Source organism: Lachnospira rogosae (ex Hitch et al. 2025), from assembly GCF_040096455.1.
Classification (GTDB): domain Bacteria; phylum Bacillota; class Clostridia; order Lachnospirales; family Lachnospiraceae; genus Lachnospira; species Lachnospira rogosae.
This window is the reverse complement of the sequence record NZ_JBBMER010000002.1, coordinates 346,029-403,699: the sequence shown is the minus strand read 5'-3', so window position 1 is coordinate 403,699 and position 57,671 is coordinate 346,029. Positions and strand designations below refer to the sequence as shown.

Here is a 57,671-nt window from a genome sequence, read left to right as displayed (position 1 = left end):
AGGACAGACAGTATTCACTGTTGAGGAAGCCCTTAAAGCTGCTAATGAACTTGGTTATCCTGTTCTTGTACGTCCTTCATATGTACTTGGTGGACAAGGTATGCAGATTGCTGTATCTGATGAAGATGTAGTGGAATTTATGGGAATTATCAACAGAATTAAGCAGGATCACCCAATCCTTGTAGATAAGTACCTTATGGGTAAGGAAATCGAAGTAGATGCCGTATGCGATGGCGAAGATATTCTTATTCCTGGTATTATGGAACACATTGAAAGAGCTGGTATTCATTCAGGAGATAGTATTTCAGTATATCCAGCTAAGTCAATCTCTCCAAAGATAACTGAAATGATTGCTGATTACACAGGAAGACTTGCGAGAGCACTTCATGTAAAGGGTATGATTAATATCCAGTTTATTGTATACAACGATCAGGTATATGTAATTGAAGTAAATCCACGTTCAAGCCGTACAGTACCATATATCAGCAAGGTTACTGGTATTCCTATTGTTAAGCTTGCAACTAAGGTTATTACAGGAGCTAAGATAAGAGATTTAGGTTATGAGCCAGGTCTTCAGAAGGCTGCTGATTACTATGCAATCAAGATGCCAGTATTCTCGTTCGAGAAGATCAGAGGTGCTGATATAAGCCTTGGACCAGAAATGAAGTCTACAGGTGAGTGCCTTGGTATATCTAAGAGCTTTGATGAAGCACTTTACAAGGCATTTGAGGGAGCTGGAATAAGACTTCCAAAGCATAAGCAGATTATTATGACTCTTGCAGATAAGGATAAGCAGGACGGTATTGATATAGCACAGAGATTTGAAGCACTTGGATACAAGATATATGCTTCAAGAGGTACAGCTAAGGTTCTTAAAGAAAATGGCGTACACGCTATTCAGGTTAATAAGATTGGACAGGAAGCTCCAACACTCCTTGACCTTATATTAGAGCATAAGATTGATCTTGTTATTGATACACCAGAAAATGGTATTGAGAGAGCAAAGGATGGTTTCCTTATAAGAAGATATGCTATCGAGACAGGCGTTCACTGCCTTACAAGTCTTGATACAGCTCACGCACTTATCTCAAGTCTTGAGCATGCATTTAATAATCAGGAACTTTCAATAGTAGATATTGCTACAATTGATAACAGAGGTTAATTGCATTAATATAGACGGCATAATTATGCAGAGTGATATAATGTTTATATAATACATTTTATAATTAATATTATAGTCCTCCAGAAGCTAAGTAAGGCGAATGTGCCTTAAAAGCTTTTGGGGGACTTTTATAATCAGAGGGATTATGTTAAAATGCTTAATATGTCCTGAATAATATATTTGATAATCAGGGCAAAAAGGAGAATATATGAGATTATTGAATATAGGTGATAAGCTTATTAATCTAAAGAATAAATTGAAGTTAAAAAATGCAGTGTCAATAGCGGCAGCTGTTATGCTTGGTGTAACTTCACTTGCAGGCTGTGGCTTTGTGTCTAACCCGGTTGAATATATGAGCCAGGCAGATAATGAGAATGGTACGGTTAGCGATAACACTGATAAGATAACAGATAATAGTGGAAATAATGCGGGCGGTATGAAAGATAACAGCTCTGATGCCGGAAGTATTGTTAATGGCAGCGACAAAAGTAATGGTAATAACCAGACCAGTGGTAAGCGAAAGGTTTGTATTGTTGGGACATATGGAAGTGTGAGCGAGCTTGTTAATACAGCAGATTATGAGAATAAAATAGATATTGAATTAATTCAGGAAAATAAAGATTTTGATGAAACAAAGGATTTAATATCATTAGCTTCTAAAGTCCAGGAAATATGTAGTGGTGATGCGGATATAGTTATCGTATCGGCAAGGAAAAGATTTGCAGACCAGATCAGATATTTTCTTACTTATACAATAGATACAGATAAGAGTATATATGTTGTTGAGGAAGATAATAACAATTATAAGACAGAAATAGCTGATATTGTTGATAATAAAGCGAATAAGGTTAATGATAGTGCAAAACATCATTTTGACGTGACAGGGATTAAGGATATGGGCTATGTCGGTATGGTTAATGATTATATAGGCAATGATGTGTATACAGCACAGAAAATAATGGCTTCATATGAGTCTGTAGTAGTAGTCAGCGATACTGCTGACGGAAGTCTGTCGCCAGCAATGACACAGCTTGTAAAAGATGTATCAGGTTATATTAAGGTAATTGTTGTTAATAATTCTGGCAGTGAATATGACTATGCGGCTGATGGTTTAAATGTCATCACAGCACAGACAATGACAAGCTGGCAGGCAAGAATAATGGCAATGTTATGTCTTACAGATAAGAATATAACTGACTGGCAGGAGTTCTTTAATTAATGGCAGTTGTGAAGCTGTAATGTGGCAGTGCAATTTGCAGATGCGGTATATTACATAATTCGTGCAGTTATATCAGGGCAGCTGAATTAAATAAAACAGAGTAAAGATTTTGTGAGTTGAATCATTAAATAAAGTTGAATTGATAATTGTACACAAATATGTTACTATTATACATATGATGCAATTCGGAAAGGGTATATATATTATGAATCAGACAAAAATACAGGACGTAATAAGACATATCAGCAAAGATGAAGACTACGGCGTAGATATGATGGAGAAGCTTTCTTTAGCTGATGCAGTAGAGGTTATGGCTGTTGTACTGCCATCTTTAAAGAAAAGAGCCAAGGAGATGGGCAATACTAACGATTTAGCATATTTTGGAAGAATTGAAGAGATATATGCAAAGGTTATAGCTGATAAATTAAGAAAAGAGGAACATTTATGGGTTGTATATTCAAGTACAACATCGTACCCATATATGGTAGACAGTGATTTATTTGTTCTTTTTAATCCTAAGAATTCTTCACTTATTGAGAAAAAGCTTAAGCTCAGCGGTTACGAGGTATCAGTTGGTGTTGAGAATAATGATGCGTTTGCTATGGAGTTATGCCATATGTATCGTAATGGATATAAGAATATAAGACTTACAGATGGTGACAAGCTTGAATATGTAATACCAAGAGAAGCATTTGGAACATACGATGAGTTCTTTAGGGATGATTATGTGACTAACCCAGGTTTACAGAATACAATGATTTCTTATTTTCAGGAGTTCAGAAAGAATACAGACAAAGATACAATAAAAGAGCTTCTTGATAAGAGAGAAAATGCTATGTTAAATGCTATGGTTAATTCTGAATATATGGTTCCATGTGTTAAGGAGGAGACAGAGGAAGAAGTATCTATAGCACATCATTTTATTGATGTTACAGACAGGCTTGAGCATAAGGAAGATGAGCAGGTTATAGCAATACCGGCATTTACAGATGGTTTTGAGATGGACAAATGCTATAAGGGACAGTATGAGAATATGCTCTATACATATAAGGAACTTGTTGAGGCTATAGACGAGCTTGGAGCTTCAGGAGCAATATTTAATCCACTTGGAATAAGTTATTATATTCCACTTGAAACACTTAAGAAAATAGAAAAAGATTTCAATAAATAGAATAATATGTAAGCCTGCTTGTATCGGGTTTTATGATTGTATCACAATTATGTGATATATTGTAAGATGTGATACTGGCAGGCTTTTTATGTAATAGGGAAATCTAATTAATTTAATTCATTATACATAAAAAGTCCTATATACAGGTTCGTACTGCAGTGCAAATATAGGCACCTATAATAAAAAATACTTATGTAAAAACACTTTTATAAAATTACTTTATGAAAGTGTTGGCAAATTACTTGTAATGATGTAAACTTAGATTAACTTAAGAAATATTATGTATGATTATGGAGGTAATGTTTATGTGGTTAGCTGATTTGGGCAATGGAAATTATAGGAATCCGATACTTTATGCAGATTATTCTGACCCTGATGCTATAAGAGTGGGAGAAGATTATTTTATGGTAGCATCAAGCTTTTCTAATTCGCCAGCACTTCCAATATTACATTCAAAAGATTTAGTGAATTGGAAGGTTGTTAATTATTGCTTGAAACACATTCCGGAATTCAGATATAACAATCCGCTGCACGGATGTGGTGTGTGGGCACCATCTATAAGATACCACGAGGGTACATATTATGTATGTTTTCCAATGCCAGATGAGGGAATATATATGACAACAACCAAAGATCCGTTTGGTGAATGGAGCGAGCCTGTTAATATAAGACCAGGTGCAGGCTGGATTGACCCTTGTCCATTCTGGGATGATGACGGTAATGCTTATCTTGTGGCAGGTGTTGCAAAGAGCAGAATTGGATATAAGAGTGTTCTTCATATAGTAAGAATGAGACCAGACGGTATGGGGATATTTGGAGATGAAGTAAAGATATTTGATGGTAATGAGAATGATCAGATAACAATAGAAGGACCTAAAATGTATAAACGTAACGGATATTATTATATATTTGCACCAGCAGGCGGTGTTAAGACCGGCTGGCAGACAATACTCCGTTCCAAAAATCCATTTGGACCATATGAATATAAGGTTGTATTAAGACAGGGTGACTCTCCAGTCAACGGACCTCATCAGGGTGCGTGGGTAGATACAATTACTGGTGAGGACTGGTTCTTACATTTTCAAGATGTGTATGCCGCAGGCAGAATAACACATTTACAGCCAATGCATTGGGAAAATGACTGGCCAATAATTGGTGTTAATAAAGAGGGCAATGATTACGGTGAACCAGTTATGCAATATGTAAAGCCCAATATTGGAAAGACAGCAGAGGAGTTTAAGGACACAGATAAATATCCAGTATGTGAGCCAGACACAACAGATGAATTTGATACCGACAAGATGATGTTACAGTGGCAGTGGAATTCTAATTATGATGACAGCTGGTATGTGACTAAGACAGATGCCTATGGAAAGAAAACACCAGACGGCTCATATATAAGACTTAATGCACTTGCATCAACACCTCTTAGACCAGTGAGCGATTACAGAAATCTTCTCTTACAGAAATGGCCTGCACCTGAATTTGAGTGTGTTACTAAAATGTGCGTGAATGGTCTTGAAAATGGAGACTATGCCGGAATTGTGTCATTAGGCGTGGAATATGGAGCAGTTGGAATTGTCAAGAATTTCGGGGAATATGCAATAAGGACAGTCAGAGGCACCCAGAGCTTTGATTGTGAGGCGGCATATTCTAAGGAAGATTTTAAGGACTATCCTATAGCTAAGGATACATTTGCTGATAAGGAAAAGACTGTATATTTAAGGTATACAGTTAAGAGAACAGGAACTAAGGATACCAAGGAAATGGCACTGGCTGTTAAAAATGTTCCTGTAGAAGAGGTGACTTTGGAGATAAGCTTTGATGGAAAGGCTTATGAGAAGCAGGTGAGCTTTACAGCAAAGGCAGGACGCTGGGTTGGCGTTAAGAATGGAATGTTTGTTAATCATAATAATGAGATTAAGAATGAGAATCAGGGGGATGGATTTGTGACGGTTGATTATATCAGATATAGATGTATAGACAACGGGAGATTGGATTAAATTAACATAAGTAACAAAGATATGCTTTCGCTGAGTGTCGCTATCAGCGGTACTAAAGTGCTAAAGTACAGCACTTAAGTGCCGGCGGCTCCACATATGGCTGGGACATAGGATGTATGGCAGGAGTTATTTTAGTTGTTGGAGATGTTTAATTAAATAGTTATGAAGAGTGTGTATTTTGCTGTAGTGGCGGAGTGCACACTTTTTTGTGGGAAGGTTTGGAAGCTGACATTAGAATATTTATGAGGATTTTGCTTGCATTGGAGAGCAGGGTGGTATATAGTATCTTAAATGATAAATTTTATGAGATTTGAGTATAAATATTGCGATTTAAGGAAGTACTATGATGGTTAATTTAATAAGAAAGCAGTCGCCTGCAAGAATAATAGCGTTTGGGTTTATATTTGTGATTATAGCAGGGTCAGTGCTTTTGTCTTTGCCGTTTAGTGTTAGGGATGGTGTTGATTTAAAATACACGGATGCTTTGTATACATCAACGAGTGCAGTATGTGTAACGGGGCTTGTGGTGGTTGACTCATATGACACATTTACACCTGTGGGGCAATTTATACTAGGGGCACTTATTCAGATAGGTGGTCTTGGTGTGACAACTATGGGTGCCGGAATAATACTTGTTATGGGTAAAAAGGTAGATATAAAAGGACGTACTCTTTTAAAGGAAGCACTGAATATGGATACGGCAAAGGGGCTTGTAAGGCTTATACATAAGATATTTATTGTTACGCTTATATTTGAGGGGGCTGGTGCAATAGCAGGTTTTCTGGTGTTTATAAGAGATTATCCATTTTTTAGGGCATTGGGAATAAGCGTGTTTCATTCGGTAGCGGCGTTTAATAATTCTGGTTTTGATATTCTTGGAAATAACCAGAACCTTATTAATTACAGTGGTAATATAGCACTTAATATTATAACCTGTACGCTTGTATTTTTTGGAGGTATTGGCTTTTTTGTAATATGTGAATTGTGGGAAAAGAGATTTAAGTGGAAGAAATTCTCAATGCACACAAGGATTGTAATATCAGTGAGTATTGTGCTTATTATCGCTGGTGCTCTGCTTCTTAAGATTACAGAAAATATCTCGTGGATGGGAGCATTCTTTATGAGTGTATCAGCCAGAACGGCTGGATTTGCAACATATTCACTTGGGACATTTTCAAAATCGGGACTACTTGTGATTATAATACTTATGATTATAGGAGCTTCGCCGGGATCTACAGGAGGTGGAATAAAGACAAGCACATTTTTTGTCCTCATACAGGGTGTTAAGTCGGCAGCAACTAATAAGTCGGAGAAAGCATTTCATTATGCAGTACCTAAGGAAGCGTTCAGAAAGGCTTCGGTTATTATGATACTTGCTATGTGTGTTGTGACTGTTGGATCTTATCTTATGGGAATATTTGAGCCGGATATTGATTTTATTGATATATTATTTGAGGTCGCAAGTGCATTTGGAACGGCAGGGCTTTCAACAGGAATTACACAACAGATAGGAATTGCAGGAAAGCTGTTATCTATTGTTATTATGTACATAGGAAGACTTGGACCGCTTACGATTGCTACATTGTGGCATTTCTCTAAGGGAGAGAGGATTAATTATCCGGAGGGTAATATAACTATAGGGTGATGATTGTGAAATATATGGGGCAACGGACGCTGGGCGGCTGGTAGAAGCAACGAAGACACGTTTGCACTGAGTGTCGCTCGCAGCGGTACTAAAGCGCTAAAGGACAGCGCTTAAGTGCCGGCGGCTCCCCATCGTCTTCTTATGCTTCTACCAGCCGCCCAGCTGGGTTGCGATTGCCATATGTTTAACAATTATCAGCGCCAGAACGGAGTGTGAAGAATTCGGGTGTGGTTTTGAGTGTGGATTTTTTGGTGATGGTGTCGTTTTTGTTATGGCATTAAGTTATGGTATATAAGATACGATATATATGTTATGGTTTTTAATTTAATTATATAGAAGATATAATATATATGTTAGGGCTTATAACTTATTATATAAAAGATATGATATATGTTATTGTTTGTGCATTATGATATATATATAAAATATGGTGTGTGAATGTATGTGGAGAGAGTATTGATGTGCTGGCTTGGTGTCCGCTGCGGTTTCAAGTAGCGAAAGCGTGCCCAGCGGTAATATAGTCCGCACTCACAACGTCCGTTAGCCAACACCCAATCATCAATACACACCCAACAATAATACGTGAATTCGGAGGTAATTATGTTTAAAACTAGAATATCAAATAAAAATACTACTTATGGAATTATAGGTTTAGGAAGATTTGGCGAGTCGCTTGCATTATCGCTTGCTAACAGCGGTGCTGAATTTATGGTTATAGACAAAGATGAGGAAAAGGTAAGAGAAATGCGCGATTATACGGAAAATGCCTATGTCGTGCAGACACTTGACAAGAAAAGCCTTAGCGCAACAGGAATACAGAATTGTGATGTTGCAGTTGTGTGTATAGGTGAACATATTGATACGTCAATTCTTACAACGCTTAATCTTGTCAGTATGGGAATAAAAAAGGTTATAGCGAAAGCAAGAGGTCTTGAACACGGAGAAATATTGGCTAAGCTTGGGGCAGAAGTTGTATATCCTGAGAAGGATATGGCAGAAAGACTTGCTAACCGTCTTATAGCTTCGCAGGTTATAGATGTCATTCAGCTTAGTGAGAAAATTAATATATCTAAGGTTATGCTTCCTGACAGGCTTGAGGGCAAAACAGTTGTGGATATTAATATGCGTAAGAAATTTAATGTTAATATAATTGCAATTGAGAATAATGGGGAAGTTATGCAGGTTGTAAATCCAGAGTATGTGTTTAGAAATGGGGATATATTGTATCTTTCAGGTAGTTCGGAAGGGCTTAATAAGTTTGGTGAGTGGATAGGCTAGACAGGACAGACAATTACATTAAATCAACATAAGCAACAAAGACAAGCTTATGTTGATTTAATGCAGCCTAACACCTTACAGGGGTGCCTTTTTGGCAGGAGATGGTTAGCTAATAGAAGACATGGTCGCCTATTATTGTGCCGCCTTTATCGACAGTGCTGTCGTAGACGTGAAAGTACAGAGCGGCGATTGTTATATGACCATTAAGAACCTCATTAGCGGCTCTGGTACATTCAGCGTTAGCACCTCTGGCAAGGACAATTGCGAAACGTCCACTTGCGACAGGGCTGAACTGGGAAGGGGCGTAGAGTACGGATTGGATTGTGTTGCCAAATTTAGGACTGTTTACACGATTTACGATAACGCTTCCAACGGCAAGCTTGCCCTCATAAGGCTGGTTGGCAGCTTCACATTCTATCATAGCGGATACCATTGCAAGGTCGCTTGTATCATATGCTATAGGTGTATTATTAATGACTTCATCAACTGATGGGGTCATTTTTTTGATTTCTTCAAGCTGTCTTTGGATTTCTTCCTGACGGATACGTTCCTCGTATTCTAATGCAAGGGCTTCAGCTTTGGCAATATTTTCAGAGTTAGTATCTATTTTTGACTGCTTTGAAGCTATGAGCCTTTTAATATTATTAGACTCAGCTATTGACTGCTCTTTTAAAGACACAAGTTCTGTCATATTAGTCTGTAGACTTAGCTGGTTCTGGTTAAGCACAGCAATAAGAGAACTTAATTCTTCAAGCATTTTGCGGTCATATTGGGAAATGCGAGAAACATATTCGTTTCTTTGCAATAAATCAGCCATACTTGAAGAAGAAAGCAATACATCAAGAAAACTATAGTCGCTGTTCTCGTACATATATTGTATACGAAGCTTCATAGTATCGAACTGGTGTTGTTTCTCAATCTCCATATTGCTTATGTATTCATTAAGGCTGTCAATCTGTTCCTGTGTATCAGCAATTCTGTCATTAATAGAGTTCAGCTTTTCACCAGCATTATCAAGCTCTGAATTAAGGTCGTTAAGTTCACTTGAGAGCTGCGACTGCTCATTTCTTAAGCGTTCAAGTTCTTTGTTATTATCATCATATTCTGTCTTGGTATCAGCAAGTGAATATACAGGTGATGTAACGGATATGAAAGTCAGGCAGACAATGAGTGCCAACGCTATGTATTTAGTTACTGCATTAAAATGTTTCAACTGCAAGTTATATCCTTTCTGATTCTATAAATTTGATGTCAGGAGTGGCTGAAAGTCAAAAGTCTTATCGTGCAGGCAAGAACAACTGTCAGACATTTTATACCTGATATCGTATTATTAATATTTTTTAGCTATAACACCAAAATCTTAATATAGTATAAAATGTGTCCACATAAATTGCAAGCAGCCACAACGGGTGTTATTATTAATTAGCATATCAAATTAATGGTAATGAGATGATGAGAGTTTTATCGTGGTATACTAAATTATAGAAAGAAAGAGGAATTATATGCTTGAATTAATTAATATTAAGAAAGATTATGAAACCGGTGATACAAAGGTTGCAGCTTTAAAGGGCATTAACTTAAGGTTCAGGGACTGCGAATTTGTATCAATACTCGGTCAGTCGGGCTGTGGTAAGACAACTATGCTTAATATTATCGGAGGACTTGATAAGTATACAAGTGGTGATTTAAGAATTAATGGTGTGTCTACTAAAGATTATAAGGACAGGGATTGGGATGCGTACAGGAATAATTCAATTGGTTTTGTATTCCAGAGCTATAATCTTATACCACACCAGACAGTTCTTTCTAATGTAGAGCTTGCGCTTACATTATCAGGTGTATCAAAGGCAGAGAGAAGGAAAAGAGCAGTTGAGGCACTTGAGAAGGTAGGACTTGGTGAACAGATTCATAAGAAGCCTAACCAGATGTCAGGTGGACAAATGCAGAGAGTAGCCATAGCGAGAGCACTTGTCAATAATCCTGATATTCTTCTTGCAGATGAACCGACAGGTGCACTTGATACAGAGACAAGTGTACAGATTATGGAGCTTCTTAAGGAGATTTCCAAAGACAGGCTTATAATTATGGTTACGCATAACCCGGAACTTGCTATGAAATATTCAACAAGAATTGTAAGGCTTCTTGACGGAACTATTGTTGATGACACAGATCCATATACAGAGGAACAGCTTAAAAAAGACATAGCAGAGGGAACAGATAAGTCAGGCACAGCAACAGCCAATGGTTCAGCATATAATTCAGGCGTGTCAGGTCAGGGAACAAGTATATCTGTCTCAAAGACTCAAAGAAAGAAAAAGCCAAAGACCTCAATGTCATTTTTTACAGCATTATCTTTAAGTTTTAACAATCTGATGACGAAAAAGACAAGAACAATTCTTACAGCCTTTGCAGGAAGCATAGGAATTATCGGTATAGCACTCATTTTATCAATATCAAATGGTATCCAGTTATATATTGACAGGGTGCAGAGGGATACATTATCAAGTTATCCAATCCAGTTACAGTCAGAAACTGTAGATATAAGTAGTATGGTTTCAAGTATGACAGATAATGGCGGCAGTGGTGAAACACACGAGGATATGGATAAAATATATAGCAACAATATAATGTCTGATATGATGAATACTATGGTTGCAGAGGTTCAGAGCAACAACCTTAAGGAATTCAAGCATTATATAGAGAATGGTGGAAGCGATATAAAGGATTATGCGAGTGCCATAGAATATACTTATGATATTCCAGTTAATATATATAAGTCAGATACATCTGATAAGGTAACGCAGCTTAACCCTAATACAATGTTTGATGCGATGTATGGCGGTTCTTCACAGAGCAGTATGAGTGGAATGAGCATGTACTCTAATTCAAGCGTATGGTCACAGTTATTTGATAATAAAGAGATACTTGAGTCGCAGTATACTGTACTTGCCGGACACTGGCCGGAAAGCTATAACGAGGTTGTGCTTGTTGTTAATGAGAACAATGAAATTGATGATTATACTTTGTATTCAATAGGACTTAAAGACCCTGACGAGATTACAGAGATGATTAAGGCTATGATGTCAGGAAAGAGCTATACTCTTGATAATGATGAAACAACTTACACATTTGACGAGATATTAAATACAACATTTAAGCTTATACTTCCAACTGATGTATATTCGTATAATGAAAGTAAGGAAATCTGGGAAGATAAGTCTGATAATGATATATTTATGAAAAATGTTGTCAACAACGGAACAGATATAAAGATTGCAGGAATTATTAAACCTTCAGAAGAAGCAGTAAGTACATCTTTAAGCCGTGGAATTGGTTATACAAAGGAACTTACAGAATATATTATCAATGGTGTTAATGACAGTGCTATAGCTAAGGCACAGCTTGCAGATGAGGATACAGATATATTCACAGGTGTTCCATTTGATAATAATAAAGATACACCTATAACAATGGATGATGTGCAGGCATATCTTGAGAGTCTTCCATCAGATGAGCAGGCACAGACAAGAATGTTCTTATCGACTATGACAGATGAGCAGATACTTGATATGTTCTCGCAGTCAGTTAAGGCACAGACAACTGATGCGACACTGGAAACTAATAAAAGCAAGCTTGGAATAACTGATTTGGACGATCCGTCAGGAATTAATATATATCCATCAGATTTTGACTCTAAGGAGCATATTCAGAACATAATATCAGATTATAATACAAGCCAGCAGAAAGATGGCAAGGATGAAAATGTTATCAACTACACAGACTATGTAGGAATAATAATGTCATCAGTAACAGTTATAATTAATGCTATTTCATATGTATTAATAGCATTTGTTGGAATATCACTTATCGTATCTTCAATAATGATAGGAATTATCACTTACATTTCAGTTCTTGAAAGAACTAAGGAGATTGGCATACTTAGAAGTATAGGAGCATCAAAGAAGGATATTTCAAGAATATTTAACGCAGAGACACTTATTGAAGGCTTTGTTGCAGGTGCACTTGGTATAATTGTCACACTTATTTTATGTGTGCCAGCTAATGCAATTATTAAAAATGTTACATCGATTGCCAATGTTGCACAGCTTCCTGTTGCAGGTGGAGTTATTCTTGTTATAATAAGTATGCTTCTTACGCTTATTGCAGGACTTATACCGGCACGACTTGCAGCAAAGAAAGACCCGGTAGTTGCATTGCGTTCGGAGTAGAAACGAGGATTAATATGAGATTTACATTAGATACACATACGCATACAATTGCAAGCGGACACGCATATAATACAATAGACGAGATGGCAGTATATGCTGCAGGACATGGGGTTACACATCTTGCAATAACAGACCACGCACCTAAGATGCCGGGAAGTGCAGGTGTATTATATTTTTCTAATATGGGAATAATTCCAAGAAAGAAATATGGCGTTAATATATATATGGGCTGTGAAGTTAATATTATGGATTATGACGGCAGAATAGACTTATCAGAGTATGGACTTAAGGGCTGTGATGTAGTTATAGCAAGCCTTCACATTCCGTGTATTAAGCCAGGAAGCATTGAACAGAATACTAAAGCTTTAATAAATGCTATGGATAATCCATATGTTAATATAATAGGACACCCTGATGATTCAAGATACCCGGTTGATTATGAACAGCTTGTAAGGGCAGCGGGGGAAAAGCACGTCTTATTAGAACTTAACAATACATCATTATCACCTACAGGACCAAGACAGGGAGCATATGATAATGATGTTACAATGCTTAAGCTTTGCAAAGAAGCCGGCGTATGTATATCTATTGGAAGTGATGCCCATATTAAAGAGTCAATATGTGATTTTGACAGGGCTTATAAGGTGATTGAGGAAGTAGGTTTCCCGAAGGAGCTGATTGTGAACAGTAATACAGAATTATATGAGTCATATATAGGAAAAAGACAGTAAAATTAATAAAATGTATTTACTGTAGGACTTTACTGTGTTAAACTGTACAATATATTATAAATGCAGATTAGCAAAAGTTGAGGGTTAATATGAACGATAAGTTAAAATCAAAAGAAGTTGAGCAATTATTTGAGGCTATATTAAGTCTTAATGATGTTAAAGAGTGCTATGATTTTTTTGAGGATGTATGCACAATTAATGAACTTTTATCTTTAGCTCAGAGATTTGAGGTAGCCAAAATGTTAAGAGAACAGAAGACATATCTTGAGATAGCGGAAAAGACAGGTGCTTCAACAGCTACAATAAGCAGGGTCAACCGTTCGCTTAATTATGGCAATGATGGATATGACAGGGTATTTGAAAGACTTGGTATATTATCAGATAAGCAGTAAAGATGCTGATAAGATTATTATTATAAATTATGATTCCAGGAATAAGTTATTACTATAAGATGGATAATCTCCCTCTTGATATATGGTTTTTAATACTATATAATATGATACAAGTATTAAAAATGTAAAGTGATGTTTTTGTATACAGAGACATCATTTTGTACTTGATATATTTTATATTTAGATAATTACAGACGGGTTGTGATATATCATAGGAAGTATGTGGCTGTCTAAGTTATTATTGGTTAGGAGTGGAGTATTATGAACAAAGATAATCAGGAATTCGTTAATTCTTTATTACAAAGACTTGCGAAGCTTAATTATATTAAACCGGGAGATGTGCCTAATATAGATTTATATATGGATCAGGTCACAACATTTATGGACGAACATTTATCAGATGTCAAAAGGTATGAGGATGATAAAATTCTTACTAAGACTATGATTAACAATTATACTAAGAATGACCTGCTTCCACCTCCGGTAAAGAAAAAATATTCTAAAGAGCATATATATGTTCTTACTTTTATATATTATCTTAAGAATATTCTATCTATAAGCGATATTCAGAAGCTTTTAAATCCATTGACAGACAAATTCTTTAATAAAGAAGAACTTCCGGATCTGGAATATATATATAGTGAAATATACAATATGGAAAAGGCACAGATAGCAAGCCTTTCTAAAGATGTTGTTGAAAGAACGCAGGTTGCAAAGGAAGCATTCTTAGATGTGGAAAATGAGGAGGATAAGGATTTTCTTCAGTTATTCAGCCTTGTGGGACTTTTAAGCTTTGATGTATATATGAAGAAAAATATAATAGAAAGCCTCATAGATGATTATACTAACAAGGCAAATGTATTATCGTCTGGTAAGGGAAATGTCAAAGAAGACAAGAAGGAAGTTAAGAAAAGAACGAAAAATTGATAATATTTTATAAAGATTTCTGACAAGTATTGATAAATTAACGTGACTTTTAATTATCTATATAGTATAATTACCTTATTGGTTCTAAATATAAGGAATCATATAATATTGATTTGATATATGGGAGGATTTTATGGGTATTTTAACAAGATTTAAGGACATTATGAGCGCTAATATTAATGCACTTCTTGATAAGTGTGAAGATCCAGAGAAGATGATTGACCAGTATATGAGAAATCTTGAAAGTGATCTTGGCAAGGTTAAGGCTGAGACAGCATCTGTTATGGCAGAGGAGACAAGAGCTAAGAGAGAACTTGATGAGTGCACAGAGCAGATTAACAAGATGCAGGCATATGCAGAGAAAGCATTAAAGGCTGGTAATGAATCAGATGCCAGATCATTCCTTGAAAAGAAGCAGCAGCTTGCAACAACACAGGCAGCTTTAACACAGGCTTACAATGTGGCAGCAGATAATGCAGCTAAGATGCGTCAGATGCACGATAAGCTTGTTAAGGATATATCTTCACTTGAAGCAAGAAGAACTGCTATTAAGGCTACAGTAAAGGCAGCTAAGGCACAGGAAAGAATTAACAAGGTTGGTTCAAGTGTTGTGGGTGCAAGCAATAGTATGGATGCTTTCAATAAGATGGAAGCTAAGGCTAACAAGATGCTTGATGAAGCTAATGCTATGGCTGAACTTAATGCATCAGCAGAGGATTCTAATATTGATAATCTTGCAGCTAAGTATGATGCTGAGCCAGCTAATACTGCAGTTGATGATGAACTTGCTGCACTTAAGGCACAGATGGGAATTGAATAGAATTAATTGATAATTGGAGGACACCATGGGTTTATTTAAGAGTCAGTTATCTAATGTTGTAGAATGGGAAGAATACAAGGACGATTGTATATTCTGGAAGTGGACTAATAAAGAGATTAAGAAAGGCAGCCGTCTTATAATCCGTCCCGGACAGGATGCAATATTTCTTTACAATGGCAAGATAGAAGGAATATTTAAGGATGAAGGTGAATTCGATATAGAATCACAGATTATTCCATTTCTTTCAACACTTAAAGGCTTTAAATTCGGTTTTAACAGTGGTATGAGAGCGGAAGTTCTCTTTGTTAATACTAAGGAATTTAATGTCAACTGGGGAACTAAGAATCCTATAGCTATTCCAGCAGCTAACCTTCCAGGAGGTATGCCAATAAGAGCATTTGGCAATTTTGCATTTAAGGTAACTGATTATGTATGCTTGATTGATAAAGTTGCAGGCGTTAAGCAGATGTATGTTGTTAATGATGTTAAGGAAAGAGTTGTAGCAGTGTTAGATCAGCTTCTTATGAAGTGGATAACTAAGGAAGGCAAGGATATGTTCAACCTTCAGGCTAATGCTTTTGATATTTCATCAGGAATTAAAGACGACCTTGATATGCAGATGAGCAAGCTTGGAATTGAGATTACAGATTTTAATATAGCAAGCTTCTCTTATCCAGAAGAGATACAGAAGATGCAGAATAAGGCAGCTTCACAGTCTATGGTAGCAGATATGGGAAAGTACAGCCAGGTGGCTATGGCAGATAATATCGGCAAGGGTGGCAATAACATTGCTGGTGATATGATGAGCGTACAGATGGGTATGGCAATTGGACAGCAGATGATGAAGAATGTTGATATGAATAGTAGTTTAGAATCAGCGGGTACATACAAGTTCTGTCCTAATTGTGGGACACCTGCGAATGGTGCTAAGTTCTGCTCTAATTGTGGAACGAAGTTATCATAAATAGCAAAATGCCAGATAACATAATTAAGAATTATATTGTTATGCAATAAGGTTATATATAATGGGTTATATGTGGACTTAAGTCTGCATATAACCCATTTATGTTTCTTTATATATATGCTGCAATAGTTGGAATGGCTGTTAATCTTGGACATATGTGGAGCATAGCAGAGACATTTAATGGACTTATGACTATACTTAATCTTATTGCCGTATTTTTGTTGTCAGTCGTTGTAATTAAGCTTGTAAAAGAGTATTTTAATGGGTGAGGTAACATTAAGGGAAGTAATAAAATGTGCTAAGAAAGGGAGAAGACTATGGATGATAAACATGTAATTAATTGTAATGATGTGCCTGAGATTGATATGACACGACAAGATGGCGGATTGGAACATAAGGCTGGTGTGTATACATATCAGATAAGGAGGAGCTGCCGCACGGATGGAGATTATACATATAACCACGCACCTATGCTTACTGCTTTTAATAACAGGCTTGTGCTTTCATATATAAGCGGTAAGCGTGATGAGCACGGTGCACCTGATGAAATCGTGTATACAACATCTAAAGACGGCTGTGTATGGGATAAGGAAAAGGTACTTTTTCCATATATGTTAGCGGACACAGATGGATATACAGGACCTGATAAAGAACTTCTTCCTAAGAAAGCACCGGCAATAGTGCATTTTAGAATGTGTTTTTATAAGGCTTCCAATGGAAAGCTTATTGCAACAACATTTTATGGCTTCTCACCAGACAGCCACAGAGCCCCTAATAATGGTTATGGTGCAGCACGTCTTGTAAGAGAAGTGTATAAAGATTACACATTGTCAGATATGTATATTATTAAATATAATGAGGCTGGTGGATTTAATGGGGACAACACAATATTTTATTCACCAGAGGGCAGTAATGAACAGCTTGATATTCCATATTATGTTCATTCTTCGGATAAAGAATTCGTTAAAGCCTGTGATGAGCTGCTTACTAAGAAGCTTATACTTGAGCAGTGGTATGAGGAGGAGATGTATGATAAATCATATAAGACACACGGCAGGGCTGTTTCCCTTTATGAAGATGCCTATGGCAATATAGTAGGGCTTTGCAAGAAAGGTGAGGGGTATCTGTTTGATAAAGAGGGAAATGTTCTTATAGATGAGAAAATACCCTCTCTTATAACTAATACTGCTAAAGTATGGGGACAAAAGACACCTGATGGAAATTATATTATATGTTATAATCCAACAACGGATGGTTCTCACAGATGGCCTTTAGCAGTTATGGAAAGTAACGACGGCAGGGAATATTATAATATGAAAGCACTTATTCCAGAGATACCTCCTTATAAATATCAGGGTAATATTAAGAATCTTGGTGCACAATATATGCGTGGAATATGTTCATATAATGGAAATTTTGATAAAAATGTGTGGATAACCTATAGCTGTAATAAGGAAGATATATGGATAAGCAAGCTGACAAAAGATAATAAATATTCAATAATGAAACCTTTATGGTGTGATATTAACTATGAACATAATCCAAAACCATATTCAGACAGGGATAAATTCACCGATTATGATGATAAATATGAGATTATTGACCGCGATGCGTGTGCAAGAGCAATAATAGAATATTTTCCGCAGAATAAGGATATTATCAGATTACAAGTTGAAGTTGACAGAATGTCGGATGACAATGGCGTGAAAGTTCAGTTTGTTGGAAAAAATAATAAAATTATTCAAGAAGTAGTATGTATCAAAGGGAATACGCCAATTGAGGTAGATAACCGTTCAGGAGATATAAATAGTGTGATAATATACTCTAAAAATATATTGAAATTAAACACTATAGATGATGATGGAAGAGATTCAACCCTTTTTGATATGCCTGAGGCTGAAAGAAAAGATTATTATATACAATTTAAAGTATTGATATTTTGATTGTGAAATATGCACCTAGAGATAAAGAAAGGTAGATGATCTTATGATGAAAAAGTTACACCAACAGAATCTTATTATCATATGGTGTTCGGTAGTGGCATTAAGTCTTGTATCTGTATTCGGATATGGGATGACAGCAATGGCACTTAAAGGAAGTATGATAGTTATTGTGTCAGGAATTATTTCAACCATTGGGTATTTCCTCCCAATATCAGATTCCAGAAAAGCATTAATATTAGCACTGCCACCAGCAATAGGAACTTTGTTCTATTCGTGGGTATCAGGAGGAAATTCTATACCTTACATAGCAAATTTCGTATTACTTGCAATGACTGCAACATATTTTATTGAGAAAGTAATAATTTCGTTTGCAGTTCCATTTACAATTATTTCGGTTATATTCGGTATTGTTAGTCCACAGACTATAGCAGGTATTGAATATACTGTTGCAGGAGTTGTATCAAGAATTCTATTGTTTGGAATAACTGCGTTGATACTTTATTTTGCAACTAAGAGAGGTGCTTCAGTTGTAAAAAGTACGGAAGAAGCACTTTATATTGTACAGCAGAATGCAAAGCTGGCTAATGACATAGCAGATGACCTTAGTGCTACGATTAACACAAGCAAGATCGCAGTTAATGAACTGGCAGACGGAAGCAGTAATGTTAATCAGGCGGCAAGACAGATGCAGCAGATAGTTGAAGAAGCTGCAAAGTCAACAGTAAATGTTATGGAAAAGGTTAATGCGGCAACAGAGGAAGTTGGAAATAATTATGAACTGGCTGGACAGCTTGATAATGGCTTTAACAATGTTAAAGAAGCTGTAGAAAAAGGTAATGAGGCTGTTGAAGAAGCTAAGAGTACGATTGCTTCTGTTAAGAGTACAGTAGGAGCAGCACATAAGACTACAAGTGAGCTTCTTACACAGATGAAGAAGATTACAGACATTCTTGGTGAGATTAATTCAATTGCGGCACAGACTAATCTGTTATCACTCAATGCGTCTATTGAAGCGGCAAGAGCAGGTGAACACGGAAAAGGTTTTGCTGTTGTTGCGGATGAAATCCGTGCATTATCAGAAGAGAGTGCAAAGTCCGCTGGAAATATACAGAATATACTAAAGTGGCTTACTGATACTACCAGACAGGTTGATGATGAGATTACACAAGGTACCAATGCGGCGGCGGAGAGTGTTGATACTATTGATGGACTTCTTGAATACTTTAAGAATATTAATAATGCCACAGAGCAGGCAAGTGATATTGTCAAAGAAGAGTATAGCATTATTGATAATATAAAGCAGAGCTTTGGAACTATACAGGAAGAAATGCAGACTTTGGTTGCAACATCAGAGGAGAATTCAGCAACAATCGAAGATATATCACAGACTATTGTTGCACAGAATAATTCGATTGGTAATATTCTTAGTGATATTGAGAATATTTCAGAAGTATCAGAAAAACTTCAGAAGCATTTTGAAATATAATATTGGGGTAACTTAATAAGGGAATTGTATTGAATTAATATAAATAGGGCTGCGACAACCCTGTTGAATAAAAGGCGTTTTATAGTACTGTGTAAGTGACAGCTATAAAACGCCTTGTCGATTATTATAATAAATGTATTACAAATTATTGCCGGATATATACAGTGTTGTATGAATATAATTATATTTATTTAACTACAGGAAGTCCTGCGTAATCAAGGAATTTCTGTAATTCGATATCCCAGAATTTCCATTCGTGTCCAAGTCCTTCAAGTTCATCATAGGTGTAATTGTAGAAATCATTATGTTCAAGGAAATAATCTCTTACAATATGGTTCATGTCAAGCCAGGGATCAAGACTTCCACAGGCGTGATATATATCAGGGGCAAGTGCCTTCTTATTATCAGTTATAAGCTTATCCGCAAGATATGTAAGGCAGTAATCTGTATTGTGGATATCTTTGTCACCGAATAATAATATGCGGTTTTTGGCTTTAGTACTGTTATCATTAACAAATACAGAATCGGCTTTATCACCAGCAGAAAAAGCACCAACCTTTGAGAAAGTTGAAGGATATTTGAGGGCTGAATGTAAACAGCCATAGCCTCCGTTGGAAAATCCAGACACATAATTATATTTTCTGTCATCAGAGATACACGCAAACATATTATGTATAGTAGATGGCAGTTCTTTGGCAACAAAGCTTTCGTACCTGTCGCCTATATTCATATTGACAAAGCAGGATTCAAATACTTCTGGCAGAACAGCCGCAAAATGGCGTTCGTTAACAGTATCCACCAAAGAAGTGTGATAGAGCCATTCCGTATGGTCACCACTTCCGCCGTGGTAAAGCCATACGCAGGGAAGCTTTTCATCATCGTTAATCTTATCAGGAAGAACGACAGTTACATCAATAGTTCTCCTTAACATCATAGAGAATAAGTTAATATTAATTACCGACATAATGACCTCCATTCTGCACCTTTTGCATTGTATATATAATCAATTGTATTTTTAATACATCTGTCCCAGTATTCCCAGTTGTGACCACCATCTGTTTCGTAATAAGACGTGTTAATTCCGGCGGCTGAAAGAGCATTATTAAATTCACAGCTCATATGTATTCTTGGGTCCTGCAATCCGCAGGTTATTACAAATTTGGTATCGTTATATTGAGTGTCAGAAGCCTTAAGCTTTTCGTTCTCCTTAGCATAGGCGTCAATAAGGCTGTATAAATCCAGCTTGTTATTGATAAGGTCATCACGGCTTCCGAATACAGGGAACATATCAATTCCCTGAGGATTATCGTAGCGTTCAAGTATATTAAGAAGACCTGAATATGAAAATGCGGTGTTATACATAGAAGGATTATTAAGTGCTGCATAAAATGCACCATATCCGCCCATTGACATACCGGCAATATAGCGGTCTTTAGGGTCGCGGCTTATGTTAAACCACTGTTCACACTGTGTTATAAGTTCCTTTACAGCATAAGTATAATAGTCCTTGCCGTGAATATTATTGATATAGAAACGGTTATTGCCAGATGGCATAACTACAGCAATATCAGTAGTATTTACATAATCTGCAATACGGGTGTTAAGTACCCAGCTTGAGTGGTCACCGCCTGCACCATGCAAAAGATACAGGACTTTATAATTCCCTCTTCCCTGAGGTATAAGGACATCAAGCATAATAGGCATATTGAGGGCAGAAGATTTGTAATTAATAGTTAAGTGAGCCATAATAATCTCCATTTCTGTGCATATTTTTGCACATATAAAGTTTGTGGCTGTGCACGTTTTTTGTGATAACAATTTTATGTCATATGTGCACAGGCACTAATCTTAAGGGTTAAAATATATTTTTACGCTGATAAGTAGCAGTCATTAATTATTCTTTAAAGTACTCAGCATAATTATCTTTTATAGAATTAATATTCTCAGTATATCTGTTTAAGTGACGTTTAGATATTTCACGGGCTTTATCAGTCTCCCTGTTCTCAATGGCAGCCACAAGTTCCTCATGGTCTGATAAAATATGGCCAACAGATATACATCTGAAACTAAGAATAGTAGTTCTGTCAAAATGTGGTGAGATATTATTCACTAATTCATACCAGTAATTCTTATTGCACATTTTATATAATGATTTGTGGAATTCTTTATCAAGCTGGAATATCTTTTCTTCGTCATTACGTTTCATATACATCTGCCATAAAGCGACATTTTCCCAGAGCATATTAATCTGCTCTTTGTTAAGAGTAGTACAGGCAAGAGCTGCAAGCTCAGCTTCCAGCACGCTTCTTAATTCCCTTACTTCCTCGACAATATTGGCATCAATCAATGATACATAAGCACCAATCTTAGGCTTGATTTCAATAAGACGTGTCTGTGAAAGTTCAAGCTCTGCCTCACGTATAGGGTTCTTGCTGACATTAAGAAGTTCGCTTATCTCGTCAGAGTCAAGCTGCTGTCCCGGTGTAAGATTGATGTGGACAATGTTATATACAAGTTGTCTTACAACATAATCTTTAGCAGATTCTTTAGGGAGTCTTTCATCAATTTTAAACATAGATGTAATTCCTTTCTTAAATCGTGATATATCTAAACGTGTTAAATATACGCGTTGATTTATGAATAGAGTATAGCATATATATTTCAAGATATTAAGCATTTTTAGGTATAAAACCTGTTACAAATATGTATTTCTTATCTGGTGCCTTGCCGATAATTCTAACAGCTTTTGTTGATACTTTGTCTTTAATTGTGTTATTTATATTGCTATAATACTACTATTGGATTTATAATTAAATTATATTAGCAGGATTTTAACAGACTTTCAAGGTTGAATATTCATAATAAATATAATATATAAAAGTGTAAATAGCAGGGAAGGATACAGATGATATATACAGTTAAGGATATTGAAGAACCGGATTTTGGCTGTGAGGGTCTTATGGATGGACAGCAGGTTATTGATAAGGTTACACTTATAGATGAGAAGGGAAATCTTCTATATATAGAAGCGGCAGATATGTATCTTTATGATAAGGGTATAGATGTCGGCGATAAAGTAATTATACAGGACAATCTGTTAGTTAAGGCTGGGCAGGAATAATAAAATAATACATAGAAAAGAGGAATATTATGGTTAAGGTTACATTAGGAAGTACAGGAATAACAGTTAATAAAAATGGATTTGGCGCACTGCCAATCCAGAGAATTAGCAGCGAGGCATCTGCCCATTTGTTAAGAAAGGCATATGAGGCGGGGATAGATTTTTATGATACAGCAAGATTTTATACAGACAGCGAAGAAAAGATTGGTGAAGCTTTGTCAGATGTAAGAGATAATATTTACATTGCAACAAAGACAGCGGCACAGAATTCAGAGGATTTCTGGAAGGACCTTGCAACAAGCCTTAATAATTTAAAGACAGATTATATTGATATTTACCAGTTCCACAATCCATCATTCTGTCCAAAGCCGGGTGATGGAACAGGACTTTATGAAGCTATGCTTGAGGCAAAAGCACAGGGAAAGATAAGACATATAGGAATTACTAACCACAGGCTTAATGTTGCTATGGAGGCACTTGAGTCAGGACTTTATGAAACATTGCAGTTTCCATTTAACTATCTTGCAACAGAAAAAGAGCATAAGCTTGTTGAAGTCTGTCGTGAGAAAAATATCGGATTTATAGCAATGAAAGCACTTTCTGGAGGACTGATAACTAATTCCAAGGTTGCATATGCTTATCAGGCACAATACGATAATGTTCTTCCAATATGGGGTGTCCAGAGGGAAACAGAATTAGATGAGTTCATAAGTTACATAGATAACCCTCCAGTTCTTGATGAAGAGATTAAAGCGGTAATTGAAAATGATAAGAAAGAGCTTGCTGGCAACTTTTGCAGGGGATGTGGATATTGTATGCCAACGTGTCCAGCACATATAGAGATTAACAATTGTGCAAGAATGTCACTGCTTCTTAGACGTTCACCATCAGAGCTTCAGCTTACTAAGGAGGTGCAGGCTAAGATGAAGAAGATAGAGGATTGCATACATTGTGGAGCGTGCAGTGCTCATTGTCCATATGGGCTTGATACACCTAAGCTGCTGGAGGATAATTATAAGGATTATAAGGAAGTGCTGGCAGGAAAGCCATTATAATAAGAGTAAAAGAAGACGAAAGAGAAGAACTTAAGAAAATGCTGTGTTACTAAATAGTAAATGAATTTAATCAATAAAAATAAAGTAAAGCAAATAGAAAAAGGAAAGAGGCTGTCATATCAGATATTGTTCATATAATATATAAACTGTAAGTAATGACTAACAGATGTATTGTATGGATTATGCCTGATGTGACAGCCTCTTTTCTTGTATGTCCGCTATCAGTAAGTATACTCGTGGTGAGGACAATAATAAAATGACTGTAACTGGCTCTTATTATTGTAAGTAACAGTATAGCAGTCAGCAGGTGCATTGTTGTAAGCTTCAAAAGCAATCTTCATATTCATTGTCTGGCTATGAGGCTTTTCACCGCTTTTATGTTCAGCACTTGTATTATCGCGTCCTATACCTTTAAGATTACTGATGGTCTGGACAGGGTACACTTTTGAATTGCTAATAACTCCATTTACTGCAATAATCCCTCCTTGGACCTTATTTCAAAATGTTACTTTTATATTATATATCGACAAAATATGACAGATTATAACATACAAATATAAAAAGATGTTCATACTTCTATTAAATTTTTTTAAAATTTTTAAAATTTATATTTTCTTTTGATATATTTTATTGACAGATTAAAGCTTAGCATTTATACTTGAAATAGTTTCCTAACGAACTAAATACTGCATAATATTTTAAGGAAGGTTAACAATGGATGCCTATGATTTAATTACATCAGGGTTGCAGCTTAGAAAGCTTCTTGCTAAAAGGGTTGAACCTATTATGGAAGAATATGGATTAAGACCAGTTGAACTGGATATTCTTGAATTCATCACCAAAGAGAATATCGACACAGCTAAAGAGATTATACACAGAATACATTTATCAAAGTCGCATATTTCTAAGTCGTTGGAACATTTATTAGAAAAGGGGCTTATTAATATGAAAGAAGACGAAGATGACCGCAGGGTAATGAGAATTACGCTGACAGAGGCTTCTTATAAGGTCATAGATAAAGTTAATGTTGCATATGAACAGTGCAGGCAGATACTTACGGAGGGGGTTTCAGAAGAGGAGTTGCAGGTATTTAGAAGAGTCATAAGACAGATGAATGACAATGTTAATGGTGAACTTGAGTAACTAAAGTTGTATATGTGCTGGACGTAGCACAGGTTTATGTTAGTTTGATAGGAAAGGAAGGCATATGATGGAAAGGTGGAACAAAACTATGGAGAATATTAATGATTATTCAAAGAAACAGGCTGATATGTGCATTGATAATGACAGCATTCCAAAGGCTTTATATACAGATTACGGAGTTAAGAAGGGTCTTAGAGATGAAAATGGACAGGGAGTTCTTACAGGACTTACTAATATATCAAGTGTAAGGGCATTTGATGTAATAGACGGAGAGAAAGTACCTTGTGATGGAGAACTTTTATATAGGGGTTATGATGTAACTAAACTTGTAAAAGGTGCTGGCGATAAGAGATTTATATTTGAGGAAAGTGCATATCTTTTATTATTTGGTGAACTGCCAGATGCCACACAGCTTGAAGAATTCAGACATATAATTGCTAACTGTATGGAGCTTCCGACTAACTTTACAAGAGATGTAATTATGAAAGCACCTTCAGCTGATATTATGAACTCAATGACAAGAAGTATTCTTACACTTGCATCTTACGATGACAGGAAAGATGATCTTAGCATAGAAAATGTATTAAGACAGAGCATACAGCTTATAAGTACATTTCCAATGCTTGCTGTATATGGTTACCACGCATACAATCATTATGAGAGAGATGATAGTATGTATATCCACAGACCAGATAAGGAATTATCACTTGCTGAGAATTTTTTAAGAATGTTAAGACCAGATATGAAATATACACCACTGGAAACACATGTACTTGATATTGCACTGCTTCTTCATATGGAACATGGTGGTGGTAATAATTCATCATTTACAACAAGAGTTGTTACTTCCTCAGGTTCAGATACATACTCAGCAATTGCAGCAGCTATGTCATCACTTAAGGGAAGAAAGCATGGTGGTGCTAATCTTATGGTTATGAATATGATGGAAGATATAAGGGCACATATTAAGGATTATCACGATGAAGAGGAAATAGAGCATTATCTTGATAAAATTCTTAATAAAGAAGCATTTGATAAGAAAGGTCTTATATATGGTATGGGTCACGCAGTATATTCATTATCAGACCCAAGAGAAAGAGTGTTCAAGGGATTTGTTGAGCAGCTTGCTAATGCAAAGGGAAGAGCTGAGGATATGGCATTGTACAATAATATAGAGAGGATTGCACCAATGCTTATTGCCAAGGAGAGAAAGATATTCAAGGGTGTAAGTCCTAATGTTGATTTCTATAGTGGATTTGTATACGATATGCTGGATATACCAAAGGAACTCTATACACCGCTTTTTGCAATAGCAAGAATTGTTGGCTGGAGTGCACACAGAATAGAAGAACTTGTTACAACTGACAAGATTATCCGTCCAGCATATAAGAGCCTTGTTACTAAGAGGGAATATGTTGACAGAAGCCACAGGGATTAATCATTATGAGCAGCACTTTGGTAATTATTAATAGCAGATAATAATATTGATAGTATAAGTCAGTATATGAAATTGCAATATTAAATAAAAATATCAGATAAAAGGAGGTTTTAAATATGCCAAAGGAACGAGAAGATAAACAGTTTAAGTCTTCTAGCGGAATATGTAATATCCACGCGGTTATATGGTATCCGGACAGTGACGTGTATAAGAAGCCTGTAGGTGTAATACAGATTGCACACGGAATGATAGACCATATTGAAAGGTTTGAAGAGATGGCAGAATACTTTACAGGCAAAGGCTTTGTAGTTGCAGGTAATGATCATTTAGGACACGGAGATTCAGTTAATAGTGATGAAGATCTGGGATATTTTGCCAAGGGTAATCATGGTGCAGACTTTTTAATTAAAGATATGCACAGGCTTACACTTATAATGAAGAAGAATTATCCAGACCTTCCATATGTTCTTATCGGTCATAGTATGGGTTCATATATGTCAAGAAAATATGCCAGCATATATGGAGATGAGCTTGACGGGGTTATATTCTTAGGAACAGGCAACCAGCCTAAGGCAGTTGTTGACAGCGGACTTAAGCTTGCACATATTGCGAAGCTTGTAAGGGGAGAAAGATATAGAAGTGAACTCCTTAATACGATTATGTTCGGTGCATATAATAAGAGAATTAAGGACAACAGGACAGCTAACGACTGGCTTACTAAGGATACTAAGATAGTTGATGAGTACCTAAGCGACCCTAAGTGTTCTTATAAGTTCACAGCCAATGCGTATATAGGATTTTTAAATGTTATTAAATATGATATTGATAAGAAGAATATAGCAAAGACACCGGATAAGCTTCCTGTATTATTTGCATCAGGACTTGAAGACCCGGTAGGAGATTATGGTAAGGGTGTAAAGAAGGCATTTAAAATGTATACTAAATATGTGGATAATGTTGAACTTTATCTTTATGAAGATGACAGACACGAACTTCACAGTGAAACAGACCGTGAGGATATATTCAGCGATTTATATGAATGGATTGAAGAAAATGTGTAATTGAATAGCTGTTTAATTGTATATAATATAATGAGTGCATTACAGTATTAAAATCATATTATATAGTAATGAAAGCTATATCACATAGTGATAAGAGAATGCAATATAATAATTAGAACTATATTGAAAGATATTAAAGCTACATTTTGGAGTATTAACTCTACATTTTGTTGACAAACAGGTTGCAGAGGGGTACAATACAACAAATTGTAGCTTTTTGCTTTATATCTTATTCTATAAAGCAGATAGTGATTGGAGATGATAATATTATGAAGGCTGACAGAACTATATATTATAGTTCATACACAGATGATGTTGTTAAAAGCCACAATCAGAGTTTTAAGTTAAAGACTAATTACGAATGGATAAATAACAGCTTATTATTTAAAATGGCTTCAATGGTTATATATGTATTGGCAATAGTTATAGGTTACATATGCTGTAAGTTATTTTTTAATATAAGCTACAAGAATAGAAAGCTTTTAAAGAAGTGTAAGAAAGATGGCTATTTTGTATATGCCAATCACACACAGCCTGTAGGAGATGTTGTAATACCAGCACTTGCGTGTGTAGGAAAGAGAGTATATGTAATAGTAAGCCAGGCCAATTATGGAATACCCGTTATAGGTAAGATACTTCCAGAGCTTGGTGCACTTCCTGTTCCGGATTCCATAAGCCAGTATAAGAAGTTTACAGAAGCGTATAAGAAGCACATTGAGCAGGGTCATCCTGTTATTATATATCCTGAGGCACACGTCTGGCCGTATTATACACAGATAAGACCATTTGAGAAGACGTCATTCCGTTTTCCAGCGGAGCTTAATAAACCGGTGTATGTGATGACGACAACATATACGCATAGACATTTTCTTAAGAACATTATAAAAAGACCAAAGGTCAATGTGTATATTGATGGACCGTTTTATCCAGACACAGGTGCAGGAATAAAGGATAACCAGAAGATGCTTCACGATAGGGTATATGAAGTTATGAAGTCGCGAAGTCATCTTAGCGATTATGAATATATAAGATATGAAAGAAAGAATGTTATGTAATAGCATTGCAGGATTACAGATATGAATATATTGTTTTGTGGAGATAAGAATATACAGAATGGGCTTCTTATAGCGGTTATATCATTATTGGAACACACCAAAGAAGACCTTGATGTATATGTATTAACGCTTAATATGTCTGTTAATGATAAGCATTATGAGCCGATAGATGGCAGACTTTCTGACTATTGTAATACAGAATTATCGAAGAAATATGATAACAGGCTTCGTATTAAATTTATTGATACGTCCGGTTTATTCAATAAAGAAGTGCCTCTTGCCAATATGTCGACAAGATTTACGCCATGCTGTATGTTAAGATTATTTGCAGATGAGATAGCAGAGCTTCCAGACAGGCTGTTGTATCTTGATACTGATATAATATGCAGAAAAGATTTTACAGAATTTTATTATCAGAATATGGAAAATGTAGAGATAGCTGGAGTTCTTGATTATTACGGAAGCTGGTTTTTTAGAAAGAACATTTTTAAAAGAGATTATCTTAACTCGGGAGTGCTTCTTATGAATATGGTACAGTTAAAGAAGACAGGACTTTTAAAGAAATGCCGTGAAATGTGTACTTCAAAGCAGATGTTTATGCCAGACCAGTCGGCACTTAACAAGCTATCGGTTAACAAGAAAATATGTGAAAGAAAATATAACGACCAGAGAAGACTTCACAGTGATACAGTATTCCAGCATTTTACAACACATTTTAAGTTCTTTCCTTATGTCAGGACAGAAACAGTGAAGCCGTGGCAGACAGAAGAAGTATTTGGGGTGCTGAAAATCCCAAGAGAAGAATACGAGGTATTGTTTAATAAATACAAAAATGCTTTGGCAGAGCTTGGCAGCTATGAAATATAATTATTATTTATGAGTATTTGTACAGATTAATGAAATTAAAATATGTAAATAAAAATATTAAAATAATTAAAATAATAAAGATAATTGGAATGGAGAATTAATATGATTAACAAGAATGAGATAATACCAATATTTTTTACAATTGATGATGCATATGCACCATATCTGCATGTTGCATTAATATCACTTATTGAAAATGCTTCAAAGGACAGAAACTACAAGATAATAGTAGTTTACCAGGAGCTTAATGAGGAGAATAGAAATAATCTTGCTGAACTGGTTAAGGATCATCCTAATTTTGAGATGGAATTTAAGTATATGAAGCAGAGCCTTGATATGATAACAGACAGAATTGAGAACAGACTTCGTTCAGATTATTTCACAATGACAATATATTTCAGAATATTTATTCCAGATATGTATCCGGAATATGATAAGGCTATATATATAGACAGTGATATAGTTGTTCCTGGCGATATATCAGAGCTTTATGATACAGATATGCACGGCAATCTTATAGGAGTGTGCAAAGATAGTTCGGTTAATGATGCTCCTGAACTGCAAAGATATATGACAGAATCTCTTGGTTTAAAGCTTGGTGATTACTTTAATTCAGGTATGCTTCTTATGAATATGAAGGCTTTAAGAGAGGCTAAGCTTGCAGAGCATTTCTTATATCTTCTTAATAAGTATCATTTTGACTGTATTGCACCAGATCAGGATTATCTTAATTCTATGTGCTATGGTAAGATAGAATATCTTGAATCTTGCTGGGATGCAATGCCTAACAGAAACAAGCCTGAGAATCCATCACCTAAGATAATTCATTATAATTTATTTGATAAGCCTTGGTGTTATGACGGAATTCAGTACGAGAGTTATTTCTGGGATTATGCTAAACGTTCTGTTTATTATGAAGACATTGTTAAGAGCAAAGAGAATTATTCAGATGAACAGAAGGCAGAGGATAAAGAGCATATGGCTGATCTTTTCAGAAGAGCAGGAGCTAATGCAGATACAGAAGTAACATTTAGAAAAGTGCTTGAAAGTGGAGAAAAGATAAGATTATGATAATAGGTGGAAGCAAGAAGGAAGTTGTTGCTAATATTAAAAATGCGGCAGATAACGGAAGGTTTAATGACAAAGTAGAAATCGGCGATCCGGAACTTGACAGTACAAGAAGAAAAAAGCTTCTTGGCAAATATGTAAAACAGCGTAATGAAATTCCATATCATTACAGGAACTGGCTTGCAAGAAGAATTGTTGATTTTATAACTTTTGGCGTTAATGCTAATACAAAGGTTGTAGGTGCAGAGAAGATTAAACATATTAAATCAGGAGCTATTATAACAAGTAATCATTTTAATCCTGTTGATACAACGATTATAAGATATGGAATTAAGAAGGCAAGAAGATACAGAATGTTTATCGTAAGTCAGGATACTAACTTTGCAATGAAAGGTTTTCTTGGTTTTCTTATGAGATATGCAGATGAAATTCCAGTCAGCAAAGATAAGGATTATATGGAAAGACATTTTTATAGAACACTTAATAACCTTCTTGTTAATAAGAAAGAGTATATTCTTATATATCCAGAGCAGGAAATGTGGTTTAATTACAGAAAGCCTCGTCCACCAAAGAGGGGGGCATACTTTTATGCAGCCAAGTTTAATGTTCCGATTATATCGTGCTTTGTTGAGATGAAAGATATGGATAAGGATGATACAGAGGAATTTAAAAGAGTTAAGTATGTTCTTCACATATTAGACCCTATATATCCAGACCCGGAAAAGAATGAGCGTGATAACAGCTTTGATATGATGAAAAAAGATTATGAGCAGAAGAAAGCAGCTTATGAGCAAATATATAAAAGGCCTCTTGATTATGCTTTTAGTGACAGTGATATCGCGGGCTGGAAAGGGACAACAGAATAGCAGAGGCAATTTTGTACTGTGACTTTAATAGTCCTTGTACAGGAAAATAACAGAAAAAAGAATATTAAAAGTAAAGTGTGTATCTGACAGGCAGCTATAATTGGGTAGTTATCTGACGGATACACATTTTTTGTGTAATAGTGAATTCTGATAGAATTCATTTTAAAATTAAAATGCCTTAAATGAGAAAAATTATCCTTGCAAAATACCCACAGGGGGTATATATTATAGATGATGATATTAACACAGTAATATAGCAGGCGAAAGGAGTGGTTGAATGGCAGAAGATAAACAATGCTGTTGTGGCAGCAAGATGAAAGAAAGAAGTGATTCAGAGAAGAAGCTTCTTCTTAACAGATTAAAAAGGATAGAAGGCCAGATAAGAGGAATATACGGTATGGTTGAGAATGATGCCTACTGTATAGATATTCTTAATCAGGCACTTGCCGCTAACGCGGCGCTTACTGCATTTGATAAAGCATTACTTTCTAATCATATTAAGACCTGCGTAGTTGATGACATAAAGAATGGTGATGATGAGGTAGTTGATGAACTTATTATGACAATGCAGAAGTTTATGAAGTAAGAAAAGAGGTATATATGGGAACAGCGATAATAATTGTAGTATTAGTTATTATAGTAATATTTGCAGTAAAAAGCGGCATAAAGCACGGCAAAGGAGAAGGCGGCTGCTGTGGCAGCGGTGGAACAATGAAAGAGGACAAGAAAGTGCTTGCAGGTGACATAATTGCAACTAAGCTTGTAACAATTGAGGGTATGCACTGCGATAACTGCAAGAACAGCATAGAACATCAGATTAACAGAATAGATGGAGCGGCCTGTGAAGTTAATTTAAAGAAAAAGACAGCTGCAATACAGCTTGATAAGCCTGTTGATGATGATTTAATAAGAAGAACTATAGAAAGATTAGATTTTAAGGTAGTAGATATTAAGACAATATAATTAATGTGCTTAACAGATTAAGGGAGGAGATGATACATTTTGAAACAATACAATGTTACAGGGATGACCTGTGCCGCGTGTCAGGCAAGAGTTGAGAAAGCTGTATCCAAGGTTCCTGGTGTAACTAGCTGTTCAGTCAGTCTGCTCACTAATTCAATGGGCGTTGAGGGTGCAGCCGCAGACGAGCAGATAATAAAGGCAGTAACCGATGCAGGATATGGTGCAAGCATAAGAGGTTCAGAAAGTTCAGGTAGTAAAAGTGAAGGCAATCAAACAATAGCAGGACTTGAGGAATCGCTTAAAGATACAACAACACCTAAGCTTGCCAAAAGACTTGTGGCATCGCTTGTATTTCTGCTTATACTTATGTATTTCAGTATGGGACATATGATGTGGGGCTGGCCGCTTCCAGGTGTACTTGAGAATAACCATATAGCTATGGGACTTATACAGATGCTTCTTACAATAATAATTATGGTTATTAACCAGAGATTTTTTATAAGTGGTTTTAAAAGTATGCTTCACGGCTCACCTAATATGGATACGCTTGTAGCACTTGGCTCTGGTGCAGCATTTTTATACAGCACATATGCCTTATTTGCGATGACTGATGCACAGGTGCGTATGGATATGGATGGTGTAATGCATTATATGCACGAATTCTATTTTGAGTCAGCGGCAATGATTCTTACACTTATAACAATAGGTAAAATGCTTGAGGCCCATTCAAAAGGAAAGACAACAGATGCACTTAAAAGCCTTATGAAGCTTGCGGCGACAACAGCGACAGTAGTTATTGATGGTAATGAACAGGTTGTTCCGGTAGAACAGGTTCACAAAGGGGATACATTTGTTGTAAAACCAGGAGAGAATATTCCTGTTGATGGTGAGATTATAGAGGGTATGAGTGCGGTTAATGAGTCAGCCCTCACAGGAGAGAGTATCCCGGTCGATAAAAATGTCGGTGACAGTGTATCAGCGGCAACTCTTAACACATCAGGTTATATAAAATGTGTTGCAACAAGAGTAGGTGAGGATACAACTTTATCAAAAATTATACAGATGGTAAGTGATGCGGCGGCAACTAAAGCACCTATTGCAAAGATAGCAGATAAGGTATCAGGAGTATTTGTGCCTGTAGTAATAGGAATCGCAGCAGTTACTATTATAGTGTGGCTGTTAGCCGGACAGAGTGCTGGATTTGCACTTGCAAGAGGAATATCGGTGCTTGTTATAAGCTGTCCTTGTGCACTTGGACTAGCAACGCCAGTTGCTATTATGGTTGGTAATGGTGTTGGTGCTAAGAATGGTATAATGTTTAAGACAGCCATTTCACTTGAACAGACTGGTAAAATGCAGATTGCTGCCCTTGATAAGACAGGTACAATAACAGCTGGTGAACCGGTAGTTACTGATGTTGTAAGTGCAGATGGAATTACTGACGACAAGCTTATATCAATAGCGAAGCTGTTAGAGGCAAGAAGTGAGCATCCACTTGCTAAAGCTGTTGTGAATTACGATTATACAGCAAAGCAGAATGATTATTCAGATATTATATCAATAGATGTATCAAATGCAGTTGCAGGAAATGGGCTTGAAGCCAGTGCACAGTATATTAAAGCATTTGAGGCGGACAGTGCAGATATTTCTGATAAAATCAGCTTATACGGCGGTAATGCAGATTATATAAGCAAAAAGGCAACAATACCACAAGAATATATAAAAAAATCCTACGAGCTTTCAGGCGATGGAAAGACACCTATGTTCTTTGCAACAGATAAAGAATTCTTAGGAATTATCGCTGTTGCCGATACAATAAAAGAGGACAGTCCTAAAGCCATAAAGGAATTAAAGGATATGGGTCTTTATGTTGTAATGATAACAGGTGATAATGAAAGAAGTGCCAATGCGATAGGAAAGATAGCAGGTGTTAATGAGGTTATTGCAGGAGTTCTTCCGGACGGTAAGGAAAAGGAAATACAGCGTCTTAAGAAGTATGGCAAAGTAATAATGGTTGGTGATGGAATTAATGATGCACCAGCATTGACATCAGCAGATATAGGTATTGCGATTGGTGCAGGAACAGACGTGGCGATTGATGCAGCAGATGTTGTTATTATGAAGAACTGCTTAAGTGATGTTGCGGCGGCTATCAGGCTCAGCCACAGGACGATAAGAAATATCCACGAGAACCTGTTCTGGGCATTCATATACAATATAATAGGAATTCCACTTGCAGCAGGTGTGTGGATACATCTGACTGGCTGGGAGATGAATCCTATGTTTGGTGCGGCGGCGATGAGCCTTTCAAGCTTCTGTGTTGTGACTAATGCTTTAAGGCTTAATCTTGTAAAGATATATGACACAGCAAGAGATGAGGTATACAAAAAGAAAGCTGCCAGAAAGGGTCTTATTGTTAAGACAACAGACAATACTGATAATAGCCCTGTGAATAATATTACATCACAGGATATTAATAATAAAAGAAAAGAGGATAATAAAATGACAAAGACAATGAATATTGAAGGTATGATGTGTGGACACTGTGAGGCAAGAGTAAAGAAGGCATTAGAGTCAGTTGACGGTGTAAGCGGGGCAGTTGTAAGCCACGAGAAGAATGAGGCTGTCGTGACACTTGCAAAGGAAGTTGATGATGAGGTACTTAAGAAGGCTGTGGAGGAGCAGGATTATAAGGTGATAGCGATAAATTAATTGAGGTTGTGAGCGAGGATTGGGGAAGCTTATAGTTACAACGAAGACACGTTTGCACTGAGTGTCGCTCGCAGCGGTACTAAGTCGCCAGCCAGGGCTGCCGACTAAGGACCGGCGGCTCCCCATCGTCTTCTTATGCAACTATAAGCTTCCTCAATCTGATTTACGTTCTTGAAGTGATTTGCTTAGGAATTAATTTATTGATGAGGGACACTAACAGGGGGAGAAGAGGGTATCAGGGATTTTGGTAGATATTGACTTTTCTGTTTTTGATTGGTTTCTTGAAGATTTTGGATAATAACTGACGCTCGCCCAGACTTATGTCTGGGCATTGCTGGTTGTTGGGGGAGTATATGTTGATTGGTGGGGTGTGATGATTTTTTGGCTGGTATGTTGTTGACTGGGGTTTTGAAGATTTTGGATAGTAGTGACGCTCGCCCAGACTTATGTCTGGGCATTGCTGGTTGCTGGGGGAGTTTATACTGGTTGTTGAGAGGGGTGTGTTGTTTGGTTGTGAGGGAATGTTTTTGCTGGAGTTGGGGGATTAGATGGGAAAGTTTAAAAAAGGGTTAGGAAACATATATTAAGTGTGCTATACTGTATCTACTTAGTAAATATATTTGATTACAGGAGGACAAAAGATATGCTTTCTAATGATGCTAATATACTGAAAATTAAACATGAAATATTATATCAGGTTGCAAAGCTTGCTTATGCTGGACAGCTTGAAGAGAAGAAGGAGGAGCTTCCATATGAGCTGCTTCCGGGACCTCAGGCGAAGTACAGATGTTGCGTATACAAAGAGCGTGAAGTTGTAAGACAACGTATAAGACTTGCAGAAGGAAAGTGTCCATCAGAAACACCTAAGACAGGTAAGGATAATGTGGTTCAGGTTATAGAAGCGGCATGTGCTGACTGTCCACTTTCACATTATATAGTTACAGATAATTGTAGAAAATGTATGGCTAAAGCCTGTCAGCAGGCGTGTAAGTTTGGGGCTGTATCTATGGGGCGCGACAGAGCTTATATTGACCCTGACAAATGTAAAGAATGTGGTCAGTGTGCTAAAGCCTGTCCATATAATGCTATTGCAGATTTGATTAGACCTTGTAAGAAAATCTGTCCGGTAGGTGCAATTACTATGGACGAAAATGGTATATGTGAGATAGATGACAGTAAATGTATTAAATGTGGACATTGCATACACGCCTGTCCATTCGGTGCTATTGGTTCTAAGACAGATATAGTTGATGTTATTAAGGCAATTACATCAGGTAAAAAGGTTGTCGCTATGGTAGCACCGGCAATTGAAGGTTCATTTGGTGCAGATATTACAATGGACAGTATAAGAACAGCCTGCAAGAAAGTTGGATTTTCTGATATGGTAGAGGTTGCCCTTGGTGGTGATATGACAGCCGGTGCAGAAGCAAAGGAATGGCTTGAAGCTAATAAAGAGGGCAAAAAGATGACAACATCGTGCTGTCCTGCATTTGTTAATATGATAAAGAAACACTATCCTGAATTAACAGACAATATATCGACAACTGTATCACCTATGTGTGCGGTTTCAAGAATGTTAAAGTCTAAGGATAAGGACACAGTAACGGTATTTATCGGACCTTGTATTGCAAAGAAAGATGAAAGACGTAACAAGGACTTAGAAGGAAATGCTGATTATGTTCTTACAGTAGGTGAGTACAGAGCAATGCTTAGAGCTAAGGACGTTAAGATTGAGGCTGAAGCTAACAGCAGCCAGCAGGCAAGTGTATATGGCAAGAGATTTGGTAATGGTGGTGGAGTTGCTGCCGCTGTAGTAGAATGTATGAAGGAGTTAGGTGAAGACCCATCTAAGTTCACTATAGAAAAATGTTCAGGTGGAGCAGAATGTAAGAAAGCACTTACGCTATTAAAAATGGACAGACTTCAAGCTGACTTTGTTGAAGGAATGGCGTGCGAAGGAGGCTGTGTAGGCGGACCTAGCCATCATCGTTCAAGCAAGAATGAAATGCTTGTAGCCAAAGACAGGGATAAGCTCTTATCAGAAGCCGATGACAGAAAGATATATGATAACCTTAAGAGCTACGATATGGAAGCATTTTCTATGCATGCAGAATAAGAAGTGAGGAATAAAATGAGATTTGAAGGTATCAAGAAGGTTTTAGACGGACATTTTATTAACAGATATGATATTACATATACAACAGAGGATAACAGAACCAAGGTATATGAAATAATAAGCCGTAATGATAATGTGAGTTCATTGGCTGACCTTCATAATGACAGACCTGACGGGGTTGTTATAGTTGCGACAGATATTGATGGCGGGAAAATACTTATCAATAAGGAATACAGAATGTCCGTAGGAGATTATGTATACAATTTCCCGGCGGGACTTATTGATGAGGGCGAAACGGCGGAGGTTGCGGCTAAGAGAGAGCTGAAGGAAGAAACAGGACTTAATCTTATAAGGATTGATGATAAGCTTTATGACAGCTACAGTGCAATAGGTTTTTCAAATGAAACTAATCAGGTAGTCATTGGAAAGGCAGAAGGAACATTTTCTAAAAGTACATCAACTATGGAAGAAATAACAGCTTCGTGGTACACTAAAGAAGAAGTGAAAGAACTTCTTAAGAATTGCAGATTTGCGGCAAGAACACAGGCATTCTGCTATATGTGGGCTAAGGGAGGCTGTTAATGAAGATACATAAGAAAATGTTGGTGGCAGGCTTGATACTTATTATGTTATTAGCAATATCAGGCTGTGGTAGAAAGAATATTAAAATTGCTCTTTACCAGTATACAGAGAATGAAGACGGAACGCTTACAATTACTGCTCTTACAGATAAGGGCAGGTCGGAAGATGAACTTGTTGTTCCAGCAGTTCTTGACGGTAAAAGTGTATCCACAATAGGCGATGGTGCATTCAGGGACGATACGATGATTAAAAAAGTAACTATAGAGCAGGGTATAACCTACATATCTTCAAATGCTTTTTTATCTTGTTATAACCTTGAAGAAATAGTCATACCAGAGTCAGTTGAAGATATAGGCACACACGCATTTACTGAAACCAGATGGAGGGCAGAAAAGTTAAAGGACTCTAATGATATAATTGTCAATAATATTCTTTATGAAGCTGACCAGAATAAAGAGAATTACTCTATTAAAGATGGAGTTGTAACAATTGCCTCAGGTGTATTTTATAACAATACCAATCTTAAGAGTGTGACAATACCATCATCAGTTAAGAACATTGGTACATATGCTTTTTCAGGCTGTACTAATCTTACAGAGGTGATACTTCCAGATGGTTTGGAAAATATAGGCTATGCGGCATTTATGTCAAGTGGAATTAAAGAGATAACAGTGCCAAAGAGCGTAAAGAATATCGGACAGGATGCATTTCTTAATATAACGGTTAATAGGTAATTGTCTGTTACAGATATCAGTGGTGGTAGGCAGTTTAATTGATACTAAGAATATTGTTAAATTATTGCGATAATATTTTAAGAACATAAAAACTGCGGGATATATTATATAGATGATATTTGAGTATCATTTATGTATGTCCCGCAGTTTTATTTAATTATATGGTATATTACATAAAAGACACTATGTGACGATTATGTGCACCCGCACGAAAAGGGTCTAAAATCCAATACATTAATTGTAATGAGCTTAAGCAAGAAAATCTTTTCGCATAGGATTGAACACATCGACAAGTATGCCGTCTTCAAGTGCGGTAACGCCGTGCTCAACATTAGATGGCATATACACACTGTCGCCTTGATTTACAATCTTGGTTTCGCCACCAATTGTAAATTCAAAGCTTCCCTTGGCAATATAAGTAATCTGTAAATGTTCGTGCTTATGAAAGTTCCCCTTAGAGCCTTTCTTAAAAGTAATCTCGCACATCATAAGGTCATCAGAATAACAGAGAATTTTGCGTGTGACTCCTGGTTCACAATCAGTAGGTATAACATCTTTATTATATTTAAACATAAAAACTCCTTTTCCTGCCTGACACTCACTTTTAAATATGAGGAAATCAGACATATTAATTGTATTAATTAAAGTGTATAAATCTTTAAAACCAGTGTCAATACAATTAATTATCAAAAAATAGACAAAAAGACAAAATATCTGTATGATTATAACTAATAAATTAATCAGGTATAGCTAATAAGAAATTATTGTGTTTTGACAAAGCAATTTTTATCTTATTTAGTTATACCCCGATAGTAAATAGCGAGCAGGTTTTAGAAATCAAAGATTTCTAAAACCTGTAAAGCGGCCCTCCGGATTATTTCCATTAAATACAGCCGCTATCCAGTTATATGACTTTACTATATTGCAAGCTGGGTGCTTTTGCAGCCGTCGGCACTTAGCGTCTGTCCTTTAGCCGCTTAGTGTCCGCTACGGCTACAAGCAGCGAAAGCGTGCCCAGCGGTAATATAGTAAAGTTACCTAACGTCCGTCCGCCACCAAACATTAAATTAAGAAACAATCCACCAAACAGTAAAGGAGCACTAAGTGAAACCACATATGAGATATATATGCTTAATTTTATCCATAATATGCCTTGCCTACTATATACTATGTGTATCATATGCAGGTCGTAAATCTTCATTTATATGGATATGGCTTTTAGGTACAATTTTCTTTGCAGGCTTATACATAGCAGGAACACTAGATGCCAAAGGAATTATAGATATCCCACAGCTTGTCAAGAATATTGTAAGAGTTGTCATAATAACAGGATTTGTTATATTTGCAATACTTGAGAGCCTTATAGTTATAAGTATGAAGCAAAAGCCAGATTATAATTGTGAATATGTAATAGTGCTTGGCTGTCAGATAAGAGGCGACCGAATAACACGTTCACTTAAAAGAAGACTTGACTCTGCCTATGATTACGCATGTATTAATACAGAATGTAAGATAATAGTATCGGGTGGACAAGGACGTGGCGAGAATAAGACAGAAGCACTTGCAATGTATGAATATCTATGCGAAAGAGGTATAGATAGTGATAGAATAATTATGGAAGATAAGTCAACAGATACTAATGAGAATATGAAATATTCCGTACAATACATTTCAGATTTCAGCTCTCCGGTAGGCATTGCAACGAATAATTTCCATATATTCAGGTCTAAGCTTTTAGCTAAGGGACAAGGCTTGACACATGTAAGTGGAATAGCAAGCGGGAGCGATGATGTGTTGTTTGTTAATTATATGGTCAGGGAAGCGATAGGAATAGTGAAAGACTTTGTATGCGGGAATTATTAAGATGTTAATGTATGCACTCCATTTTCTGAAGAATAAACAGAGTGTATACATTAATAATAAGCGGATTATGTGGAATTATTTAATTCCATAGAATTCTTTGATGGTATCCAGCAGTTCATAGCACTGGTTGTAGCCGTCATTGTACATAGAAAGGATTTTGTTCTTATCCTTTTCAAGACGAGAAAAGCCCTTGCTTGTTGTAGGTTGTATAGTTATGATACGTCCCTCTTTAACATATTGGTCAAGACCTTTTAGGCTTTCATTGTAGCGGCTGGCTCTTGTAAGCATAGTTTCTGTAAGCTTAGGGTACTGGTTTCTATAAGAATATGCAATAGCCTTAGTAGAGCGTGAAATTGTCTTAGTGTAGCCTGACTGTCTTGTAAGAACGACAATTATTCTGTCACAACCGTCCTCAATGGCTTTAAGATAAGGTATTGAGTCTGATAAGCCGCCGTCCATATAAGGAACATCGTTAATAATAATTGGCGGAAACAGCATAGGCAGTGCACAGGTAGCTTTAAGCACGGTGTTAGTCCTGTCATCACCGGTGTATTTCATATATTCAGGCTGACCGGTAAGAAGATTAGTAACTACACAGTAGAAATCGCCCTTATACTGCTTAAAAGCATCATAATCAAACAGATTAAGTTCATTAGGGATTGTTTCATAGGAGAATTCCAATCCATAGATAGACTTGTTATCTTTATCAATCATATTACTAAGACCGAGATATCTTTTGTCATTGCGGTATTTCATAAGTACATCAAGATTACGGCGGGGCTGTTTTGAAGCCATTGATACGCCGTATGCCGCACCGGCAGATACACCAATCATATAATCTGGCATAATATCATTTTCAACAAGAGCGTCCATAACACCACAAGAAAATATGGTTCTGAATGCGCCGCCCTCAAATACAATTCCTGTTTTCACTTTAGTTACCATCCTTTATAGCATATATTTTCCAATTATCATTTTTATACTAAAATTATGGATTGTCAATAAAATATATGTTAAGATTAATATTAAGATTATAAAAATAAGCATATATGTCTATGATTTTATATGGATTGGTTAAATGCTTTGCAGTTTAATACAATTTTAACATAGCATATTGAATTAAGAGGAAAGGTAAGAGTATATGAAGAAAGTCAGTAATGGATTGAAGCTTATTATGGCGTTTGTTGTTATTGTTGTTGCAGCAGTGTATTACTATATCAAGCTACCGGCAATTAATATACATTCACAGGGATTTTGGGGATTTATTATATTTGTTATGATAATAATTACAATTGCCCAGTGGATAATGAATCATAAGGAGGGAAGCACCAGATATAAAGACATTAATAATAATACAATAAAAGTCCCTCATTTTGAATTTAAGACTAAGGCAGGTAGTATTATATTTAAGGTGCTTCTTAATGTTACGATTGCATTTGTTGTTGTATATGTAGTTGGCAATGTATTATCTTCGCCAATAATTAATGCGGCAAAGTACCGGAATCTCTTAACAGTGGAGAACAGAAGCTTTACAGATGATATCAGGGAAGTTTCGTATGACCAGATTCCACTGCTTGATAAGGAGTCAGCTTCAATAATAGGAACAAGAGTAATGGGAACTATGGTTGATATGGTTTCCCAGTATGAAGTTGCGGATATGTATTCCCAGATTAATTATAAAGAAAAGCCAGTCAGGGTTACACCACTTGAATATGGCAATCTTATTAAATGGTTTGCTAACTATAAGAAGGGTATTCCAGCATATATAAGAATTGATATGACAACACAGGAGGCTGAATGTGTAAGGCTTTCAGAGGGGATTAAGTATTCGGAGTCGGATCATTTTTCAAGATATATATACAGGCATTTAAGATTTGCATATCCAACATATATTTTTGATAGTATTAACTTCGAGATTGATGATGAGGGAACGCCTTACTGGGTATGCCCTGTTAAGAAGTTTAATATAGGACTGTTTGGCGGACAGACAGTAGGCAGGGTTGTGCTTTGTAATGCAGTTACAGGCGAAATGACAGATTATAAGGTGGAAGATGTTCCAACGTGGGTTGATAAAGTGTATTCAGCAGAGCTTCTTATTGATTTGTATGATTATAACGGAAGTCTTAAGCATGGATTTATTAACAGTATTTTAAGCCAGAGGGACTGCCTTAAGACAACGGATGGTTATAATTATATAGCACTTGAGGACGATGTGTGGGTATATACAGGAATCACATCAGTTGGACAGGATAATTCCAATGTAGGATTTGTGCTTATGAACCAGCGTACAATGGAGACACGTTATTATGAGGTTTCGGGAGCTGAGGAATATTCGGCTATGGATTCAGCCAAAGGACGGGTGCAGAATCTTGGATATAAAGCGACATTTCCACTTTTAATTAATGTAAGTGGACAGCCGACATATTTTATGGCATTAAAAGATGATGCAGGGCTTGTAAAATGTTATGCAATGCTTAACATAGAGAAGTACCAGAATGTGGCAATTGGTGATTCTGTTCTTCAATGTGAATCTAATTATATCCAGCTTCTTAAGGATAATGGAATTGTTGATAAATCTACGCAGGAGATTACTAACACAGAAAGTGTAACAGGTGTTATATCAAAGATTATGCCTGTTGTAGCTGATGGCAACACACATATGTATATTATGCTTGACGGACACAATGATATATATGATGTTAATGCTGCGGACAATATTGACATTATAAGATATGAGGCAGGAATGAATATTAAGCTTGAATATATCAAAGCTGGCAATGTCAATACAGTTACTTCAATTATCAGAAATACCGATGGTATGGGAGTATCATATAAAGCTGTTGTTCCTGATAATGCTGTTATCTGCTATTAATTCTTTAGAAAATATTAATCAGTTACCTTTTCTGACAGAATACGACAAGAGAGTTTAGGTATAATAAATCTATAAACAAATTGTATTTTATGACAAAAAATGTTGTAAAATTGGACGGAATTTGATACAATTATAACAAATTGAGAATGTTAAGGAGAAACGTGATGGATATTATTGTAAAGTATATTGATGAATTGCTCGAAAAGAGCACACCAGAAGCACCTATGTGGAATATTGAAAAGATAAGACAGGGTCTTAAGTCTAACTGGAATTATATTGATGGAGTTATGATTAAGGCTGTGCTTCAGATGTATGATGTGACTAAGGATGAGAAGTATCTTAAGTTCGCAGATAATTTTATCGATTACAGAGTTCACGAAGATGGAACAATAGATGGATACAACATTGGAGAGAAGAATATTGATAATGTCAATGCTGGTAAGACTTTATTTGAACTTTATGACCTTACAGGTAAAGAAAAGTATAGAAAGGCAATTGATTTAGTATATTCACAGATTGAGATTATGCCTAGATGTAACAATGAAGCAAGATCTTTCTGGCATAAGGATATATATCCTAATCAGGTATGGCTTGATGGTATGTATATGGGACAGCCATTTTACCTTGAATATGAGACTAAGTTTAATAATAGAAAGAATTATCCAGATATATTTGCACAGTTCAAGTATGTTATTGAGAATATGAAGAATCCTCTTAATGGATTATATTATCATGCTATTGATGTCAGCAGGGAAGCATTCTGGTGTGACAAGGTTACAGGACTTTCACAGCATTGCTGGCTGAGAGCAAGCGGATGGTATGCTATGGCATTACTTGACACTCTTGATAAGGTTGATAATTCAGACCACAAGTATGATGCAGAATGTAAGATGCTTGAGGACGCATTTGTTGAACTTATGGATTCAATGCTTAAGTATCAGGATGAAAGCGGAATGTGGTATCAGGTAGTTAATTATGGTGGTATGGAGAAGAACTATCTTGAGACAAGTGGAAGCTCGATTATGGCATATGCAATTCTTAAGGGTGTAAGATTAGGATATCTTCCAGAAAACTATAGAGAATATGCAGAAAAAGCTATTAATGGAATATGTGATAAATATCTTAACATTAAAGATGGTGAGATGTCACTTGGTGGCATCTGTCTTGTAGCAGGACTTGGTGGCAAGGGTAACAGACCAGGTACATATGATTATTATATGTCAGAGCCAATCGTTGAAGATGATGCTAAGGGTGTTGGACCATTTCTTCTTGCTTATACAGAGATGCTTGCATATAAGAACAGATAATAATTAATTATATAAAGTCAAGTGGGGTCGGTGTTCAGGCATTGACTCCATTTTGTTTAATAGGAGGATTAGATTATGAAGCCATATGTAACTATGGAAGAAGTTATCAGTACACAGGGAGCGGACAGCAGAACACACAGATTCCTTACAGCAGAGAATGGCTGTACTAATGGGTGTGCTTCAGGAACAACAATATATGCTTCTAATGAATTTTCAGATAAACCAGGCGTGCATAATGACCAGGAAGGCTTTTATGTGTTAGAAGGAGAGGGGTATGCCAAGCTTGATGATCTGGTATTTCCGATTAAGGCGGGTGATTCATTTGTTGCACTCGCAGGAGTGGCCCATACGATAAGAACCAAAGAGGGATGTCAGCCTGTTAAGGTGTTCTGGTTTCATAGTGCAAAGTAATTATTAGAGAGGGTTGTTTATGGATGAGAAAAAGTTTGAAACTCTTAGTGAACAACAACAGAAGAAATTTCTGTTCAAAGAGAATATAAGATTGAATGAATTAAGCCAGTCTCTTGAAGAGGACAGACAGCTTATTGATATACAGAAGGGTATGTTAAGAAGCCAGCAGAGAAAGAACCAGCTTATGAAGAAACAGCTTGAGAGCCAGCAGTCTTTATTTGATCAGAAGTGGACTATACTTGAAAAAGAGACAAGACAGCTTGCAATTGACAAGGAGAGGTTTAACAGAGAAAAGCTTATGTACAGGGATAAGGTGTATCGCGAAGCACGAAGAACTATGGCTGATGCAGAAAATGTCAAGATATTCTTTAAAGGTGTTAATGATACTGACTCTGTTAAGAAACGTTACAAAGATTTGTTGAAAATATATCATCCTGATAACACACACGGAGATAATAACATTGTGCTTGCAATTAATGAAGAATATGAAAGATTATTAAGATTTTATCTTGGGACATAGCGGTAAATGTATAGTAACGGTTATTATTATTAGGTTTATTATCCTTTATATTGTTGTTAGAATAATAGTAGTGTATAATACTTGCAAATGATTTATGTATAGGATAAGGAGAGAGAAGAATGTTTAAGATTAATGAGAATTATTTAAAGCTTCCAGGAAGTTATCTGTTTTCAACAATTGCCAAGAAGGTAAGTGCTTACAGTGCAGCTAACCCAGACAAGGAGATTATCCGCCTTGGTATCGGAGATGTTACACTTCCACTTGCACCAGTAGTTATTGATTCATTACATAATGCAGTTGATGAGATGGGTAAGGCAGAGACATTCCACGGATATGCCCCAGATCTTGGTTATGAGTTCTTAAGAAATGCTATTGTAGAGCACGACTATAAGAAGAGAGGTGCAGATATATCTGCTGATGAAATATTCGTAAGTGATGGAGCTAAGTCTGATTCAGGTAATATCGGAGACATCTTCTCGGTTGATAATAAGATTGCAGTATGTGACCCTGTATATCCGGTATATGTAGATACTAATGCTATGGCTGGCAGAACAGGTGATTATATTCCAGAACAGCAGAAGTGGAGCAATGTTATCTATATGCCTTGTACAGCAGAGACTAACTTTGCACCAGAACTTCCCAAGGAAACACCTGATATTATATATCTTTGTTTTCCTAATAACCCAACAGGTTCAACAATAACTAAAGATGAACTTCAAAGATGGGTTGACTATGCTAACAAGGTAGGTGCAGTTATTATATATGATGCAGCTTACGAATCATATATTTCAGAAGAAAATGTACCACATACAATATATGAATGTGAAGGAGCAAGAACTTGTGCCATAGAACTTCGTTCATTCTCTAAGAATGCAGGATTTACAGGTACAAGACTTGGTTTCACAGTTATTCCTAAGGATTTAAAGAGTGGAGATGTTATGCTTCACAGCCTCTGGGCAAGAAGACATGGCACTAAGTTTAACGGTGCTCCATACATTATCCAGAGAGCAGGAGAGGCTGTATATACAGAAGAAGGACAGAAACAGACAGGAGAACAGATTGCATATTATATGAATAATGCAAAGACTATTCTTGAAGGCTTAAAGTCAGCGGGTTATACAGTATCAGGTGGTGTTAATGCACCATATATCTGGTTAAAGACTCCGGATAAGATGACATCTTGGGAATTCTTTGATTATCTTTTAGAGAAAGCTAATGTAGTAGGTACACCAGGTTCAGGATTTGGACCAAGCGGTGAAGGATACTTCAGACTTACAGCATTTGGATCTTATGAGAATACTGTTAAGGCACTTGAGAGAATTAAGGCGTTATAATTTTTGTGAAGCTTATACAACTGTGGTGGTATAGGTTTGGGTTATATTTTATTACGGACGGCAGGGGAGCGGGCTTGCTGATGGCGGGGTGCGGTGCTGTGTAATAAGACAATTGGATATTCTTAAGCTATTCTTAATGCAGGTGGTGAGGACGGACGCATACGCTCCTATTCGCCATCGTGGCTCAGTAGTCGCTTGGCAGGACATCGTGTCCTGCCATTGCTGTTTATTGTAAGAATAGCTTGGAATATTCGCCAATTGTCTTATAAAACACAGCACCACACCCCGCCATCAGCAAGCCCCTCCCCTGCCTGTATTGCGATAAAATGCAACAGCTGTACAGCCGTAGTTGTATAGAGCTTCATAATTTAGAGGAAAGCCAGAACTATATGTAAGAGTTATGCTGTTCCGATGATAAGTCAGCGTACATAATGATACAACCAGCAAAATGGTGAGCGAATACGCAATGCGATGAGCGAGGCGGGCGGGTGACACAGCTAAAGAGGATGATTTATAAAGACAACTGAGATATTCTTAGCCTTTCTTCCCCATAAACCAGCAATGGCAGGACACGGTGTCCTGCCAAGCGACTACTGAGCCACGATGGCGAATAGGAGCGTATGCGTCCGTCCTCACCACCTAAATAAGAAAGGCTTAGAATATCCAATTGTCTTCATACAATACCGTAGCTGTGTCACCCGTTCGTCCGCTCATCACAGCGTGTATTCACCCACCATTTTACGTCCGTCCGCCACCCAATAAAGGTAGAAATCAATCATCAAATGACACATTATTTATATTTGAAGCCCTCCTAATTAAGCCTCAAATCTATCAAACTTAGGCATAAGTGCAACCCCAAGTGCAGTAGGACCTGTATGGCACGAAGTAACAACACCGATACGTGTCTTGAATTCAACTCCTGACTCTAGAAGCTTAGTGCTTATAGCTTCCTCAACTTCTTTTCTGTATTCACTTGCTTCTTCAGGGTTAGTACAATATCCAACTGTTATATCATAATCATTGATATTAAGTCCTGACTCCTGAAAATGCTTGCATAATAATTCGATAACCTTTGCTTTAGCTTTCTTTCTTGTTCTAAAGAAACCGCCAACGCCTATTTCCCCACCCTTCATAATAATAATAGGGCGAAGATTTAACTTGCTTGTAATCATAGTAGCTGTCTTTACAAGACGTCCACCTTTAGTTAAGTAATCAAGAGATTCTGTTGTGAATATAATTCTTCCAAAAGGACGCATAGCTTCAAGCTTCTTAACTGTATCTTCATAAGAATATCCAGCATCTCTCATACACATAGCTTCATATACGAATAAAGACATAGAAGCTGAATTCTGTAAGGAATTGATAACGGTAATCTTAGCATCCGGATAATCTTCAATAATCATATCCCTTGCAGTGCAGGCTGAGTTGTATGAACCAGAGAAATATGTTGTTATACAACAGCATATAATAGGTACACCAGCCTCAACTGATGGCATAAATGCATCAACATAATCTTGAATAGAAGGAAGAGAAGATTTAGGAAATGCGTTCTCATCTGTCATTTTTCTATAGAATTCATCATAGCTGATTTCAAATTGCTCTTTATAATAAGTCTGTCCGTCAAATGTAGTATATAACGGAACTAATGTAACATTATGTTCTTCTGCGTACTCCTTAATCCAGTCACATGAAGTATCACTTATAAGTTTAAACATATGTGCCTCCAACATTCAAATATTTATTTATATATGATAACACATAGTATTCAAAACCACAAGACATAATGATAAAAATGTTTTCAGCTTGACTAAAAAATAATCAGTTATAATTGAATTAAAGTTGTAATTAAAGTGTTATAAAGTATGGTATGAAATAACAAAAAGTGATATACTATAAAATAAATTGATTTAATTAAAATTTTATAAAAACAATACGCTAATAAATAACATTTTATAAAATATCGGTAGATTAAGACATTTAGTAGAAATGGAGATTAATAAATGAAAGTTTTAGCTTTTTTAACAGATGGATTTGAAACTGTAGAAGCACTTGCAGTTATAGATATATTAAGAAGAGCGAATATAGGTGTTGACACTGTATCAATTACTGGTAATAAATCAGTAAAAAGTGCACAGAATATTATAGTTGAAGCTGATAAGCTTATTGAAGATATTAACTGTAACGATGAAGATGTATGCTTCCTCCCAGGAGGACCGGGACACAAGACATATTATGATTGTGACAAGCTTATTGATATGCTTAAGGTGCATAATGAAGCTGGTGGCAGAATTGCCGCAATATGTGCCGCACCAAGCGTACTTGGAAAGTTAGGCTTCCTTAAAGGAAAGAGAGCAACAGCTTTCCCGGGCTTTGAAGATATGTTAGAAGGGGCTGAGGTTGCACCTAAGACAGAGAGAGTTGTTACAGATGGTAATATAACAACTTCAAGAGGAATGGGAACTTCTGTTGATTTAGGACTTGAACTTGTTACTCTTATTAGGGGTAAAGAATTAGCCGATGAACTTGCTGTCAGTACACAGTATATTAATGATTAATTGTATCTGGGGGCAGTATGAGTGAGTATTTAGATTATGATGAAGCTGTCAGAGCCAATAGAGCAAGAAAGAAGAAGGCTATGGCAATGAAGAGAAAAAGACAGGCACAGATAAGACTTATCAAGAGAAATTTATTTGCAGCTATATTACTGTTAGTAATATCGGTTGTCGTCACCAAGTCAGTTAAAGCAATAAGTTCGCACGCAGATGATGGTAATGCACAACAGCAGGCAGTGCTTACAGATAATGTTATAGAAGATAATAATATAACAGTTATACAGCAGGAACCGGTATTTAAGTATGCTGCAAAGTCACCAGACTATAAGGAAATGCTTGATGGTGATATACAGTCACCTTATGTGGCACTTCTTGATGTTACCAATAACCAGCTTATTGCAGGCAAACAGGCAGATACAAGAATATATCCAGCCTCTATGACAAAGGTAATGTCACTTATAATAGCAGTTGAGAATATACAGGATTTGAATAAAACGTACCGTTTTGGTTTTGAAGAGCTTAATAATCTGTATATACAGCAGGCATCAGTTGCAGGTTTTAGTGTTGATGAAGAAGTGACAGCCAATGATTTATTATATGGACTTGCACTTCCCTCAGGAGCAGATGCGGCATACGGAATAGCACAGATAACTGCTGGTTCAGAAGAAGAATTCGTTAAGCTTATGAATGAGAAATGCGAAGAAATGGGATTGAAGAATACACATTTCTGCAATCCGTCAGGACTTCACGATGTTAATCAGTATACAACGCCGGCAGAGATGGCAATGATTATGGAATATGCTATGAGTAATGAGGTGTGTGCAAAGGTTCTTGGAACATACCAGTATACAACTGCGTCTACACCACAGCACCCTGAGGGAATACATCTTACAAGCACAATGTTCTCAAGAATGGTCGGTAATGAAGTGCCGGGAGTAACCATTAAGGCAGGAAAGACGGGCTATACAGATGAAGCCCATAACTGTCTTGTTAATTTTGCAGAAAAAGATGGAAAAGAATATGTAACAGTTATGGCTGCGGCAGGCAACCGCTGGTATGTAATATTTGACGGTTTTAAGATATATGAAAGATATCTTCCATAAATTGGTATAATAAACAGACGGTATAAGCACATAATAATACCAAGATAAGCAATGAAGCTTATCTAATAAAGAATATGTCTAAGGACATAAGGACGGAGGTTTATTATGGCTAGTTCAAATTCAAGTTCAACTTCATCAAAGACTAAGAAGAATGCACAGGATGCACTCGACAGATTTAAGATGGAAGTAGCATCAGAAATCGGTGTCAACTTAAAGGAAGGCTACAATGGTGACCTTACTTCCGCTGAGGCTGGTTCTGTAGGTGGTAATATGGTTAAGAAAATGATCAGAAAGCAGGAAGAACAGATGTCACAGGGTGGCAACTAGGTAAAAGCCATATATTAGATAAATCTAATAATGACATTTTTAAACTGCTGATACGCTTAACTAAACAGTATCAACCAATTTAATAATAAAAGCCGTCTTGCAGGCAGGAATTTGATAATACAGTAATTGTTATATGATAAATAACAATTGCTGGCTCAGTTAATCAATGAACTACTTGTAAGGCGGCTTTCTTAAATATATTAATATTAATCTAAAAATTTATCTACCCAGCATTTCCAGGAAAAATGCTTATGTGCGTAAGCTCTTGCATTATCAGACAATGAATTAATATTTTCCAGAACACAATCTTTATCGGATAATGAATTAATAATTTCAGGAACACAATTATCATCAGCTGTGTTATTTAGAATATCCATAATGATATCAGGCACAGCTTCGATATTTTCAAGAGAGTATGTGTATACACCTTCATTTTCACCAATATTCAGAATATCAGTTAAATAGGTGCTTGCGTCAGTCAATGAAAGACAGCCATTCATAAGTGCAAGTGGAATTCTGTCGTGCATACCGCCTTTAAACCAGGGCATCTGGTTTAAAGACAGACGTGCATTTGAATATATGGCTGGAAGCCTGTTATAAGTAACTTCCTTTCGTATATCAAGATACTTAGTGTACTCGGGAATTAAGATATCACATTTATCGGCAAAAGCATCCCAGCCGTGTCCGTATATAGTTATTGGAATTCTGTTTTTAATTATTGTGCTTATAATCTCCTCACGGATAATACATTGCAGATATACATCTATTAGGAAATTATTGTGAAGATATTGTATTGTTGAAGAAGAATTGTCTAATATATTAAGGCTTCTAAGATATTGGACGGCTTTCTCCTGCGTAAATGAAGGATTATTAAGAAGTGCATTAAGCAGATAATCATTATCTATATCCTTAATTAGTGTATTTTTAGTGCTATTATCGTTGATATCTTTATCGTTAATATTATTATTTTGAATATTTAAGCCACTTTTGTTATATAAAAGTGCAACCTTTACAGGGTCAGTGTAAGTGCTTGTAAATAGCAGTTTTACCGCACGTTTACTACATTTATGGTATGATAAAGTGTTGTAGCTGCTGTCTGAATTAGTATCAGCCATATTGTCCTGACAGTATTTTTTAGAAATATTACTGATGGAATATTCATCAGCACTTAACGGAATAACCTTTACTTCCCTGATATGTGGGAAACTTTCCCTGATTAGCTTTGCGTGAAATGTATCAAGGCATATTACATTGTAATTGTTAAGCTGCACTTTAAGAGCCTTATAGTGGTAGAGTGGGTGGTCAAGAATGTAATGCCATACAGGAATATCAAAATTATTAAGAATGTATCCATTGTTATATTTAATACAGGGAATAGTCGTATTAATATCAATTATGGCATCTAAATCTGCGTTAAAATAAGGCTTAAGCAACATATATGCTGTATCAGCTAATGTGCCACTTAAACCTTTGGCTGGCTTTGGAATATTAAGATGTGTAACTTTAATACCAGCATTGATGAGTTCTTCTGATATACGCTGTTCAAAATATGATGTTGAGTTGTAGCATATATCTTTATAACTTAAGAATAGAATATGTCTGTATTTGCAATTATCCATATTAATCCTCATTATAATTATAAAAGTCTGTGCATTATAAAGTCATATATATCCTGGCTTGAGTCTTTCCATTTGTCACACATATCTTTAGCCTGGTCTTCTAAAGGTACTCCAAGGTTAAGCTCAATAAGTGTGCTGTCCCCTTCTTTAACCAGAAGATGTGCGATATAAGTTCCATTGGTAGTACGATAGTAGTCAGAAGTAGTTCCAACCTCGGATTTTAGTTCGTATTTGTTCCTTGCAAGATATGAATCAATATCTTCACGTATTGCAGGTGAAATCTTAGTATAGAAAAACGCTACAGTATCTTCGCCTTCCTGTGTGAGTTTGTACTGTGTACTGTTTCTGTAATTCATTTGCTGGATAAAGGAATCTTCAACTAATGAATTAATTGTTTCCTGAAATGTAAAATATGAAGTATATTCATTATCGAGCATAAAAGTTGATATCTGTACATTGGAAAGCGGAAAATTGACCTTGCTTAACATATACAAAATCATCAGCTTATAAAGCGTTGTCGAATCGGTATTCATACATAGTTCCGTCCTTGATAAATATTATTATCTTTGAAGTGTTTATTGAGTGAGTTCAATACAAGCTTCTTGTTAGAACTCCATAAAGGAGCTTTAAGTATTGATTTGGGACCATCGCCCGTTATTCTATGGACAACCATATCAGGTGGCAGATGAGTTATTATCTGTCCTGCAATATCCATATATTCTTCTAGTGAAAGCACATTAAAAAGACCTTTATCATAATCCTGGCAAAGGTCAGTACCTTGTAAAATATGTAAAAGCTGTATCTTAATTCCTGATGCACCACAGTGTGCGATGTAGTCAGCAGTATTTAACATATCAGTCATATTTTCATTGGGAAGCCCTGCTATCATATGGACAATTGGACGTATTCCAATAGAACGAAGAGTGCTTACACACTCATCAAATGTCTTAAGAGGATACCCACGCCTTATATAACGGGCAGTGTTCTCGTTGGTAGTCTGTAAGCCTAATTCAACCCATACAGGTTTTATTAAGGAAAGCTCAGCTAATAAATCAAGAACTTTATCATCTATGCAGTCAGGTCTTGTAGCTATAGATAAAATGTCTATGTCATCACGCCTGATAACCGGCATATAAAGATTACGCAGATAATCTATATCAGCATAAGTATTAGTAAAGGACTGGAAATAGGCGATAAAATGACCGCCATTATATTTGTTCTTTATTAATGCTTTGGCATTATCTATCTGTGTGTTAATATCCATATCGGATTTTCTGCCGCCTGCGAAGTCGCCTGAACCTCCGGCACTACAGAATATACATCCTTTTGTATCAATTAGCCCGTCACGGTTAGGGCAAGTCATTCCACCGTTCAGGGCTAATTTGTAAAGCTTATGGCCATATTCTTTTTGAAGAAATTCGTTAAGGGAATAGTAATATGGTAACATATATTACTTAATTAAGTCCATAACGGCTTTGGCAACAACATCGGTTACCTTAGGGTCAAATGCTTCTGGTAAAATATTAGTATCTGAAAGTTCTGAATCTGGAATAAGGTTAGCAATTGCTAAAGCTGCTGCAAGCTTCATCTCCTCAGTTATCTGTGTAGCACGTCCCTGTAATGCACCCTTGAATATACCAGGGAATGCAATAACATTATTAACCTGATTAGGAAAATCTGAACGGCCTGTACCGACAACTCTTGCACCAGCGGCTTTCGCAACATCTGGCATAATCTCTGGAACAGGGTTAGCCATAGCAAATATAATAGCATCCTTATTCATAGTCTTAACCATATCAGCAGTAACGATATTAGGAGCAGATACACCTACGAATACATCAGCACCGGCTAAAGCATCAGCAAGTGAACCAGTCTTACCTTCAAGGTTAGTAACGTCCATCATAGATTTCTGCATCCAGTTAAGACCTTCACTATTCTTAGAAAGAATACCAGATTTGTCGCACATAGTAACATTTTTAAAGCCGTAGGTAAGAAGAAGCTTAGTAATAGCAACACCGGCAGAACCAGCACCATTTATTACAACCTTACATTCTTCCTTTGTCTTTCCTGTAACCTTTAAACCATTGATAATACCAGCTAATACAACGATAGCTGTTCCGTGCTGGTCATCGTGGAATACAGGAATATCGAGAAGCTCTTTTAAGCGGCTTTCTATTTCAAAGCATCTTGGAGCCGATATATCTTCAAGATTAATGCCGCCAAATGCAGGTGCAATATTAACAACAGTCTTAATAATCTCCTCCGTATCCTGAGTATCAAGACAGATAGGAACTGCATTAACACCACCAAATGATTTGAATAACACAGCTTTACCTTCCATAACAGGCATAGCGGCGTGTGCACCGATATTTCCAAGACCAAGAACGGCACTTCCGTCAGATACAACAGCAATAGTGTTAGACTTTATTGTATATGTATAAGCGGCTTCTTTATCTTTGGCAATAACCTTACAAGGTTCTGCTACACCAGGAGTATATGCTAAAGCAAGGTCTTCCCTTGTTGTAATACTCATCTTAGGAGTTGTTTCAAATTTACCATTCCATTCTTTATGAAGCTGTAAAGCTTTTTCTGCATTAGTCATAAGATATATGTTCCTTTCGTGAATAATATTATTAAATAATCATATAGACTATATAATAACACAAGCTGAAATTATCATCAATATAAGTCTTTTATTTTTGGGAAAAATAATGTATAATAAATTACGAAATCTAAGATACATATTCGTATCGTTTCCCAGATTAATTTGTTATATATAGTTATTTTACAATTGATATTAGATTTAATCATAGTGTATATCCGGTATTTATGGGTAATAGCATTTTTATAATCAATAAATACTGGAATAAGTAAGGAGGTTTAGATGCGTGAGAAATTAGAAACACTTTCAGTAAGCGTATTAAGAGATTTTGCAAAAGATAAGAAGATAAAGAACATATCTGCTATGAGAAAGAGTGAGCTTATTGATGCTATTATTGCAGCAGAGGAAAATGAGAGTACTGTGGGATATACTGATAATGAGGCAACTGTTAATACTGTTACTGAACGGACAGTTAATAATTCTGAAACAGCTAATACTAATAATGAAGTAATAAATAATACCAATAATAATGAATCGGTGAATAATAATCACAGACAGCACCAGAACGAAAGATATGAGAAACGCCCATATCAGGAGCGTCAATATCAGGAACGTACATATCAGGAGCATACAGTTAATGAAGGTAAGGCTTCTTATGATGAAGCAAAAGAGCCAGAGATGGCGGATGGAATACTTGAAGTATTACAGGAAGGCTACGGATTTATAAGATGTGAGAATTTTCTTCCTGGCGAGAATGATGTGTATGTAGCACCATCACAGATAAGAAGATTTAACTTAAAGACAGGTGATATAATAAGAGGACCTAAGAAAGCCAAGACACAGGCTGAGAAGTTCTCCGCAATAATGTATGTTGAGTCTGTAAATGGACTTAATCCGGTTGTTGCACAGAGAAGAAAGGCGTTTGAAACGCTCACACCAATCTTTCCTAATGAAAGAATTCATCTTGAGAGGAATTCCAATACAATAGCGATGAGAATGGTTGATCTTATATCACCTATAGGCAAGGGGCAGCGTGGTATGATAGTATCACAGCCTAAGTCAGGTAAGACAACACTTCTTAAGCAGATTGCCAATGCGGTTACTAAGAACAACCCGGAAATGCACCTTATGATTCTTCTTATTGATGAAAGACCAGAGGAAGTTACAGATATTAAAGAGTCAATAACAGGTGATAACGTAGAGGTAATATATTCAACATTTGATGAACTTCCGGAAAGACACAAGAGAGTATCTGAGATGGTTATAGAAAGAGCTAAAAGACTTGTAGAACAGAAGCAGGACGTAATTATTCTTCTGGATAGTATTACAAGACTTGCAAGAGCCTATAATATGACAGTTCAGGCAAGTGGACGTACATTATCAGGTGGTCTTGACCCGGCGGCACTCCATATGCCTAAGAGATTTTTTGGTGCAGCACGTAATATGAGAGAAGGCGGAAGTCTTACAATACTTGCAACAGCACTTGTTGAAACAGGAAGTAAAATGGATGACGTAGTATTTGAGGAATTCAAGGGAACAGGTAATATGGAACTTGTACTTGACAGAAAGTTATCCGAGAAGAGAGTATTCCCGGCAATAGACATAGCCAAGTCGGGTACAAGAAGAGAAGACCTTCTTCTTGATAAGGAAGAACTTGAGGCAGTAGACATAATGAGGAAAGCCCTTAACAGCCTTAAGACAGATGAAGCTGCAGAAAGAATACTTGACCTGTTCACCAAGACAAGAAATAATGATGAATTCGTAAAGACAATCATCAAGAACCGTTATGTATAAAAATATTATATATAAAATATAAAAGCTGCGTTTGTTAATTCGTATTAATATATGGAATATATGGAAGTTAAAAAATTGGTAAGTTTTTTGTAAGTTTTTAAAATTAGTACTTGCATTACATATATGTGTATGATACAATAACAAAGCTGTTTATCAAAATGATAAAAAGAAATAAGGATAAATCATATAAAGATATTGTAAAGAGGTGAAAGTAATGAGAGAAGGAATACATCCAGCATACTATCAGGCAAAGGTTGTTTGTAACTGTGGTAACGAATTCGTAACAGGTTCTACAAAGGAAGAAATTCACGTAGAAATTTGCTCAAAGTGCCATCCATTCTATACAGGACAGCAGAAGGCTACATCAGCTCGTGGACGTATTGATAAGTTCAACAGAAAGTATGGTGTTAATAACTAGTTATGAACATAAAGTTGAGGTTGTCAAGACCTCAACTTTTTTTTGCGCGAGTAACGATGAGAATAGGAATATATAATGCTGTGAATCCTGCTTGCAGGAATTCACGGTATTATATATTTCTATTCGAGGAGCACCGCGACAGTGACAGAAGCTTTTGCTTCTGGAACGGCATCGTTACGAGTTAGCCACAACGTAAAC

The 57,671-nt window shown here is 36.4% G+C and carries 51 protein-coding genes and 1 pseudogene (1 of these 52 only partly in view); 41 read left to right on the top strand and 11 right to left on the bottom strand.

The annotated features are described in order from the left end of the window. The 6 genes from carB to WMO14_RS04135 form a co-directional block, all read left to right on the top strand. On the top strand, positions 1-1,162 hold the 3' end of the coding sequence (gene carB / locus WMO14_RS04160; RefSeq protein WP_349153319.1) for a carbamoyl-phosphate synthase large subunit. The gene continues 2,051 nt to the left of window position 1, outside the view; the window shows 1,162 of its 3,213 coding nt (coding positions 2,052-3,213); the start codon falls outside the window, past its left edge; the stop codon is at positions 1,160-1,162. A gap of 208 nt (positions 1,163-1,370) precedes the next feature. Next, a complete protein-coding gene (locus tag WMO14_RS04155; protein WP_349153318.1) occupies positions 1,371-2,381 on the top strand; it encodes a hypothetical protein in 1,011 nt (336 codons plus the stop codon). Positions 2,382-2,586: 205 nt separating this feature from the next. Beyond that, the gene (locus WMO14_RS04150; RefSeq protein WP_349153317.1) at positions 2,587-3,552 is read left to right on the top strand and encodes an SseB family protein; all 966 of its coding nucleotides are present in this window, start codon (positions 2,587-2,589) and stop codon (positions 3,550-3,552) included. Positions 3,553-3,857: 305 nt separating this feature from the next. Beyond that, positions 3,858-5,555, top strand: coding sequence for a glycoside hydrolase family 43 protein (locus tag WMO14_RS04145; RefSeq protein WP_055306184.1), 1,698 nt, complete (start codon positions 3,858-3,860; stop codon positions 5,553-5,555). A gap of 346 nt (positions 5,556-5,901) precedes the next feature. Further along, the gene (locus WMO14_RS04140; protein ID WP_369431802.1) at positions 5,902-7,200 is read left to right on the top strand and encodes a TrkH family potassium uptake protein; all 1,299 of its coding nucleotides are present in this window, start codon (positions 5,902-5,904) and stop codon (positions 7,198-7,200) included. Positions 7,201-7,800: 600 nt separating this feature from the next. Next, the gene (locus tag WMO14_RS04135; protein WP_055174061.1) at positions 7,801-8,478 is read left to right on the top strand and encodes a potassium channel family protein; all 678 of its coding nucleotides are present in this window, start codon (positions 7,801-7,803) and stop codon (positions 8,476-8,478) included. A 109-nt stretch (positions 8,479-8,587) separates the two neighbouring features. Here the strand turns inward: WMO14_RS04135 and WMO14_RS04130 are convergent, their stop codons facing one another. Then, entirely contained in the window at positions 8,588-9,691 is a 1,104-nt protein-coding gene (locus tag WMO14_RS04130) for a cell wall hydrolase (protein WP_349153315.1), read from the bottom strand. 289 nt (positions 9,692-9,980) lie between these two features. On the opposite strand from WMO14_RS04130, the gene WMO14_RS04125 reads away from it, so the two are divergent. The 9 genes and pseudogenes from WMO14_RS04125 to WMO14_RS04085 all read left to right on the top strand — a co-directional run bounded on the left by WMO14_RS04125 (position 9,981) and on the right by WMO14_RS04085 (position 19,970). Then, positions 9,981-12,707, top strand: coding sequence for an ABC transporter ATP-binding protein/permease (locus WMO14_RS04125; RefSeq protein WP_116443733.1), 2,727 nt, complete (start codon positions 9,981-9,983; stop codon positions 12,705-12,707). Between the two features lie 14 nt (positions 12,708-12,721). Further along, positions 12,722-13,438: a phosphatase gene (locus tag WMO14_RS04120; protein ID WP_055306182.1), complete on the top strand. Its 717-nt coding sequence runs from the start codon at positions 12,722-12,724 to the stop codon at positions 13,436-13,438. 89 nt (positions 13,439-13,527) lie between these two features. Then, entirely contained in the window at positions 13,528-13,830 is a 303-nt protein-coding gene (locus tag WMO14_RS04115) for a YerC/YecD family TrpR-related protein (protein WP_022502557.1), read from the top strand. 261 nt (positions 13,831-14,091) lie between these two features. Next, positions 14,092-14,757 (top strand): DUF1836 domain-containing protein, encoded by a 666-nt coding sequence (locus tag WMO14_RS04110; protein ID WP_055174065.1) that lies wholly within the window; start codon positions 14,092-14,094, stop codon positions 14,755-14,757. Between the two features lie 133 nt (positions 14,758-14,890). Continuing rightward, positions 14,891-15,577, top strand: coding sequence for a PspA/IM30 family protein (locus WMO14_RS04105; protein WP_022502559.1), 687 nt, complete (start codon positions 14,891-14,893; stop codon positions 15,575-15,577). A gap of 25 nt (positions 15,578-15,602) precedes the next feature. After that, positions 15,603-16,541, top strand: a complete 939-nt coding sequence (locus tag WMO14_RS04100; protein WP_090140993.1) for an SPFH domain-containing protein — start codon at positions 15,603-15,605, stop codon at positions 16,539-16,541. Between the two features lie 86 nt (positions 16,542-16,627). Continuing rightward, positions 16,628-16,810 (top strand): annotated as a pseudogene (locus WMO14_RS04095) (alanine:cation symporter family protein); the annotation flags it as partial. A gap of 48 nt (positions 16,811-16,858) precedes the next feature. Then, entirely contained in the window at positions 16,859-18,484 is a 1,626-nt protein-coding gene (locus tag WMO14_RS04090; RefSeq protein ID WP_349153314.1) for a hypothetical protein, read from the top strand. A gap of 43 nt (positions 18,485-18,527) precedes the next feature. After that, positions 18,528-19,970, top strand: a complete 1,443-nt coding sequence (locus WMO14_RS04085; protein WP_090140996.1) for a methyl-accepting chemotaxis protein — start codon at positions 18,528-18,530, stop codon at positions 19,968-19,970. 187 nt (positions 19,971-20,157) lie between these two features. Here WMO14_RS04085 and WMO14_RS04080 read toward each other — a convergent pair whose 3' ends face one another. From WMO14_RS04080 to WMO14_RS04070, 3 genes are all read right to left on the bottom strand, one after another. Further along, positions 20,158-20,934, bottom strand: a complete 777-nt coding sequence (locus tag WMO14_RS04080) for an alpha/beta hydrolase (protein WP_318255915.1) — start codon at positions 20,932-20,934, stop codon at positions 20,158-20,160. Continuing rightward, on the bottom strand, positions 20,925-21,716 hold the full coding sequence (locus WMO14_RS04075) for an alpha/beta hydrolase (RefSeq protein WP_055174069.1): 792 nt from the start codon (positions 21,714-21,716) through the stop codon (positions 20,925-20,927). Before WMO14_RS04075 ends, WMO14_RS04080 begins: the two co-directional genes overlap by 10 nt. Positions 21,717-21,864: 148 nt before the next feature. Continuing rightward, entirely contained in the window at positions 21,865-22,545 is a 681-nt protein-coding gene (locus tag WMO14_RS04070) for a GntR family transcriptional regulator (protein ID WP_022502566.1), read from the bottom strand. A gap of 330 nt (positions 22,546-22,875) precedes the next feature. Here WMO14_RS04070 and WMO14_RS04065 point away from each other — a divergent pair, with 330 nt between their 5' ends. From WMO14_RS04065 to WMO14_RS03995, 15 genes are all read left to right on the top strand, one after another. After that, on the top strand, positions 22,876-23,091 hold the full coding sequence (locus tag WMO14_RS04065) for a hypothetical protein (protein WP_022502567.1): 216 nt from the start codon (positions 22,876-22,878) through the stop codon (positions 23,089-23,091). Positions 23,092-23,120: 29 nt separating this feature from the next. After that, positions 23,121-24,146, top strand: coding sequence for an aldo/keto reductase (locus tag WMO14_RS04060; protein WP_022502568.1), 1,026 nt, complete (start codon positions 23,121-23,123; stop codon positions 24,144-24,146). Positions 24,147-24,860: 714 nt separating this feature from the next. Next, on the top strand, positions 24,861-25,289 hold the full coding sequence (locus WMO14_RS04055) for a MarR family winged helix-turn-helix transcriptional regulator (protein WP_022502569.1): 429 nt from the start codon (positions 24,861-24,863) through the stop codon (positions 25,287-25,289). Positions 25,290-25,377: 88 nt separating this feature from the next. Next, entirely contained in the window at positions 25,378-26,727 is a 1,350-nt protein-coding gene (locus WMO14_RS04050) for a citrate/2-methylcitrate synthase (RefSeq protein WP_022502570.1), read from the top strand. 116 nt (positions 26,728-26,843) lie between these two features. Further along, positions 26,844-27,788: an alpha/beta hydrolase gene (locus WMO14_RS04045; protein ID WP_022502571.1), complete on the top strand. Its 945-nt coding sequence runs from the start codon at positions 26,844-26,846 to the stop codon at positions 27,786-27,788. Positions 27,789-28,057: 269 nt separating this feature from the next. Beyond that, the gene (locus WMO14_RS04040) at positions 28,058-28,843 is read left to right on the top strand and encodes a lysophospholipid acyltransferase family protein (RefSeq protein ID WP_055174071.1); all 786 of its coding nucleotides are present in this window, start codon (positions 28,058-28,060) and stop codon (positions 28,841-28,843) included. A 21-nt stretch (positions 28,844-28,864) separates the two neighbouring features. Next, positions 28,865-29,710 (top strand): glycosyltransferase, encoded by an 846-nt coding sequence (locus WMO14_RS04035; RefSeq protein WP_022502573.1) that lies wholly within the window; start codon positions 28,865-28,867, stop codon positions 29,708-29,710. Between the two features lie 102 nt (positions 29,711-29,812). Next, a complete protein-coding gene (locus WMO14_RS04030) occupies positions 29,813-30,781 on the top strand; it encodes a glycosyltransferase family 8 protein (protein ID WP_349153313.1) in 969 nt (322 codons plus the stop codon). Beyond that, a complete protein-coding gene (locus WMO14_RS04025) occupies positions 30,778-31,644 on the top strand; it encodes a lysophospholipid acyltransferase family protein (protein WP_022502575.1) in 867 nt (288 codons plus the stop codon). The genes WMO14_RS04030 and WMO14_RS04025 overlap by 4 nt, the downstream gene beginning before the upstream one ends. A 277-nt stretch (positions 31,645-31,921) precedes the next feature. Further along, positions 31,922-32,230: a metal-sensing transcriptional repressor gene (locus WMO14_RS04020; protein ID WP_022502576.1), complete on the top strand. Its 309-nt coding sequence runs from the start codon at positions 31,922-31,924 to the stop codon at positions 32,228-32,230. 14 nt (positions 32,231-32,244) lie between these two features. Continuing rightward, complete coding sequence (locus WMO14_RS04015) at positions 32,245-32,607, top strand: heavy-metal-associated domain-containing protein (RefSeq protein ID WP_022502577.1); 363 nt, start codon at positions 32,245-32,247, stop codon at positions 32,605-32,607. A gap of 39 nt (positions 32,608-32,646) precedes the next feature. Next, positions 32,647-35,319, top strand: coding sequence for a heavy metal translocating P-type ATPase (locus WMO14_RS04010; RefSeq protein ID WP_349153312.1), 2,673 nt, complete (start codon positions 32,647-32,649; stop codon positions 35,317-35,319). A gap of 643 nt (positions 35,320-35,962) precedes the next feature. Continuing rightward, a complete protein-coding gene (locus tag WMO14_RS04005; RefSeq protein ID WP_055174073.1) occupies positions 35,963-37,435 on the top strand; it encodes a 4Fe-4S dicluster domain-containing protein in 1,473 nt (490 codons plus the stop codon). Positions 37,436-37,450: 15 nt separating this feature from the next. After that, complete coding sequence (locus tag WMO14_RS04000; RefSeq protein ID WP_055174074.1) at positions 37,451-38,017, top strand: NUDIX hydrolase; 567 nt, start codon at positions 37,451-37,453, stop codon at positions 38,015-38,017. Next, the gene (locus WMO14_RS03995) at positions 38,017-38,751 is read left to right on the top strand and encodes a leucine-rich repeat domain-containing protein (protein ID WP_055174075.1); all 735 of its coding nucleotides are present in this window, start codon (positions 38,017-38,019) and stop codon (positions 38,749-38,751) included. Before WMO14_RS04000 ends, WMO14_RS03995 begins: the two co-directional genes overlap by 1 nt. Positions 38,752-39,000: 249 nt before the next feature. On the opposite strand, the gene WMO14_RS03990 is transcribed toward WMO14_RS03995, so the two are convergent. Further along, positions 39,001-39,324: a cupin domain-containing protein gene (locus tag WMO14_RS03990; RefSeq protein WP_022502582.1), complete on the bottom strand. Its 324-nt coding sequence runs from the start codon at positions 39,322-39,324 to the stop codon at positions 39,001-39,003. Between the two features lie 531 nt (positions 39,325-39,855). Here WMO14_RS03990 and WMO14_RS03985 point away from each other — a divergent pair. Next, on the top strand, positions 39,856-40,614 hold the full coding sequence (locus WMO14_RS03985; protein ID WP_116443741.1) for a YdcF family protein: 759 nt from the start codon (positions 39,856-39,858) through the stop codon (positions 40,612-40,614). A gap of 75 nt (positions 40,615-40,689) precedes the next feature. Here the strand turns inward: WMO14_RS03985 and WMO14_RS03980 are convergent, their stop codons facing one another. After that, complete coding sequence (locus WMO14_RS03980; RefSeq protein WP_349153311.1) at positions 40,690-41,547, bottom strand: patatin-like phospholipase family protein; 858 nt, start codon at positions 41,545-41,547, stop codon at positions 40,690-40,692. A 208-nt stretch (positions 41,548-41,755) separates the two neighbouring features. Between WMO14_RS03980 and WMO14_RS03975 the strand changes: the two genes are divergently transcribed. The 5 genes from WMO14_RS03975 (at position 41,756) to WMO14_RS03955 (ending at position 47,058) form a co-directional block, all read left to right on the top strand. After that, entirely contained in the window at positions 41,756-43,486 is a 1,731-nt protein-coding gene (locus WMO14_RS03975; RefSeq protein ID WP_055174078.1) for a hypothetical protein, read from the top strand. A 164-nt stretch (positions 43,487-43,650) separates the two neighbouring features. Beyond that, positions 43,651-44,793, top strand: coding sequence for a glycoside hydrolase family 88/105 protein (locus tag WMO14_RS03970; RefSeq protein WP_055174079.1), 1,143 nt, complete (start codon positions 43,651-43,653; stop codon positions 44,791-44,793). A gap of 75 nt (positions 44,794-44,868) precedes the next feature. Continuing rightward, positions 44,869-45,204 carry a cupin domain-containing protein gene (locus WMO14_RS03965; RefSeq protein WP_055174080.1) on the top strand — a complete coding sequence of 112 codons (336 nt, stop codon included), beginning with the start codon at positions 44,869-44,871 and terminating at the stop codon, positions 45,202-45,204. Between the two features lie 19 nt (positions 45,205-45,223). Beyond that, on the top strand, positions 45,224-45,724 hold the full coding sequence (locus WMO14_RS03960; protein WP_022502588.1) for a hypothetical protein: 501 nt from the start codon (positions 45,224-45,226) through the stop codon (positions 45,722-45,724). A gap of 119 nt (positions 45,725-45,843) precedes the next feature. Beyond that, positions 45,844-47,058 (top strand): LL-diaminopimelate aminotransferase, encoded by a 1,215-nt coding sequence (locus WMO14_RS03955; RefSeq protein ID WP_349153310.1) that lies wholly within the window; start codon positions 45,844-45,846, stop codon positions 47,056-47,058. An 815-nt stretch (positions 47,059-47,873) separates the two neighbouring features. On the opposite strand, the gene WMO14_RS03950 is transcribed toward WMO14_RS03955, so the two are convergent. Next, positions 47,874-48,773: a DegV family protein gene (locus WMO14_RS03950; protein ID WP_055306178.1), complete on the bottom strand. Its 900-nt coding sequence runs from the start codon at positions 48,771-48,773 to the stop codon at positions 47,874-47,876. 285 nt (positions 48,774-49,058) lie between these two features. On the opposite strand from WMO14_RS03950, the gene WMO14_RS03945 reads away from it, so the two are divergent. The 3 genes from WMO14_RS03945 (at position 49,059) to WMO14_RS03935 (ending at position 51,040) form a co-directional block, all read left to right on the top strand. Continuing rightward, on the top strand, positions 49,059-49,613 hold the full coding sequence (locus tag WMO14_RS03945; protein ID WP_116443742.1) for a DJ-1 family glyoxalase III: 555 nt from the start codon (positions 49,059-49,061) through the stop codon (positions 49,611-49,613). Between the two features lie 17 nt (positions 49,614-49,630). Beyond that, entirely contained in the window at positions 49,631-50,713 is a 1,083-nt protein-coding gene (locus tag WMO14_RS03940; protein ID WP_116443743.1) for a D-alanyl-D-alanine carboxypeptidase family protein, read from the top strand. A gap of 105 nt (positions 50,714-50,818) precedes the next feature. Further along, the gene (locus tag WMO14_RS03935; RefSeq protein WP_022502593.1) at positions 50,819-51,040 is read left to right on the top strand and encodes an alpha/beta-type small acid-soluble spore protein; all 222 of its coding nucleotides are present in this window, start codon (positions 50,819-50,821) and stop codon (positions 51,038-51,040) included. Between the two features lie 206 nt (positions 51,041-51,246). Here the strand turns inward: WMO14_RS03935 and WMO14_RS03930 are convergent, their stop codons facing one another. Genes WMO14_RS03930 through WMO14_RS03915 form a run of 4 tightly spaced genes read right to left on the bottom strand, consistent with a single transcriptional unit; the run spans position 51,247 to position 55,261 of the window. Then, positions 51,247-52,659, bottom strand: coding sequence for a CgeB family protein (locus WMO14_RS03930; protein WP_022502594.1), 1,413 nt, complete (start codon positions 52,657-52,659; stop codon positions 51,247-51,249). A 17-nt stretch (positions 52,660-52,676) separates the two neighbouring features. After that, a complete protein-coding gene (locus tag WMO14_RS03925; RefSeq protein WP_022502595.1) occupies positions 52,677-53,192 on the bottom strand; it encodes a DUF4364 family protein in 516 nt (171 codons plus the stop codon). Further along, positions 53,189-54,106: a tRNA modification radical SAM protein MnmL/YtqA gene (gene mnmL / locus WMO14_RS03920; RefSeq protein ID WP_055174083.1), complete on the bottom strand. Its 918-nt coding sequence runs from the start codon at positions 54,104-54,106 to the stop codon at positions 53,189-53,191. Before mnmL ends, WMO14_RS03925 begins: the two co-directional genes overlap by 4 nt. Before the next feature lie 3 nt (positions 54,107-54,109). Further along, entirely contained in the window at positions 54,110-55,261 is a 1,152-nt protein-coding gene (locus WMO14_RS03915; protein WP_022502597.1) for an NAD(P)-dependent malic enzyme, read from the bottom strand. A gap of 282 nt (positions 55,262-55,543) precedes the next feature. Between WMO14_RS03915 and rho the strand changes: the two genes are divergently transcribed. Next, on the top strand, positions 55,544-57,055 hold the full coding sequence (gene rho / locus WMO14_RS03910; protein ID WP_022502598.1) for a transcription termination factor Rho: 1,512 nt from the start codon (positions 55,544-55,546) through the stop codon (positions 57,053-57,055). A gap of 214 nt (positions 57,056-57,269) precedes the next feature. Further along, entirely contained in the window at positions 57,270-57,473 is a 204-nt protein-coding gene (rpmE, locus tag WMO14_RS03905; RefSeq protein WP_022502599.1) for a 50S ribosomal protein L31, read from the top strand. Positions 57,474-57,671: the final 198 nt, after the last annotated feature.

Coding starts and splice junctions, on each gene's coding strand:
- WMO14_RS04105 (WP_022502559.1), top strand. CDS start 14,891: ATGGGTATTTTAACAAGATTTAAGGACATTATGAGCGCTAATATTAAT.
- WMO14_RS04030 (WP_349153313.1), top strand. CDS start 29,813: ATGATTAACAAGAATGAGATAATACCAATATTTTTTACAATTGATGAT.
- WMO14_RS03945 (WP_116443742.1), top strand. CDS start 49,059: ATGAAAGTTTTAGCTTTTTTAACAGATGGATTTGAAACTGTAGAAGCA.
- WMO14_RS03935 (WP_022502593.1), top strand. CDS start 50,819: ATGGCTAGTTCAAATTCAAGTTCAACTTCATCAAAGACTAAGAAGAAT.
- WMO14_RS04135 (WP_055174061.1), top strand. CDS start 7,801: ATGTTTAAAACTAGAATATCAAATAAAAATACTACTTATGGAATTATA.
- WMO14_RS04020 (WP_022502576.1), top strand. CDS start 31,922: ATGGCAGAAGATAAACAATGCTGTTGTGGCAGCAAGATGAAAGAAAGA.
- mnmL (WP_055174083.1), bottom strand. CDS start 54,106: ATGTTACCATATTACTATTCCCTTAACGAATTTCTTCAAAAAGAATAT.
- WMO14_RS04005 (WP_055174073.1), top strand. CDS start 35,963: ATGCTTTCTAATGATGCTAATATACTGAAAATTAAACATGAAATATTA.
- WMO14_RS04035 (WP_022502573.1), top strand. CDS start 28,865: ATGAATATATTGTTTTGTGGAGATAAGAATATACAGAATGGGCTTCTT.
- WMO14_RS03970 (WP_055174079.1), top strand. CDS start 43,651: ATGGATATTATTGTAAAGTATATTGATGAATTGCTCGAAAAGAGCACA.
- WMO14_RS04000 (WP_055174074.1), top strand. CDS start 37,451: ATGAGATTTGAAGGTATCAAGAAGGTTTTAGACGGACATTTTATTAAC.
- WMO14_RS03950 (WP_055306178.1), bottom strand. CDS start 48,773: ATGTTTAAACTTATAAGTGATACTTCATGTGACTGGATTAAGGAGTAC.
- WMO14_RS04085 (WP_090140996.1), top strand. CDS start 18,528: ATGATGAAAAAGTTACACCAACAGAATCTTATTATCATATGGTGTTCG.
- WMO14_RS04025 (WP_022502575.1), top strand. CDS start 30,778: ATGATAATAGGTGGAAGCAAGAAGGAAGTTGTTGCTAATATTAAAAAT.
- WMO14_RS03990 (WP_022502582.1), bottom strand. CDS start 39,324: ATGTTTAAATATAATAAAGATGTTATACCTACTGATTGTGAACCAGGA.
- WMO14_RS03955 (WP_349153310.1), top strand. CDS start 45,844: ATGTTTAAGATTAATGAGAATTATTTAAAGCTTCCAGGAAGTTATCTG.
- WMO14_RS04115 (WP_022502557.1), top strand. CDS start 13,528: ATGAACGATAAGTTAAAATCAAAAGAAGTTGAGCAATTATTTGAGGCT.
- WMO14_RS03965 (WP_055174080.1), top strand. CDS start 44,869: ATGAAGCCATATGTAACTATGGAAGAAGTTATCAGTACACAGGGAGCG.
- WMO14_RS04100 (WP_090140993.1), top strand. CDS start 15,603: ATGGGTTTATTTAAGAGTCAGTTATCTAATGTTGTAGAATGGGAAGAA.
- WMO14_RS04080 (WP_318255915.1), bottom strand. CDS start 20,934: ATGTCGGTAATTAATATTAACTTATTCTCTATGATGTTAAGGAGAACT.
- rho (WP_022502598.1), top strand. CDS start 55,544: ATGCGTGAGAAATTAGAAACACTTTCAGTAAGCGTATTAAGAGATTTT.
- WMO14_RS04120 (WP_055306182.1), top strand. CDS start 12,722: ATGAGATTTACATTAGATACACATACGCATACAATTGCAAGCGGACAC.
- WMO14_RS03975 (WP_055174078.1), top strand. CDS start 41,756: ATGAAGAAAGTCAGTAATGGATTGAAGCTTATTATGGCGTTTGTTGTT.
- WMO14_RS04075 (WP_055174069.1), bottom strand. CDS start 21,716: ATGGCTCACTTAACTATTAATTACAAATCTTCTGCCCTCAATATGCCT.
- WMO14_RS03915 (WP_022502597.1), bottom strand. CDS start 55,261: ATGACTAATGCAGAAAAAGCTTTACAGCTTCATAAAGAATGGAATGGT.
- WMO14_RS04015 (WP_022502577.1), top strand. CDS start 32,245: ATGGGAACAGCGATAATAATTGTAGTATTAGTTATTATAGTAATATTT.
- WMO14_RS04150 (WP_349153317.1), top strand. CDS start 2,587: ATGAATCAGACAAAAATACAGGACGTAATAAGACATATCAGCAAAGAT.
- WMO14_RS03995 (WP_055174075.1), top strand. CDS start 38,017: ATGAAGATACATAAGAAAATGTTGGTGGCAGGCTTGATACTTATTATG.
- WMO14_RS04140 (WP_369431802.1), top strand. CDS start 5,902: ATGGTTAATTTAATAAGAAAGCAGTCGCCTGCAAGAATAATAGCGTTT.
- WMO14_RS03930 (WP_022502594.1), bottom strand. CDS start 52,659: ATGGATAATTGCAAATACAGACATATTCTATTCTTAAGTTATAAAGAT.
- WMO14_RS04065 (WP_022502567.1), top strand. CDS start 22,876: ATGATATATACAGTTAAGGATATTGAAGAACCGGATTTTGGCTGTGAG.
- WMO14_RS03940 (WP_116443743.1), top strand. CDS start 49,631: ATGAGTGAGTATTTAGATTATGATGAAGCTGTCAGAGCCAATAGAGCA.
- WMO14_RS03925 (WP_022502595.1), bottom strand. CDS start 53,192: ATGAATACCGATTCGACAACGCTTTATAAGCTGATGATTTTGTATATG.
- WMO14_RS04070 (WP_022502566.1), bottom strand. CDS start 22,545: ATGTTTAAAATTGATGAAAGACTCCCTAAAGAATCTGCTAAAGATTAT.
- WMO14_RS04110 (WP_055174065.1), top strand. CDS start 14,092: ATGAACAAAGATAATCAGGAATTCGTTAATTCTTTATTACAAAGACTT.
- WMO14_RS04125 (WP_116443733.1), top strand. CDS start 9,981: ATGCTTGAATTAATTAATATTAAGAAAGATTATGAAACCGGTGATACA.
- WMO14_RS03960 (WP_022502588.1), top strand. CDS start 45,224: ATGGATGAGAAAAAGTTTGAAACTCTTAGTGAACAACAACAGAAGAAA.
- WMO14_RS04145 (WP_055306184.1), top strand. CDS start 3,858: ATGTGGTTAGCTGATTTGGGCAATGGAAATTATAGGAATCCGATACTT.
- WMO14_RS04060 (WP_022502568.1), top strand. CDS start 23,121: ATGGTTAAGGTTACATTAGGAAGTACAGGAATAACAGTTAATAAAAAT.
- WMO14_RS04155 (WP_349153318.1), top strand. CDS start 1,371: ATGAGATTATTGAATATAGGTGATAAGCTTATTAATCTAAAGAATAAA.
- WMO14_RS04040 (WP_055174071.1), top strand. CDS start 28,058: ATGAAGGCTGACAGAACTATATATTATAGTTCATACACAGATGATGTT.
- WMO14_RS04050 (WP_022502570.1), top strand. CDS start 25,378: ATGGAGAATATTAATGATTATTCAAAGAAACAGGCTGATATGTGCATT.
- WMO14_RS04055 (WP_022502569.1), top strand. CDS start 24,861: ATGGATGCCTATGATTTAATTACATCAGGGTTGCAGCTTAGAAAGCTT.
- WMO14_RS04090 (WP_349153314.1), top strand. CDS start 16,859: ATGGATGATAAACATGTAATTAATTGTAATGATGTGCCTGAGATTGAT.
- WMO14_RS04045 (WP_022502571.1), top strand. CDS start 26,844: ATGCCAAAGGAACGAGAAGATAAACAGTTTAAGTCTTCTAGCGGAATA.
- rpmE (WP_022502599.1), top strand. CDS start 57,270: ATGAGAGAAGGAATACATCCAGCATACTATCAGGCAAAGGTTGTTTGT.